The following is a 57,671-nucleotide window of genomic DNA, read 5'->3' on the forward strand; positions in this document are numbered from 1 at the left end:
TTAATCCTGTGTACCTTCTCCCCCTTGTTGAAGTAGTGCCTGGTGAGGCGACTTCTACACATAGTGTGGAAAAAGCACAGGCAATTTATGAGCAGTTAAACATGAAACCTCTCGTTGTACGTAAAGAAATTGAAGGACACATTGCTGACAGACTCATTGAAGCCTTGTGGCGTGAGTCCCTCCACTTAGTGAATGACGGCATTGCCACAACAGAAGAAGTGGATACTGCATTTATTTATGGAGCCGGTATGCGCTATGCTTTAATGGGGCCATTTCTCACGTTCCACCTTGCCGGAGGTGAAGGTGGTATGGGACACATGCTGAAACAGTTCGGCCCAGCGCTTGAACTGCCGTGGACAAAGCTTAAAGCGCCTGAGCTGACAGATGCTTTGGCAGACCAAGTCATTCAAGGTTGTGAGTCACAAACAGAAGGAATTTCTATCACAGATCTCGAAGATCGAAGAGATGAATTTTTACTTCGGTTAAATGAGCTCTTGGAGGAATTTTGGCCAGGGGCAAATGTTTCTAAAGGACCGCTTTAAAACGAACTCCAAACTTTTGTTAAAAAGAAAGGAAGAGGCATGATGGGCAACGCTTTATATACACGCACTGTTCCAAACAGCTGGACAGATTACAATGGACATATGAACGATGCAGCGTATGCAGCTGCTTTCAGTCATGCCGGCGAAGCATTAATCGAACGGATCGGCCTTGATGCTGACGGTCGTTCACGCCACGGCTACACAATTTTTACGTTGGAAACGCATATTGTTTATTTAAATGAGGTACATGAAGAAGAAGAGATTTCAATTTCCGTTCAATTTCTTGATTACGATCAAAAGCGGCTCCATCTTTTTTACACAATGTACAACGCCTCAGGTGAACGCGCAGCTGTTAGTGAACAAATGTTTATGGGTATGGATACCGCTACAGAACACCCTGCACCCTTTCCTGAACCGGTATATGCCGAAGTGGAAATGCTGGCTGCTTCAGACAAAAATCTAGAACGCCCGCATGAAGCCGGCCGCACCATCGGAATCCGCCGTAAAGGGTAGTTAGAAAGGAGGAAGATGATGCCAAAACCAAGTAAGCAGCACGCGATCCTTCGAGCCGCTGCCCGTGTGGTTGAAGAAAAAGGAGTGATGCATTTAACATTAGATGCCGTCGCTAAAGAAGCCGGGGTGAGTAAAGGCGGTCTGCTTTATCACTTTCCAACAAAGGAAGCGCTTGTTGAAGGCATGGTCAAGCAGATTTCTGCAATGTATCAAGAAGAAGCCGCCAAGTTTGTTGAAGAAGATGAAGATACAGCCGGCGCTTGGACACGGGCCTACATTCATGAAACATTTCGTCAAACTGAAGAAGAAAAAGAGATGAATGCGGGGATGCTCGCTGCAATCGCTGTAAATCCTGAATTGCTGAATCCTGTGCGGAATTCATATAAACGCTGGCGTGAACGGATCGCCGAAGATGGTATCGATGAAACTGAGGCAACGATCGCGCTGCTAGCGTCAGATGGATTATGGCTGACCGAGCTTTTTGGCTTAGTGCCGCTAGATGATGAGCAAAGAGAAAAAATCTATGAAACTTTACGTGAACGAACAATATCGGAGCACCATAAAACGTAAAAAAGCTCGTTACGGCATCCATATACGGACGCTGTAACGAGCTTTTTCATGAAAAATTAAAATTAGTCGTGCTGATCCTCTAATGCCGTGTAGCCGTATGCTTCAATTTTAGGGAAGTTATCTTGATCTACCACCCATAAAATATCGTCTCCGTCTTTCACGACCATTTGATCATGTTTGCAAGCGTTTCTCGCTTCCGTTTCATCTGTAAACTTCTGCGCTGGAATTTGCACATCTCCAATAATAATCATGACCATCACCTCCATCTAACGGGTTTGTTTCCCTGTATTTTTTGGCGTTAAACCCCTTCACTACTGCTCGTAATCGAAGGTATCAGGATGCGGACCAAAGCGGCGGTCTTCATGAAGCTGATCCAGACGTGCCATATCCGCTGGTGTCAGTTCAAAGTCAAACACATCGATATTTTTTTGGATTCGTTTCGGCGTAACAGACTTTGGAATCGTGACGAGACCATGCTGTAAATGCCAGCGCAAAAGGACTTGCGCCGGATCTTTACGAACGCCGGAAGCAATTTCCCGCACGACGTCATGTTCGAGCAGCTCACCTTGCGTGAGCGGACGCCATGACTGCATTTGAATGTTGTTTTCCTGACAGTAGTCAAGGAGCTCTTTTTGAAATAACAGCGGGTGAAACTCCACTTGGTTCAGCATAGGCATTGTGTTCGCTGTTTCTTTAAGTTCCTCAAGATGATGCTTTTGAAAATTGCTGACACCAATCGCCCGTACGTGACCATCTTGATACAACTTTTCTAGGGCGCGCCACGTTTCCTGAAACTTACCAGGCACCGGCCAGTGAATCATGTACATATCTAAAACTTCAAGTCCTAGGCGCTGCCGGCTGCGCTCAAATGCCGCGAGTGTTTCTTCGTATCCTTGTTCATCATTCCAAACTTTTGAAGCGACTGTAATATCCTCGCGTGGGATTTCTGCTTCATGCAGCGCTTCACCAACACCTGTCTCATTTCCGTAAACTGAAGCTGTATCAATCCCGCGGTAACCAGCTTCAAGCGCTGTATGCACAGCTTGTTTCACTTCACTTCCGTCTTCGGCTTTATATACGCCAAGACCCATCGTTGGAAACTGAACACCGTTTGCCAACGTAACAAAACGCTCATTACTCATCATGATTCCTCCTTTTGCTCCGGCAGCTCCCAAGTAATAGGGGTGCGGTTTTGCTGCTGTAAAAATTGATTGGCGCGTGAAAAAGGACGGCTTCCAAAAAAACCACGATGCGCTGAAAACGGGCTCGGATGCGGAGATTCAATGATGAGGTGGTGATCATGTTGAATGAGTGCTTTTTTCGCTTGGGCCTGTTTGCCCCAAAGTATAAACACCACCGGCTCCGGCTTCGCATCAATCTGACGGATCACTTCATTGGTTAAGTGTTCCCATCCAATACCTTGATGCGATCCAGGCGTTTTAGCCCGCACAGTAAGTACTGTATTTAACAGCAGTACCCCCTGTTTTGCCCATGCGGTTAAGTTTCCGTGTGACGGGATTTCAACCCCTAGGTCTTGTGACATCTCTTTAAAGATATTCACTAATGAAGGCGGGGGCTTGATCCCGTGCTGTACAGAGAAGCTTAAGCCATGAGCCTGACCGAAACCGTGATACGGGTCTTGTCCAAGTATGACGACTTTTACGTCTTGATAGCTCGTATAATTCAGCGCATTAAAAATATCGTACATGTCCGGATAAATCGTCTGCTCCTGATATTCCTGCTTTAATTGTTCACGGAGCTTTTGATAATACGGTTTCTCAAACTCTTCACCAATTACACTCATCCAGTCATTTGGTAACACTTTCAAGCCGATCCCTCCGGTTACCGCTGAATTCTGCTTTCAAGTTCATCAAAAATGCCAGGTGTACCGACCTGTACAAAAATGCCTTGCGCTTCATCTTGACGCTTCACTTTACCGCCGGCTTCTTCTACGATCAAAAGGCCTGCTGCCACATCCCAGTCTTTCAGCTTTAATTCCCAATAAGCATCAAGACGACCGGCCGCTACCATTGAAAGATCAAGAGCCGCGCTTCCCATCCGGCGCAGACCGCCGACATTTGGCAGAAGTTCTGCTACATAGTTGATATTGTTATCAGGATGTGTTCCTTTGTCATACGGAAAGCCTGTACCAACCACTGCTTCTTGAAGCGTTGTTCGACCGCTTACTTGAATCTGCTCACCATTTAAATAAGCACCGCCGCTTTTGACTGCTTCAAACATTTCTCCAAGACGCGGGGCATAGACAAAACCGGCGACGGTTTCACCTTCGTGCCGGAGCGCAACAGAAATACAAAACATCGGCAGGCCGCGGGCGTAATTGACAGTTCCATCAATTGGATCGATCACCCATTCATAGCCAGCTGATCCTTCCACGCGGTCACTTTCCTCTGTAACAATTGCGTGAGAAGCGTACGTTTTACGAATCTTCTCTTTCAAAAAGTTTTCTGTCCACGTATCGACTTCGGTCACTAAATCGATCGCTGCGGTTTTATGTTCCACTTCCATCGGCTTTTCAAACCGGCGCATCTGTTCTTCTCCAGCTTCTCGTGCCCACGCTTTTACTTCATTCAGCATGACCTGCCATTCTTCTTGCACTAAGATCCCAGCCTTTCTCTGCCTTAACTTTATTTGTGAGTTTCATGGCTTTCATCAAAGTAAAATACTTGATTTCCACCCTCTTCTTTTCCGCGGTACATCGCAGCATCTGCTTCTTGAATTAACCGCTCAAAAGATCGATGGTCGTCTGCATCCATGATTGTACTAATGCCAATGCAGGCTTCTGGTGTTACTTCACCTTTAGAGGTTGTCACCGGGGCTACAAGCGCTTGAAGTACTTGCTTACCCACGCGCATCAATTCTCCATTCGTCAGCTGCTCAGCCTCACGGGCGATCACAAACTCATCGCCGCTGATACGGGCAACAAAACCGTTCAACTGTGCCGCTTCGGCTTTCAAACGATGCGCTACCGCCTGCAGCACTTCGTCTCCTACATGATGGCCAAGATTATCATTTATTGATTTAAATCCGTTTAAATCAATAAATAAAACGGCTAATGCATCATGCGCTTCCTTCACTCTCTCCTCCCACGTATCCATTAAGTATTTACGGTTAGGTAAACGCGTTAAAGGATCGTGGTTTGCATGAAAATGCATCTTCTTTTCGTTTTCTTTCCGCTCAGTCACATCGGTCGTTAAGCCAATAAAATATAAAAGCTCGTCATCATCATCATATACTGGACTAATTCTTAGTTCATTCCAGAAAATGCTTCCGTCTTTTTTATGGTTTAAAATTTCTACAACGACCGGCTCACGGCGTTGTATAGCGTTGCGAAGCTCCTTAATTGTATCAACGGACGTTTCCGGTCCCTGCATAAACCGACAGTTTCGACCGAGAACATCTTCTATGGTGTATTGCGTAATTTCTGTAAATGCCGGGTTCACAAATATTAAAGGGTTGTCAGGCTGTTTTGGATCAGAAATGGCGACGCCGGTATGAATGTGTTCAATAACCGCGGCCATTTTCCGATATTCATTGTAAAATTGATCGATCTTCTCCTTTAGTTCTTCTGCATTGCGAACAATTGTGGATGGATCTTGGGCATCCATTTCCGCAATCCAAGCACTCGGATTAAAAGTCATTTTTTCCTCCACCTTTTCTGTGAAACGACTAAGGTACGGCTTAAACTATATACCCGATTCTAAAAACCTAGGAACATACTTTTTAAAATGTTGTTCCAAATGATTCATTCGTTATATAAAGAGAGGGCGTGCTATAATATAGGCGTCAGAAAGGAGTTACCTCATGCTCGAATTTATTCTTTCCACTTTGGAATCACTCGGTTTGTTCGGGCTGTTTATCGGCGTTGCTGTTGAAGCACTCTCAATCCCGTTTCCGGCCGCTGTTTTTATGCTTGCTTACGGCTATATTCTTGACCCTGATCCTATCAGCTGGATTTGGCTCAGCTTAGGATCTGCAGTTATCTATACATTGATCAGCTTTATACCCTACGCCTTTGCAAAACGCTACGAAAACTGGGTCCAGAAAAAAGTGAAACATTCAAAAATCGAAAAAATGACGAGGTACGTGAAAAAATACGGCGACTGGGTTGTAGCTGTCGGCCGTGTGCTCGGTATGGGCTATATTGCTTATACTGCATCCGTCTCAAATATATCCAGCGTCCGCTACGCCATTTTTACGTTTATTGGCGTTCTTCCGACAGCATTTGTCATGTTTTATCTTGGTCAACTCGGGAACATCGAAGCGGTTTATGAATGGTTTCAACGCTCACAGTACGTCATTTTTTCCTTGTTAGCGACAGCGATTGGTGCGTATGTAGCTTACCGGGCACTGCGTGCTAAAAAGTATGCAAAAGAACGATCCAGCTCCTCTTAATTTATTTATGATACGGCGTACCCTTCTGGATTTGAAAAGCACGGTATACTTGTTCTAAAAGCATGAGCCTCATGAGCTGATGAGGGAAAGTTAGTTTTGAGAATGACCAGGAGAAGTCAGCTCGTTTCAGCACTTGTCGACTTAAGCCGAGCGATCCGCCAATAACAAATGTTACTTTACTTTGACCATACACTGCTAAATCATCAAGTTTAGAAGCGAGGGTTTCGGAGCTGATCATCTTTCCCTCTGGATCAAGTGCAATTACGTAAGTGTCTTTTGGCACTTTCTGCAGGATTTTTTCTCCTTCAGTTTCTTTAACTTTCGCTTCTTCTTTTTCACTGAATTTATCCGGCGCCGGTGCATCAGGGACTTCAACAATATTTACCTTTACCTGGTTACTCAGCCGTTTTTCATATTCTTCGATGCCGGTCTTTAAGTATTTTTCCTTCAGTTTCCCTACTGCTATAATTGTAATCTGCATAGTTTTTGCCTCGCTTTTCGTGCTTTTTCCACAAGTGGCATTTATTTTTCCGACCGTCTATTTATCCACAGAACGCGAAGTTGTCAACACAGTTATCCACATGTTAACTTCAATCGGATGCTGGACGTTCGATTTCGTATACCGGACGTTCAGTGCAGAAATTGCACGTCTTGTCAGCATTCTCACTTGTTACTTCTTCGAGTACTGGAAATTCTCCATATGTATCCACGATGTCATCAAGTGCGTTATCCACATGTTCACTGCATGATAAAATCATTGGTCCACCCCTTTCATATCTGCATTTTATTGTAACATATCCACAAAGGGTTCGTCGGCAACATCAAGTTATACACAAAACAGCACCGGATTAAAAACCGGTGCTGTCAGCGTGTAGACAAACTGTCAAGAAAAGCGAAGGCTGACGCCGCTTTTCGGCGGACGCTTGCACTGTTCCTGGTGGCGTCGCCGCCGGCGCTCGTCAGCCTTGCGTCATTTGATGGTCATGAATTGTAGAGAGCCTTTTGATCAAGCGATATTTAGATGAATCAATTTCATAATAACGCTTCATGAGCGACCAAGCGAACCATATACAATGGAAATCCTTAATGATCCGTTAACTAACAAGTAACCGAAACAAAAGACGGCGACTCCCAGAGGATCATGCGCAGGCTGAAGATCCACTTTTTCGAATGGTCTTCATTCGAAAAAGTTAGCTGAAGCCAAGCCCTCGGGAAAGCGTCCGTCTGGCGTGAAGGTCACGTTCATGATCTGGTTTTTTCTCTTAATAGGGACCCCGCGGATCTCCGGGAAGTAAGTCGTCCGTGAATCTTAGGTTTTGTGCTTTATCGACAGTATGACAGCAAGCACCGGATAGAGACCGGTGCTGTTTTGTTAAAACTGCTGCTGTTGTGGTTGCAGCTGAACTTCTAAAGTTTCCTGACTGTTGCCGCGGTATATGCTGACTTCAATTGTTCCATCACTTTCTGCTTCGTTATATAAATATTGACGCAGATCGTGACCATCGGCAATCGGTTGACCGTCGATTTCTATAATGACATCGTACTCCTGCAACCCAGCTTCTGCTGCTGGACTACCAGTTATAACGTCCATAATGAATACACCTTCTTCAACGTCTTCTGGAAGGCCGAGCGTTTCCTGCCAGTGATAGCTCGGAATTTCAGAAAGTGAACTAATGCTGACGCCCATCTCAGGCCGCTGCACTTCACCGAATTGTTCAAGATCCTCAATCACAGGTAGAGCAATCGATGTTGGAATGGCAAAGCCAATTCCTTCAACCGCAGCTTGGGCAATTTTCATCGAGTTAATCCCAATGACATCACCATTAATGTTGATTAAAGCTCCTCCGCTGTTTCCAGGATTAATCGCTGCATCGGTTTGGAGCACTTCTGCGTTCCAGTCCATTTGCCCGTCACCTGTTAAATCTACAGGGATGCTTCGCTCTGTAGCACTTATAATGCCTTGAGTAACGGTTCGTGAAAACTCCGGGCCAAGCGGATTACCAATTGCAATTGCCGGTTCACCGCTTCTTAATGTTTCAGAGTCACCGAAATTAGCTACGGTTTCTACTTCGTCTGAAGGGATGCGCAGCACCGCCAGATCGGTAAGTACATCTTCACCTAAAATTTCTGCTTCTACGCGCGATCCAGAGGCTAGACTAACCTCAACCTGGCCTGCACCTTCGATCACATGCTGATTTGTAACGATATAAGCGCTGTCACCTTCTTCCCGGTAAACCACGCCGGAACCTGTCCCTTCATTCACACCTTCATTGGACCAAAAATCCGACTGCTGCAAGTTAAAAACACCTACAACGGCTTTAGATACACCTTCCACCGCTTCGCTGATATCAGTATTAATATCTAAGCTTACTTCTTCTGTTTCGACAACTTCTTCTTCAATCCCGTTTTCACGTTCTTCCGGGCCGGCCGTTTCCTCATCCTCCATTGTACTTAACAACCAGGGTGAGGCAGCTAAGATGATACCTGCACCGATAAAAGCTCCGCCAATACCCGCAAAAAAACCACCCCACGGCTTGGCTTTTGTTTTCGTTGTCCGGCTGGTATGTTCTTCTGAAGTCGGATGTTGATCGTCATAATTTGACATATGCACGCCCACCTTTCATCAAAAAGTCGGTCCGCTAATCACACGCCTTTATTTTCAAGCTTAAACAATATTATTTTAGCCGTTTTCTAAATCAGTCGTCCAGCGCTTAAACCGCAATCAGAGAATTTCCCAATATTTAGTTCAGTGGCCTGACCCATCAAGTATTGAGAAAGGCGTTCTGTTGATGCGCAGGATTGTGATGTTAGACTTACCAACCTTGATTGATTTTAAACAGCAGTCAGCGTGGAAGGACGATCAGGATCAGTATCAAACAACAGCGGTGCACTGCCGGCATCAAAACCTCGTGTAGCAAGGGTTTGTTCCACAGTCATCCGTGCCAGATCCTTCATGTTATTGTCTTTACTCAAATGGGCTAAATACACAGCCTGCGTGCGCTCGCCGATAATATCTGCTAAGGCTTTTCCGGCATCTTCATTCGAAACGTGACCTCGATCACCGAGAATACGACGCTTTACATTCCATGGATAACGCCCCATGCGGAGCATATTTAAATCATGGTTTGCTTCAAAAATGAGCGCATCTGCGTTTTGAACCTTTGATTTAATCTGTTCACTCACGTAACCCATATCTGTCGCCAAAGCGAGCTTACGTCCTTCATGATGAAACACAAAAAACATTGGATCTGCTGCGTCATGTGAAACACTAAACGTCTCAATATCAATATCTCCAAACAGAGCGCATTCATTCGCTTCAAGTGTAAACTTTTGATCAAGTGGAATTGGACCGATCGAATCTGTCATCGCCTGCCACGTTTTTTCATTTGCATAAATCGGCAGTCGATGCTTACGCGCAAGCACCCCTGCGCCTTTAATATGATCGCTGTGCTCGTGCGAAATTAACAGCCCATCCAAGTCAGCAGGACGCCGTCCGACGTCTTGTAAAAGCGCCTCAATCTTTTTACCGCTGAGCCCCGCATCAATCAATAAGCGCTGCCGACTGGTTTCTACATAAACTGCGTTACCTGTGCTTCCGCTCGCAAGTACACTCATATTTAACCCCATGATTGCTGCTCCTTTTTAACTTAAATCGAAAAGATACCCGCTTTTATTTCGAACAGTCAAAAGTCGAAATAGCAGCGGGTAATTAAAAGCTTTCTTTTATATAAGAATCAAGTGTCATTAGTTAATCGTCTTGATCCGGATTCTTAATAGATCCGGTAATCGCGTGCAGCCAAAACGTACTTTCATCATTTACATCCACTTGATACATTGGAACGAAATTCCTCACATCGCTTTGCGCCCAAAATAAACTGTGGTAACCAAAATCAATACCTGTAACTCGGTCTCCCTGACGCAGCTCATTTTCTTCCATTAAAATTTCGAGCACTTGATTTGAACTGAGAAAGTCCTGCTCTTTACCGTGTTCCTCAAACTCCATAAACGACTGCATATAGCTGTCAATATTACCGTCTTCGTTCACAAAAACGACGAGAAAATGATCACTATACGTGTAAATCAAATCATCTTGAAACCATTGATAGAATACAAGTTTCCGTTCACTTTGATCCCAATAGCCAAACTCAAACTGTTCACCATTAACGATGTACGTTTCAAGAAAATCAGATAAATCTTCGCCAATATCCTGATCACTTGAAAGTTCGAAAGGCTCTTCTAATGTTTTGTTAATAACCCCGTCTTCAATTTCATAAAGCTCACTTTCATCCTGGCTCGTATCTTCAAATACTTCTTCTGGAACATCCGCTTCATGACCGGCAATGTGCCGGCCGGATTCAATATTCTCCGGCCAGTCCGCCTCAATGATAATCTCACGTTCAGCAAGCATTTCTTCTACAGATGTTTCCGCAAGGACGCCCGTTTCATAACTATCCTGCTTTTCTAACAGTTGATAAACTAAAAACGCGTTCAAAAATAAAAAGGTTAAAATGAAAATGGTCTTTGTTTTATTCCAGTCCATCTTCCGGCCCCCTATCCCGCATATCTACCGGATACCAACGACCGCCGGACTGAAGATACCAATGTGGCGTCAATGACACGAGAATATCTTGCTTCTCCATTGTGTATCCAACGCGGATATTATCGATTTCTTCACGCGCAAACGGCATATTCGCATCAACATACGTTAATAGATCCCGCCCGTTTTCAAGTTCCACGACATTTTCAGCCTCAACATACTCTTCTTCATCGAGCATAAACATCGGCCGGGCATGATGAACAATTTGACTGCCTTCTCGTGCTGTCTGAATGACATCCATACTTCGACCTGTATCTGCAAACACCGGAAGTCCTTCAGCCATCAGTCGAAATTCAACCTCGTCGGGGCTGGAGCGGCTTTCTGACCAATCATACAGTTGAAACGCATCTGTCCACCCTCCGTGCGCATTAATAAAATCAAAGGTCGAAGGTACAATATGCATGTCACTTGCACCTTGGATTTCAGTATAACCAGGGTTGTTAAAGTCGAGCTCATCCCCGCCGCTTCGCAGACGCATCATTGCACTTCCATCCGTATACGACAATGTATTTCCCTGCTCAGCATGCTGCTGAACGTAGCTTGGATCATCAAATAAAATCTGCATAAATGAATCACTCTGCAAGCTCGTCGTCGAATAAGATAACTCTTGATGAGCTACAGTTTCTTCCGGAAGATACAAAGCGGGAAGCAGGTTATCTTCATCTGTCTCGCGTTCTACTTCAAACGCTTCTATTAACTGCGGTACTTGGGAGATATAATCGTCTTCAAACACCGATGTACCGAAGTTTGATTCGCCGACAAGCATCCGTTTCTCCTCAAAAGAGACAAGGCGGACTTGAAGTTCTTCGTTTTCTCCGCCTGGATCTGACAGCAAAATTCTATCCACTTGATCGAGGTGGAGCGCTGATGCATGATCATCGTGTTCAAACAACACTTCCGCAATTTCCCACGGTATAGCGGTCGGAAAGGTTAACTCCGCCCAATCCCCTTCCAAATCATATACATCTGCCTCATCAATGTTTGAGACTGCGGATAAATTTTCAAAGTCTGCATCGCGAAGCTCATCAAAGAACGTGTGCATCCGCAAATCATTTCCATCCATCATGCCGGTTGTTGCACCGTTGTTTAATATGAGCTTTTCAGGATAGATAACATCATTTAAATCCCGTTCATCACCGATCGGCTCATTTTCTACATACTCTTCACGATCCAATGTACTGTATATCGGCTGATACGTCCAAAGCTCCCATGTGAGCCATAAGCTCAATAAGATAAGACCTGCCAGTAACACGGATTTCAAACGTTCGATAATCATGCTTCAACACCTGCGCTTTGAAAGCCTGTGTACGGCAGGGTGACATACAGCGTTGTCCCTCTGCTATATTCGCTTTCAATATCAATCCAGCCGCCGTGACCTTCCACCATCTCTTTTGCAATTGCTAAACCTAAGCCTGTACCACCTAAATTGCGAGCGCGCGCTTTATCGACACGGTAAAAACGTTCAAAGACTTTTTCTTGGTTTTCCTCCGGAATGCCCGGGCCTTCGTCACTGATACCAACAACAACCCGGTCATCACGGGCATCTGCCTGCAAAGTAATCGTGCCACCCTCTGGTGAATACTTAAGCGCATTGGAGACAATGTTATCAAAAACCTGGGCAAGCTTATCTGAGTCAAAATCAACATACATTGCTCGTCCTGGAATCCAACGCTCCATTGTAATGCCCCGGTCTTTAAACATCATGTCATAACGATCGGCCATCTCATGCAGAAATGTGCCAAAATCTCTCGTCTCAAAATAAAACGGATCATCGTTACTATCCATTTTAGATAGCTGCAGTAAATCGTTCACAAGCCGGATCATCCGCTCAGTCTCATTTTGGGTAACCGATAAAAAGCGGCCAGCCAGCTCCTCATTTTCCATCGCTCCATCTTCTAACGCCTCTAAATAACTTTTCATCGTCGTAAGTGGAGTCCGCAGCTCATGGGAAACATTCGCCACAAACTCCCGACGCTCACGCTCTAATTTTTCCTGATCCGTAACGTCATGAAGTACCGTAATTAAACCTGTAATCGGACCGTCTTCGTTACGGATGACTGAAAAGTTAGCTTCAAGCAAATACTCTCCATTTTCATCGCTGAAGTCAAGCAGAAGCGCTTCAGAGTAATCATATAAATCACTCGGCGTTAACGTTTCTGAAAGACGTAGAATATCCGGAAGTGAATGACCCATCGCATCCACACTGCGAGCTTCAAGCAGTTCTTCAGCCCGCTTGTTCATCAAAATGATGCGCCCGAGTTCATCAGTTGCGATCACACCATCGGTCATATGGGTCAACACAGAGCTTAATTTCTTCCGCTCACCTTCAGTTGTGATGTGAGCTTCTTTTAAATTCCGGGTGAGCGCGTTAAATGAATGGGCGAGCTGGCCAATTTCATCATTACCAAATACGCGCACGCGCCTGGAGTAATCCCCCTCACCCATAACACGAGCCTGCTTCTGCATATCTGCAATCGGCCGGGTGATGGTACGAGCAAGCATAATGCCGAGCAGCGCCGTGACACTTAAAGCAATTACAGTTCCTGTCATTAAAATGTTATTAATCTGATTCATTTCTCCATAAATCTCTTCCATCGAGGATTCGATATAAATGGCGCCTAATATGTCATTGCCTGATTCAATCGGCCGGGCCATAACCCGGATCCGGTTGTTCGTTTCTTCTTCACGGAGGATATCATCCGGGCCTGGCGTACCATTTAGTGCCCGGTTTACGCGAACGTTTGAGCTAATCTGCCCGACGATATGGTCGTTTGTCATATCTGAAGTACCGAGGATGACTTGGTTGTCATCAATCACTTGAGCTTCTGAGCCTTCAATTGAAAAAAACTCATTGAGCAGGCCTTCAATACTAGCTTCAAGGGGCTCATCATCTTCACCACGGTTTTCAAGCATCTCCTGCTCTACATTGTAAGCGAGCAGATCCGCCCGCTCTTCCAATGTTTCGGTTTGGTTACTAATCAACTGTTCCTCGAGTTGTCCGGTAAAATAAACTCCGATAATCTGCATAGCAATAAGAATTAAAAGCACATACAAAACAATCAGCTTGAAATGAATCGATTTAAAGAAACCGATGACGCGCATGGTTACTTCTCCTGTTCAGGATGGCGTAAGTAATAACCTACACCGCGCCGTGTAATGATCCAGTTCGGATAGCTCGGATTATCTTCAACTTTTTCCCGCAGACGACGTACAGTGACATCAACAGTACGTACATCGCCAAAATAATCATAACCCCAAACGGCCTGCAGCAAATGTTCACGGGTCATGACTTGTCCCATATGGCGAGCGAGGTAGTGGATTAATTCAAATTCACGGTGGGTTAAATCCACTTTATCCCCCTGCTTTGTGACCATATAAGCATCTGGGTCGATCACAAGGTCACCAATACGAATTGACCCGTTAGGTTTGCCGTCATCTTCGGGTACATTCTGCTGCCGGCGCAGGTTAGCTTTGACGCGGGCGATTAATTCGCGGGTGCTGAATGGTTTAGTGACGTAATCATCTGCACCAAGTTCAAGGCCGAGCACTTTGTCAATTTCAGCATCTTTAGCTGTCAACATAATAATCGGCATATCAAAGGACTTCCGAAGTTCACGGCACACTTCCATACCGTCTTTGTGCGGCAGCATAATATCAAGCAGCACTAAGTCCGGCAGAAAGGCATGTGCTTTTTCCACCGCTTCATTACCATCATAGGCTACTTCAACTTCAAAACCTTCTTTTTGTAAATTAAAATCAAGAATATCTGCAATCGGCTGTTCATCATCTACAACGAGAATTTTCTCTTCCATTAGGATTCGCTCCATTCTTAAGAGATCACATTTGCAACTCAACTAGGTCTGTCATTCTTTGAAAAGACAAGAACATTTATATTCTAACATACTACACCGCCCGTTCGCTGTCGGGCGCAGGTACCAACAAAGACAGAGCGATCGTGTCAAACTTTCCACGTTAAATACCAGCATTAAGATATCATCCCGCTGGGGTGGGCTTTGGTTCATATAACAAAAGCACCTCCCATAATGGAAGGTGCTGCTTTATTTCGATCATCATCTTTTTTAGATGGTGGCTCGAGACGGAATCGAACCGCCGACACACGGATTTTCAGTCCGTTGCTCTACCGACTGAGCTATCGAGCCAACAAAAATGGCGGGCCTGACGGGAATCGAACCCGCGATCTCCTGCGTGACAGGCAGGCATGTTAACCGCTACACCACAGGCCCTTATGTAGTTGGTGACCCGTAGGGGATTCGAACCCCTGTTACCGCCGTGAAAGGGCGGTGTCTTAACCACTTGACCAACGGGCCATCTTTAAATTTTTGTGTGCGCTGTTTTCGTTCCCCAGCGACATTTATAATAATAGCACGCCGGTTCATGGCACGCAATAGGTTTCTCGAATTTTTTTCGTTTTTTCACTGAAGGCAAAAATCGTTAATTTAAAGAATAGTAGAAAAGGGGGCGGGGTGTCAAAGCCCCCATACCCCGCGAACAAGATTCGTCTGGCTTCGGTCTGGACCGACTGAGAAAATCGAAAGTGGAATGTTGGTCAACTGCGATATCCGTTCAATGTAGTGACGTGCATTTTCCGGAAGCTCATCTAGCGACTGCACTCCTGTAATATCTTCCGACCAGCCCGGCATTTCTTCATATACCGGCTCACATTCAGCCAGAACCTTTAAGCTTGCCGGAAATTCGTTCATAACTTCACCACGATATTTATAAGCAGTACAAATTTTAACGGTTTCCAACCCGGTGAGAACATCAATTGAATTCAACGACAAGTCGGTGATTCCGCTTACGCGACGGGCGTGGCGGACAACGACACTGTCAAACCAGCCGACGCGGCGAGGGCGTCCGGTTGTGGTACCGTACTCGCGACCAACTTCACGAATCTGTTCGCCGACTTCATCGTCAAGCTCCGTTGGAAATGGCCCATCACCTACGCGAGTGGTATAAGCTTTAGAAACCCCAAGCACATGATGAATTTTCGACGGTCCTACACCTGAACCGATTGTAACACCACCGGCAATCGGGTTAGAGGAGGTAACGAATGGATAAGTCCCTTGATCAATATCGAGCATAACCCCTTGTGCGCCTTCAAACAAAACGCGCCGCCCTTGATCAATGGCCTCATTCAATGTCACTGATGTGTCACAGACATAAGGTGCGATACGTTCACCCAGCGCCAAATAATCTTCTAAAATGTCTTCCGTTTGAAAGCCTTCTGTTTCGTACATTTTCTCAAGCAGACGGTTTTTATCTGACAAATTACGCTCCAACTTGCTGCGGAATTCATCCCGATCCAGTAAGTCCACCATACGGATCCCGGTCCTTGCGGCTTTATCCATATAGGCAGGACCAATGCCTTTACGGGTCGTGCCAATTTTACTGTCGCCCTTGCTTTCTTCTTCAACCGCATCAAGCTTAATATGATAAGGTAAAATAACATGAGCACGGTTACTGATCCGAAGGTTACTTGTATCAACCCCGCGCTCATGTAAGTAATCTAGTTCTTCAACGAGCGCTTTAGGATCAATCACCATGCCATTGCCAATGACACACGTTTTATCCGAGTAGAAAATACCCGATGGGATCAAATGCAGCTTATACGTTTCACCACCAAAGACAATGGTGTGTCCTGCGTTATTTCCCCCTTGATATCGTGCCACGACCTCTGCATTTTCTGATAAAAAATCCGTGATCTTTCCTTTTCCTTCATCGCCCCACTGTGTTCCTACAATGACTACTGAAGCCAAAGAAGCCACCTCCTGTACTTAATACGTGCCAAGGGCCGCCCATTCTTGTTCGACCTATGTAAGATTTCCCTCCACAATCATAGCAATAAGTCCAAAAACGGTCAATCAAACACGAACATTAATAAAAAATATTTTTGCGGCATTCGTGTATGTGATTTCTTTTCATATTTCTTACATTCATGATTAAAATAAATCCGCAAGTGGTATACATGCAAGACGAAGCTACACTACCTACAAAGGAGCGACCATTGCATGATTGAAAAATTAGATTGGAGCCACGGAAATATTTTGGCTTATGAAGTGAGTGGACAAGTAACAGAAGACGAAATTCAACAAGCTCATGATGAAGTTGACCATTTGGTGCGCGAATTCGGCACTTTGAATTTGCTCGTTCGTCTTCCGGAAATGCCGGGGATGGAAGCCTCAGCGGTTAACGACCGGCTCCGCTTTACGAAAGAGCATTACGACAACATCGATAAGTATGCGATCGTTGGAGACTCACGGGCAGTAGAATGGATAAGTAAAGCAGCAGACGCGGTAACGAAAACAGAAATTAAGCACTTTGATCTTGATGATGAAGAATCCGCCAAAGCCTGGCTGGATCACACCGTTTAAGCACCTATAAAAAGAGGGACTGTCCCATAAGATATACTTTAAATGATTGGCAAAGGAAATATACTCGCTTTCACCAATGGCACGAGTGCGACATCGACTCAATCAGCGCTTACGCTTGATTGAGTCGTGTCTGCTTTGCATCCGGACAGCGTATTAGATTGCGCGTGAAAAAACCGCTCATTGCGGGGGCTTTAACTTCCTAATTTCCTGCATATTTCTCATATATTTCCTTTTCTTTTTTCTTAAATCGAATGTTTATAAATTTTTTGAGACAGCTCCTTCAGCGTGTAGCTAAACTTTCAAGAAAAACGGAGACTGACGTCGCTTTTCGTCGGACGCTTGCCCCAGGCACGGCCTCAACTTCCTCGGCAGAAAGTCACTGCCTGTGGGATTTTCGGCTCGCGCTGTTCCTGGTGGCGTCGCCGCCGATGCTCGTCAGCCTTGCGTCATTTGATGGTCATGAATTCTAGAGGTCCTTTTGATCAAGCAATAGCTACATGAATCAATCTTTAATGACGCTTCATGAGCAGTCAAACGAACAATATAGATTGGAATTGGTTTATGGTCTGTAAATGTCAAAGTGACCGAAACGACAGACGGCGACTCCCAGAGGATCAAGCGCAGGCTGAAGATCCACTTGTTCGATTGGAAATCTAATCGAACAAGTTAGCTGAAGCCAAGCCCTCGGGAAAGCGTCCGTCTGAGAGTGAAGGTTACGTTCATGATTCGATTTTAGGACAGCCCGCGGAGCTTAGGGCAGTAAGCACGTGAGTGTTAGGTTTTGTACTTTTCAATAGACTGAGAGCCTCCTGTGATATGCAGGAGGCTCTTGTTATCTTATTCAAGTTAAGCGGTTGGCGGCATGTCGCCTTCACTGTGGCGGTGATCGATGTTGACGAACTTATTGTATTCTTTCACAAAGGCAAGTTCTACGTTGCCCACCGGTCCGTTCCTCTGCTTTGCAATAATGATTTCAATAATATTTTGGTTTTCCGATTCTTGATCGTAATAATCATCGCGGTACAAAAACGAGACAATATCAGCGTCCTGCTCGATACTCCCTGATTCACGCAGGTCAGACATCATCGGCCGTTTATCCTGCCGGCTTTCAACGCCACGTGAAAGCTGGGACAGCGCAATGACCGGCACATCGAGTTCACGGGCAAGGGCTTTTAATGAGCGGGAGATTTCCGAAACTTCCTGCTGTCGGCTCTCGCTTCCGCTGCCTTGAATCAACTGCAAGTAGTCAATTAAAACCATACCGATCCCAGACTCCTGCTTTAAGCGACGGCATTTAGCGCGGACATCGCTTACTTTTATGCCCGGGGTATCATCAATATAAATCCCGGCACGGGATAAGCTGCCCATAGCCATCGTCAACTTCTCCCAGTCTTCTTCTTCAAGTGCACCTGTACGCATGCGTTGTGCATCAATGTTTCCTTCAGCGCAAAGCATCCGCTGTACAAGCTGAGCCGCCCCCATCTCCAAGCTGAAGATAGCGACATTCTCTTCTGACTTAATCGCGATGTTTTGCGCAATATTTAACGCAAACGCTGTCTTACCCATCGACGGACGCGCCGCCACGATAATCAGATCACTTCGTTGAAAGCCAGCCGTCATCCGGTCGAGCTCTGCAAACCCACTTGGGATTCCTGTCACATCGTCCTGCCGGTTTTGAAGCATCTCAATTTTATCGTACGTTTCAATTAAAACGTCTTTAATGGGGATAAACGCCCCAGTATTCCGCCGCTGTGAAACTTCAAGAATGGAACGCTCAGCGTTACTTAGCACATCTTCAATTTCTTCTTCGCTGCCGTAGCCTTCAGAAGCAATCGACTGGGCAGTGTGGATCAATCGACGCATCAGCGATTTTTCTTCAACAATCTGTGAATAATACTCCACATTCGCAGCTGTTGGTACGGCATTGGAAAGCTCAGTAACGTAAGTTAAACCACCGGCTTCCTCCAGCCATTGCCGCTCCTGCAGCTCATTGGCAATTGTGACAATGTCAACTGGCTCTCCTTTTTCCGATAAATCCAGCATGACACGGTACAAACGCTGGTGGGCGGCGCGGTAAAAGTCTTCCGGGCCAAGGCGCTCAGAAGCTGTGACTAAAGCTGTTCCATCGAGAAAGATTGCACCTAGCACCGCCTGTTCCGCTTCAATGTGCTGCGGCGGATTGCGGTCTGATAACCAGTCGCTCATTGCTACTCCCCTACCTTTCTCGATCATTCGAAACGACACTGCTGCCGTTGAAAAAAACACCACCGCCCGGCCCGGGGGCTGCAAGCGGCAGTGCTTTCAATTTATTCTTCAGTTACATGGACATCAAGCGTGGCAGTGACTTTTGGATGAAGCTTTACCGGTACTTTCGTGACGCCAAGGGTGCGGATCGGGTCTTTCACTTCAATTTTCCGCTTGTCGATGAAAAAGCCCATATCCTTCAGTTTCTCTGCGATTTGTTTATTAGAAACCGCACCGAAAAGACGGCCGCCTTCCCCTGCTTTTGCTGTAACAGCAACTTTCGTGTTCTCAAGCTGTTCTTTCAGCTGCTCTGCATGACGCAGCTCCTGTTCAGCTTTTTGGCGTTCCTGCTCCTGCTCTTGCTCGAGCTTCTGCATATTCCCTTTCGTCGCTTCTACAGCTTTGCCGTGCTTTATGAGGTAATTGCGGGCATAACCTTCAGAGACGTCTTTAACTTCTCCCTTTTTTCCTTGGCCTTTAACGTCTTCTTTCAAAATGACTTTCATGACGTGGTTCCCCCTTCCAAGTATTCATCGATCGCCTGCTGCAGCTGGTTTTCACCTTCCTGCAGCGTAATATTCTCAAGCTGGGTTGCCGCATTAGTTAAGTGACCACCGCCACCGAGCGCTTCCATAATCAACTGCACATTAACGTCCCCGAGGGAGCGGGCACTAATGCTGACCCGGCCGTCACTAAGACGTGAAAGGACAAACGAAGCGCGTACATCATTCATCGTCAATAGTGTATCAGCAGCTTGTGCGATAAGCACCTGGTCGTTCGTCTCATCTTCAGTCGCTCTGGCAACTGCCATCCCATCCCGGTAAATTTCAGCATTTTCGATTAGACGAGAACGCTTCACGTATTGTTCAATGTCTTCTTTTAGCAAAGTCTGTACCGCGGTTGTATCAGCACCATTTGACTTTAGAAATGAGGCAGCATCAAACGTACGCGATCCGGTGCGAATAGCGAAGCTTTTCGTATCAACCATGATGCCGGCAAGCATTGCAGTTGCCTCAAGCACATCCATACTTACCTTTTTCGGTTGATATTCTAACAGTTCTGTAACCAATTCGGAAGTCGAAGAGGCGTACGGCTCCATATAAACAAGCACCGGATCTTTAATAAACTCTTCACCACGACGGTGATGATCAAGGACAATTACCCGCTCTACTTGATTCAAAAGTTTTGATTCGATGACTAGCGACGGTTTATGAGTATCCACAACAACGAGCAGGGTATGACGGCCTGCTTCTTCGAGCGCCTCTTCCGGTGTAATAAAGTGAGCCCATAAATAATCATGGTCTTCGACTTCTTCCATCAACTTATTAACGTCCGGATTATTATCTGCCGGGTCCATCACGATGTAAGCATCAGTATCATTGACCTCAGCAATCTTAAGAACGCCAAGGGCTGCACCGATGGCATCCATATCCGGGTTTTTATGCCCCATAATAATGACTTTATCACTTTCAATGACAAAATCGCGCAGTGCATGAGAAATTACGCGGGCCCGTACACGCGTCCGCTTTTCCATCGCATTTGATTTTCCACCATAAAAGCGCACTTTTCCACTGCGCTCTTTCACCGCAACCTGATCTCCGCCCCGGCCTAGTGCCAAATCAAGACTTGATTGAGCTAAGGCGCCAAGCTCCCGCAGAGATGGTTCTCCTTTGCCGACACCAATACTTAATGTGAGCGCAACTTTCTCTTTTGCGGTCACTTCACGAATTTGATCAAGAATGCCGAAGCGGGTGTCCTCTACTTCTTCTAGAGATCGTTCGTTCATCACAGCAATAAACTTATCGTTTGAAATGCTTCTCAGCATGATATCGTATTGATTGGCCCACTGATTCAACGTCGAAGTTACCTGACTCATTAAGCGGCTGCGGATCTGATCATCCATACCTTGGGTAACTTCATCGTAGTTATCAAGATAAACATAACCAATCACGGTTTTTTCTTCTTGATACAACGCTTCAGTTTCTCTCGTCTCGGTCACATCAAAAAAGTAAACAAGCCGCTCTTCAGGCCGAATTGATACGTGGTAATGTTTATCCTCGATGGTAAGCTCTTCTTCACGCTCTCCCCGTTCAATTAACGGTACCAGCTCATCTGAAATCTGACCGAGTGATTTGCCGAGGAATTCATCCGGCAGATAAGCCATCATATACGGATTAGCCCATTGAATTTGATAGCTCGCATTATAGAGCACAATCCCGATCGGCATCTGCTTAACAGCTTCTTCCCCAGCTTTATTCACACGGTGGCTCAAAGTTGAGATGTAGCTTTCGAGATCTTGTTCAAACGCACCGCGTGCTTGAGCTGTGAAAATCATGACTAAGCCGATGACAAACAAGCTGATCAAGCCGAGCTCCCATTGGAACATAGAGAGGGTAATGGCTGTCATCACGGCTACGGCGAACAAAGCGACAACATGATAGCCGTGCCAGCGCCTCAATAAAAACCTTGGCATAATTTCAACCCCTACTTCCTATCGTTATCCATCCGGCTCTTTAAATTAAACCCTAAATCAATTATACCCAAGATTCGTATGAGATAAAGTAGAAAAGGCATAACGAACGAAATGATCAACAACAGCACAGGAAAGACCATCTTTACGCGCCGGGTGTAGGCGAAGAAAAATATGACAGTAGCTCCCTGTACAAACATCGCAATTTCAAGCAGTGGATGGACGTTCCATAGTACCGGATACATAGCTGAGTCGTCCGGCACACCAATTAATACTAAAATCAGCGTAACGAGATAATACCATAAAAACGCCCGCGGCATCTGCCATAAACGGAAGGCAGGAAAACGCTGTAAAGGCATGTTCAACCGGCTGAAGGCAAGATGGCCAATTCCTTGAGTGACAAGCGCCATTGTGATCCCAAGCAATACTAAAATCATCGGTGCCATATCTGCTACCATACCGAGCATTTCCTGGATCTCTTCAAGCTGAGCTTCAGTATCCTGACCAAGCGAGCCGGCAAGTGATTCTGCTGTACTGATGGACCCTGCCAGCCAGTCCTGCATAGCCACTACCGGGTCAAACTCAAAGATTAAAATACTGCCTAAATAAACGAGCAGCAAACCAGCAATATAAGATAAACTCGTGCCGATCCATACAGTGAAGGCATCTTGGCGCCGACGGATCAATTCACCAGCCACAACACCGGCCGCTGCAAATAAAAGAAGTGCCGGCAAACCTAATAACCCTGTGATTAAAAACGTTACCGCTGTTAAGATGAGCCATAGAACTACCGCAGGCTTCAAACCTTGACGCACGGTAAAAATCATCAGTGGCAGCGGCAGCAGCCATATCAAAACAAGGCCGAGCAGCGGAATAAATAATGATCCTGCTACTAAGGCTGCAAAAGCCGCAAACATGATGGCGCCTTCTTTCAACGCATTCGTCTGCTTCATGATTTCACCTTCATTTTACTTTGCTGCATTTAACTGCAGCGTTATGTATGCCACCCTATTGTAGCTCACATTGAACGATTGTGGAAAGTTGTTTCCTACGATTGTAAATGAAATGATTGGTAAGTTACCTATCAACACTTCCCCACCGTGTTGTCTATGCACAATCAGTTGGCTGAAATATCGTAAAAACGCACAGCGGAACCGAAATCCGCTGTGCGCTCATGTCAAATCGTTTAGTGGCTGTCTCGAACAAACGGAAGAAGTGCTGCTTGACGCGCGTTTTTGATCGCGCGTGTCAGCTGACGCTGGTACTTGGCGGAAGTACCAGTGACACGGCGCGGTAGAATCTTGCCGCGCTCGGAGATAAATTTCTTCAGTAGCTCAGTATCTTTATAGTCAATCTTTTGGATCTTATTGACTGTGAAATAGCACACTTTTCTACGCTTACCTCTACGACGTGCTGCTGCCATCGTGACATGCCTCCTTTACATGTTTTCTTTCATTTATTATTCGTAAGAACCAGAGAGCTGCTGGGCGAGGGAGGTACGATTAAAAGGGCAGGTCGTCATCAGAAATATCAATCGGTTTGCCTTGGTTCGCAAACGGATCGTTATTGCCTAAGTTTTGTCCGCCCTGCTGACCTTGACCTCCACCACCGGAGTATCCCGAAGGCGGTGGGTCGCCGTACATGTCATCGCCTCGCTGGCCTCCACCGCCGCCGCTGTTACGCGTTTCAAGAAACTGAACGCTTTCGCCTTGTACTTCTACAACGTTGACGCGTCGGCCTTCGTTGTTTTCGTAACTGCGGCTTTGCAGACGGCCGTCTATGCCGGCGAGACTCCCTTTTTTCAAGTAGTTCGCTACGTTTTCCGCTTGTTTGCGCCAAACGACGCAGTTAAAAAAGTCGGCTTCCCGTTCTCCCTGCTGGTTTGTAAACGGACGGTTGATCGCAATACCAAAATTGCAGACTGCAACGCCGTTTGGTGTATACCGCAGTTCAGGATCGCGGGTTAAACGCCCGACAAGGACTACACGGTTAATCAATCATAACCCCTCCCACAAACGTCGCTATTAGTCGTCATCACGGACAACAAGCGTACGAATGATGTCGTCGTTAAGCTTCACGCGACGGTCGAACTCGTTGATCGCTTCCGGGTTAGCTTTTACTTTAAGAACAACGTAATAGCCTTCGCCGAAGTCATTGATTTCGTAAGCCAAACGGCGTTTGCCCCACTCATCAACTTTTACGATTTCTGCTCCCTGATCCGTCAAGATGTTGCTAAAACGTTCAATCGTTTTTTTCGTTGCATCTTCATCCAAGTTTGGAGCAATGATGTAAAGAATCTCGTAGTTGCGCATTGTGCGTCACCTCCTTTTGGTCTTAGCGGCCCTCAGATTCGAGAGCAAGGAAGAAAAAACGGAATATCGTTTTTTCACTCGCATTAGCTGATTGTAACAGAAGACGCATCGGAAGACAACCGTCAATTCCAATGCGTCGCTCACTTCATTTAAACATTAAAGCGGAAGTGAATGACATCGCCGTCTTTAACGAGATAGTCTTTTCCTTCCAAGCGGACTTTACCGGCTTCTTTCGCTGCGTTCATCGAACCTGCGTCCATTAAATCATCATAGGCTACAACTTCCGCCCGGATAAATCCGCGCTGAAAGTCCGTGTGGATGACGCCCGCTGCTTCCGGTGCCCGCATACCTTTGCGGATCGTCCAGGCACGAACTTCCTGCTCGCCTGCTGTAAAGTACGTTGCAAGGCCGAGAAGACCATACGCAGCACGGATGAGCTGATCAAGGCCGGCTTCTTCAATGCCAAGGTCGTCGAGAAATTCTTGACGCTCTTCACCTTCAAGCTCGGCAATTTCTGCTTCAATGCTGGCACATATTGTAATAACTTCAGCACCTTCTTCGGCAGCAAAAGCTTTCACCCGCTGAACGTTTTCGTTATCCTCATCGCTCTGCAAGTCTTCTTCACTTACGTTGGCTGCATACAAGACCGGCTTCATCGTTAGGAGATGAAACCCTTGTACAATTTCGTATTCTTCTTTAGAAAGCTCTAGACTGCGCGCAGGCTTCTCACCTTCAAACGTTTCGCGTAGTTTTTCAAGCACAGCCTCTTCAGCTTTCGCTTCTTTATCACCGGACTTTGCCATTTTTGAAACTTTAGCAAGGCGTTTGTTTACCGTCTCAAGGTCAGCTAAAATCAGCTCAAGGTTTATAACTTCAATATCACGGATCGGATCGACACTGCCGGAAACGTGAGTAATGTTTCCATCATCAAAGCAGCGGACGACATGGGAAATGGCATCTACTTCACGAATGTGGGATAAAAACTGGTTCCCTAAGCCTTCCCCTTTACTTGCACCTTCAACAATGCCGGCAATATCGGTAAATTCAAAAGCGGTTGGCACTGTTTGTTTTGGTTGAACGAGATCAGTTAGTTTCTGAAGACGCGGGTCAGGGACTTCGACGATGCCAACGTTTGGATCAATCGTACAGAACGGATAGTTTGCCGATTCTGCGCCTGCTTGTGTAATTGCGTTAAACAATGTGGACTTACCAACGTTCGGAAGCCCGACAATGCCGGTGGTGAGTGCCATCTTTCGTCACTTCCTTTATTGAATAAATTCTATTTCTAGTTACATGATCACTTTAAATTGACATACGTTCTCTATTATAGAAACTGAAGCTCGCTTTGTCGAGAGTGAAGACAGCACACACAAAAAAAAGCACCTCGACCAGCGAAGTGCTCCAGGCTGTAGACAAATTACACAACTTAACATTAACTCACTACTTACTGCTCCAGCTGCCGCGAGTTGCCTTATTAAGAGGAAATACTGGATCATGAATGTAACCTTCACGCCAGACGGACGCTTTCCCGAGGGCTTGGCTTCAGCTAACTTGTTCGATTTGATTGCCAATCGAACAAGTGGATCTTCAGCCTGCGCTTGATCCTCCGGGAGTCGCCGTCTTTTGTTTCGGTTACTTTTACATTTGTCTTTTGTGTATGGTTCGCTTGATCGTTTACGAAGTATCATGCTGTAACTGATTCATGTAGCTATTGCTTGATCAAAAAGGTCACTACAACTCATGACCCTCAAATGGCGCTAGGCTGACGAGCACCGGCGGCGGCGCCACCAGGAACAGCGCGAGCCAAAAATCCCGCAGGCAGTGACACTCCGCCGAGGAAGTTGAGGCCGTGACGGGGGCTAAGAAGACACGGGGCCTTCAAGCGTTAGCGCAGGTCAAACCGATGTCGCACTTGTGCCCTCCGGGTGTAAGCGTCCGCCGAAAAGCGACGTCAGACTACGCTTTTCTTGAAAGTTTGTCTACACGCAGAAGCACCTCGATCGGCGAGATGCTACTTTGGCATTTACTGACTTATTCGCTTTCGGCTCGTTCAAGCACACGCTTCATTTTCTTTTTAAAATCCCGGCGTGGCAGCATGACACTATGTTCACACGATTGGCACTTAATTCGGATATCTGCCCCCATCCGGATGATCTGCCACCGGTTGGCACCGCACGGATGCTGCTTTTTCATTTCAACGATGTCGTAAAGCGCAAATGGCTGTTCTCCCATCGCTTGAACTCCTTTCTCCCTCATTGTCTAACGTAAGTTTAAACTATTATACACTAGTTCTTTACTCTAAAAAAAGCTGACTGCTTCACGTCCGTCGCAGAAGCGGCATGAGCAGCACAGCTCCAAGAAGATACAAGTTCATAATCCCGTAAAAAGGATATAACACTGCAATCAAGGTTGAAAAGCCGATACCAGCTAACGGCAGCATACACAACAAAAGCAGTACCGCTGTAAACCATGGAGGCGCCTGCACATAACCACGGAAACGGCTGACCAGCCCAAATGTGCCGGTGGCCGCAGTTGTGAAAATCGCCGTCCATAAAAGCACTGTCATAAACAGCACCATGGCGTAAGGATACGTATTTAAAATCGCAAACAACGGAATTTCATACAATAACACATCATCGGCCACCACAAGGAGCGACTCATTATATAAAAACGAAACACCACCGAGCACCGCTCCGCTCCCAAGACTTGCAATCCAAATTTCACCCCGGTGCCGGATGCGGCTCCCGACAGCTGCAAGCACTGCTAGCACAGGTAGAAGGTTCAGGGAGGTAAACGTAAAGGCAGACGACCAATTGCTCTGCGCCATCCAGTCCATTGTAAATGCGCCGCCGCGGGAATATTGAAATAAAAAAAGCGTGACACACAGCGTTAAGATTAAAATGGGAATCAACAAAACATTGACCGCTGTCACCCCTTCCACGTCCCAGCGAAACAAATAGACGAGCAGGACTGCCATGAAAAAGATACCAGCCCAGTAGGGGACATGGAGCATCTCCAAAGCCGATCCTCCCCCTGCGATCATCGTACCCGTTGTCGTGAATAAATACATGACGATCAAACCGTCGTAAAACATACCGAGCCTTCGCCCGACAAAGTACGTAAGCACGGCTCGATAATCTGTCGTCTTAAGCCGCTGACCGACCGACATCATAACAAAGCAGCTGATCGAAAATAACAAAGTAAAAAGCACGATGGACAGTGTGCTTTCTGCCCCGAAAAACTGCCAGATTTCCCGCCCTGAAGCGTATCCAGCCCCAATCATTGTCCCAATAATTAAAAACATCCATTTCAGCCCTGCACCCAGCATCGCAGCCTCTCCTTGCTCACCATTTTTAACTTATTGTTATAAAATGGATGAAAGTTTCCACATACTAGGACAAGTATGCGGAAAGGACGAGAGGTATGCGCTCATTTCATGAACAACCGGCAATAGAACCATTTCATTATCAAAACCAAATGAAGGTATGGGACAGTCGTGCTGTATTTACCCATCAACTGACGAGCGTACTGCGTACAGCGCCAGGCGTCGTGCTGCTTTGCATCGGAACTGACCGGTGTACTGGTGATGCGCTTGGACCGGTCACTGGTTCGATGCTGCAGGAAAACAATCCTCGGTTTTTCTCGATTTACGGTACGTTAGCAGCGCCGGTTCATGCCTTGAATTTAGAAGAAACACTGCAATTTATTAGTAAAAAACATGGTAATGCCCCAGTGCTCGCCATTGATGCCAGCCTCGGTGCTGAACAAAAGATCGGCCGGTTCACATTCGCAAGTGGACCCGTTTACCCAGGGAGCGCTGTTCAGAAAACGCTGCCGCCGGCTGGTGATATGCATATTACCGGCATCGTAAATGCAAGAGGGGGAAAAGAGTTTCAAACGTTGCAAAACACGCGCCTGTACCGGATTTGGCAGATGGCTGATTACTTAGCTGACTGCTTATTGCTTGCTGACCGCCGGCTTGCCGTACGACTTCAGCCGGCAGCATCACGGCTTGATACACGATTATACGGTTCATCAACCGAAGATATCCATGCCTAAAACAAAAAGCGCCGCGAGTAGAAGCGCCGGCAGTAAGTTCGCCACACGCACGTGCAAAATTCCAGCAATCCGTAAGCCAATGGCTAATATCATAATCCCGCCGGCAGCCGTTACTTCTGTAATCATCTGCTCTAACATTACCTCAGGAACAACCCGCTCAATCTGACCAGCTAAAAGAGCAATACTACCTTGATATATGACAACGGGTACAGCAGAAAACACGACGCCAATACCAAGCGTGGAGGTAAAGAAAATCGCCGTAAAACCGTCGAGCATCGATTTGGTAAATAATATATCATGATCCAGCCTAAGGCCGCTGTCCATTGCACCAACAACCGCCATTGCTCCGACAACATAAACGAGCGTGGCGGTGACAAAAGCATTCGCAACCGAAGGCTCTCCTTCACGAGCACCTGTCTTCTTTTCAAGCCAAGCCCCGGCTTGGTTTAACCGTTCTTCAAGCTGCAAGCGTTCGCCAATCCAGCCGCCGAGCACAAGGCTCGAAATCACCAGGATGAAGTGCTGGCTCTCAAGGGCCATATCCGCCCCAAGAACAATGACACAAAGCGCAAGTGCCTGCATCACTGTCGTTTTATAGCGCTCTGGAATCTTTCGAAAACATAACCCAAGCAGCGCTCCGGCAATAATAGCTGCACCGTTAACGAGCGTTCCTGTTAAAACCATCATTTTCTCTCCTCTAAGCTAAGCCTTCATACACCTCAATTACAGCTTGAATGAAGGCGTCTACATCTTCTTCTGTTGTAAAAAATCCAACACTTACCCGTAAAAGCCCATCAGGTGCAGTGCCGAGAAATTCGTGAGCAAGCGGTGCACAGTGCAGGCCGGCGCGCACAGCAATATTGTAATGCTGATCAAGTACACTTTCAGCTTCATGACCGTCTACGCCCTGCATATGAAGCGACACCACCCCGAGCCGGCTTTGATCAGCCCCCGGGCCGTAAACATCAATGCCCTCAACGTCTTGAAGACGGCGGATAATGCGCGCAGCCAATGCTTGTTCATGCTCAAATACTTCATTTAAGCCGTACCGGTTAATTTCATCGATCCCTGCTGCAAGACCGGCAATCCCGGGAACATTTAATGTCCCTGCTTCGAGCCGTTCCGGCAGCGCATCAGGCATCTCAGCCGTATGCGAATGCGCGCCTGTACCGCCGACAAGCCAAGGTGCCGGCTCCGTCGTTTCATGCAGAAGTAAAAGGCCTGTTCCCTGCGGTCCAAGCAGCCCTTTGTGACCCGCACACGCCACCGCCGAAGCCCCAAGGCCCTGTACATCGACAGGAAGCACCCCGGCAGTCTGCGAAGCATCAATGAGCCAGAACAAATTGTGTTCAGCTGCAAACACCTGTACCGGCTCAAGGTCTAAAATTGTGCCAGTCACATTGGAGCCGTGACAGGTAACAACAGCTTTTGTCCGCTCGGTTTTTACTTCCTCCCACTGCGAAAGCGTTGTTTCGCCGGTCATTTCCGGGGAAATATAGCTGACTTTGATCCCCACTTCTTTTTTCATACGTTCAAGCACTCTGCGGACAGCGTTATGTTCAAATGTCGTGGCAATGACATGATCACCTGCTTCAAGCTGAAGGCCTGCCAGCGACGCATTAATAGCAGCCGTTGCATTCGCATGAAAAATAACCCGCTCCGGGAATTTCACACCGAAAAATGCCGCTGCTTTTTCCCGGCACGCATCCACCGCAGCGTGTGCCTCTCTTGATAATCGATAACTGCCTCGGCCGGGGTTAGCTGCAAATGATGTTAAAGCTTGTTGAACCGCATCAATCACCGGCTGCGGTTTCGGAAAAGATGTGGCCGCATGGTCGAGATAAATCATGTAAATCCTCCTTTTCAGCCGTGAAAAAGCCACCGTCAAAGCGATGGCTTTTGTCGTTCTTATTCTTCTTCAGACGTGTGTAGAAGTTCCATAATCCGTTCTAAATCATCATCGGTAAAAAATTCAATTTCAATTTTTCCTTTTTTCTTGCCCTGCTTAATCGCAACTGACGTGCCGAAATGACTTTTGAGTTGTTCTTCCCGCTCACGAATGTAAGGGGAAACGTCACGCTGCTCTTTCTTCGTTTCACGTGAAACTCTGCCCTTGATCTGTTGGACAAGCTCTTCAGTTTGACGGACGTTCAACCCTTCGTTAATCACCTTTTTACCGACATGTACCATTTCTTCTTTCGTATCCAAGGAAAGAAGTGTACGGCCGTGACCCATGGAAATCTTTTTATCAGCAATCCAATCCTGTAGTTCCTCCGGAAGGTGTAGAAGGCGGATGTGATTGGCGATGTGCGGCCGACTTTTACCGAGCCTGTCCGCTAAATCTTCCTGGGTGAATTCAAGCTCGTTCATTAGCTTTTCATAGGCGCGCGCTTCTTCAAGCGGATTTAGATCCTCGCGCTGTAAATTCTCAATGAGCGCAACTTCCATCATTTCCTCGTCGCTCAAGCCTTTAACAACGGCCGGAATCTTATTTAAGCCAGCTTCTTTGGCAGCACGAAAGCGGCGTTCACCAATGACAAGCTCGTAACCTTTAATTGACTGCCGGACAATGATCGGCTGCAGCACCCCATGTGTCGCAATGGAAGAAGCGAGTTCTTGAATCGCCTCTTCTGAAAATACACGGCGCGGCTGATAAGGATTCGGTCGCAGTTCTTTAACGGCAAGCTCTTCGACAGTTTCTTCAACATCTTCACTACTGTTGTTAAAAATGGCATCAAGCCCTTTGCCAAGCCCTCTAGACACTTGAGACCACTTCCTTTGCTAAATCAAGATACACCTCCGCACCACGGGACTTTGGATCATAAATGACGATTGGCATCCCGTGGCTTGGAGCTTCACCGAGGCGAACATTTCTCGGTATAATTGTTTCATATACTTTATCTTGAAAATATTTTTTCACTTCTTGAATAACTTCAATCCCTAAATTTGTACGAGCATCAAGCATTGTGAGTAAAACACCCTCAATGGCAAGCTGTGTGTTTAAATGCTTTTGTACGAGCCGCACGGTATTTAAGAGTTGGCTCAATCCTTCTAAAGCGTAATATTCACACTGTACCGGAATCACAACTGAATCTGCAGCAGTTAGTGCATTAATTGTAAGTAACCCGAGCGAAGGCGGACAATCGATTACAATGTAGTCGTATTGCGAGGCAATTTCGCTCAAACCTTGCTGGAGGCGAATTTCCCGGGAAATTGTTGAGACAAGTTCAATTTCAGCCCCTGATAGTTCAATTGTGGCAGGGAGGACATCCAGTGTTTCGATATTGGAAGGTTTAACAATTTCAGAAGCTCTGGCATCTTCAATTAAAAGGTTGTAGACACATTGATCCACTTCGCCTTTATCTACACCGGCGCCGCTTGTCGCATTTCCCTGCGGATCAGCATCAACAAGCAAAACCCGATGACCGATGTGAGCAAGTGAGGCACTCATATTTACGGCAGAAGTCGTTTTTCCGACTCCACCTTTTTGATTAGCTACCGCCATAATTTTGGCCACCGTTTCACCTTCTTTCGTACATCGTACAACAAAATAGCATAATGCTTAATTCTTCCTTTTTTCTATTTTATCATGTTTTTATTTTTTTCGTTGCAGATTCGTTGAAGGTTTCAGAAAAAATGCATAGCAGAAGAAAAAAGAAAGGTCAGCGTGTAGCAAAAACCTTAATTTTAGTTATGGCTGACTTTGCATTTCGGCAGACACTTGCCTCGGGGACAGCCCTAAAGCAGCAGCCGCAAACTGTGCATGAATGCTACTTTCTTCTTTATCGACAGTCTGGCTGCTTATAAAAAAACTGCCCGCACATCTTTAGCTGCGGGCAGTCACTCACTTTTTCGGGACCCGGATTGTAAACTGAACGTATTCCTCGTATTCTTCTTCATCGGTTTCCAAATTCAAGCCGCTTTCTTCAACCATATCAAGCGACTGCCGGATCGTATTTAAAGCTAGACGAGTGTCTTTTGCGTAATGCTTTTTTCTCGGCTTCTTCTGTGCCGGTTTTGGAGCGTTCCATTTTGCAATCAACTCTTCAGTCTGTTTGACATTCAGCGACTTTTCAATCACCTCATGAAGCACTTGCAACTGCACTTCTTCCTCTTCTAAACCGAGCAGTGCGCGGGCGTGGCGCTCTGTAATCTGACGGGCGGTTAAAGCTTCACGAGCTGCTTCGGGTAAGTGGAGAAGACGTAGTTTGTTTGCAATGGTGGACTGACCTTTACCGAGCCGCTGCGCCAGACTTTCCTGGGTCAACCCTTGAAGCTCGATCAATTGAGCATACGCTGTGGCTTCTTCTACTGCTGTTAAACTTTCCCGCTGTAAATTCTCAATTAACGCAAGTGAAGCTGTGATGGTATCATCAAACTCTTTAATCAACGCCGGAATCGTTGACCAACCAAGCGATTTAACCGCGCGGAACCGGCGCTCGCCGGCGACAATTTCATAAATGCCGCCACGCTCACGTACCGTAATCGGCTGCAGCAGCCCGTGTGTCTTAATGGACTGGGCCAATTCTTGGATTTTATCCTCAGCAAAAATTGTACGAGGCTGAAACGGATTGGGGACCACTTCAGTGACTGAAATGACTTCGACCTCATCTTTTGATGTACTTGCTGCCGTTTCCTCTTCTTCACTTTGTAAACCGAACAAACGTTGAAGCGACTGCTTCATAAGTTAAGGCGACGGACACTTGCAGGTGAAGCCGCAAGAGAGGTCGCCCGTCCCCCCTTTCCTGTAAAATCAGCGCATCAATCCATAAAACTCTTCATCTATCATCATGCACATAGCGTGGATCAATAAGCTTCGTCTGCGTCATATTGTACCACGCTAGGAAGCAATGTCCATATCCACAGTCGAGAAAAAAATGACTAGCTGAGCGGTTTTTTGGCAGGTTTCCCCGGCTTTCTCGGGTATTGCGGTGGTGTTTCAGTTACTTTTTCAACTTTAACAATAAAGCGCTGACTTTCCTCAATTGGAAGTTTTGTTTCATACGGCTCATCAATTCGGCCGCCGAGTTTCTCACAAGCTGCTCGGCCTTCTTCCATTTCTTCAAGGCCTTCAGCACCTTTCATGGCAACAAACCAGCCCCCAGGTTTAACGAACGGAAGGCTGAGTTCCGCGAGCACCGGCAGCCGGGCAACAGCTCGCGAGATCGCTGCATCGTAGCTTTCGCGGTGCACCTTTTGCTGACCGAGTTCTTCTGCACGTCCATGCACAGGCGTAATACCATCAAGGCCAAGCTCACTTGCTGCCTGTTCTAGAAAAGTCATCCGTTTTTTTAAAGAATCAACAATGACAAGTTCAAGGTGAGGATATAAAATCTTGATCGGAAATCCGGGAAAGCCGGCGCCGCCACCGATATCAACGATGCGCTGCGCCTGTGTAAAGTCATAAGCAAACAACGCTGTTAGCGAGTCATAAAAGTGTTTTTCATACACGGCTTCCCGCTCTGTAATACCGGTTAAGTTCATTTTTTCATTCCAAGTTACAAGCAGCTGAAAATACTCTTCCAACTGTTTCATTTGATGATCAGTTGCAGCAAATGCCTCTTGAATGAGACGTTCAGCTTTTAAGTCAGCCACGCCATTTCCTCCTTTAAAATATACTGGGTATGTAAACTGAAAAAGAAGCCGGCGGCGCGGACAATACCACCCGCCGGCTTCAGCCGGTTTATGCGTTTGCTGTTTCTTCTTTTGTCGCCTGCCGGCCCTGCTCAAGATAAATGAGTAAAATCGAAATATCCGCTGGATTTACACCGGAAACCCGAGTTGCCTGTCCGACCGATACCGGGCGCACTTCAGCAAGTTTCTGCTGGGCTTCATTGGCGAGGCCGCTGATCTCATAATAGTCCACCCAGTTCGGGATCCGCTTTTCTTCCATTCTTTCCATCTTATCAACTTGTTCGAGCTGCTTTGCAATATATCCTTCATATTTCGTTTGAATTTCTACTTGCTCTTCCACGTCAGGAGAAAGCACTTCTTCCGGTTCACCGGCAAACGGTAGTACGTCATAATACCCAAGCTCCGGACGCTTCAATAGTACAGCTGCTGCTGAAGCTTCTTTCATAAGGCTTGAGCCCTTCTCTTCAAGCATTTGATTCAGCTCATCTGAAGGTTTAATAATCGTTTTTTCAAGCCGTTTTTTCTCAGCCGCAATGGCTGCTTTTTTCGTTTCAAAGCGGGCAAAACGCTCATCAGATATCATACCGATACGATGACCGGTTTCTAACAGGCGCAAGTCTGCATTGTCGTGACGCAGCAGCAGCCGGTATTCCGCACGAGATGTTAACAAGCGGTACGGCTCGTTCGTTCCTTTTGTGACTAAGTCATCAATTAAAACACCGATATAAGCTTCTGAACGTCCGAGAACTAAACCTTCTTCACCCTGGGCTTTGCGCGCCGCATTAATACCGGCCATCAAACCTTGCCCGGCAGCTTCTTCATAACCGGAGGTTCCATTAATCTGTCCAGCAGTAAACAAACCTTCAATTTTTTTCGTTTCAAGGGTCGGCCAGAGCTGCGTCGGCACGATCGAATCATATTCAATTGCATACCCCGGACGCATCATGCGTACATTTTCAAGGCCGGGAATTGTTTTAAGAATATCAAACTGTACATCTTCAGGCAGACTTGTCGAAAGTCCCTGAACGTACACCTCATTCGTGTTGCGCCCTTCTGGTTCTAAAAAGATTTGGTGCTGTGGTTTATCATGAAAACGAACAATTTTATCTTCAATCGAAGGACAGTAACGCGGACCAGTGCCTTGAACCATGCCGGAATACATCGCCGAACGGTTCAAGTTTTCATTAATAAGCGCATGCGTTTCTGCACCGGTATGGGTCAACCAGCACGGGAGCTGATCTGTAATATATTTCGTCGTTTCATACGAAAACGCACGTGGTGTATCGTCACCTGGCTGTTCTTCTGTTTGTGAATAATCAATTGTATTTCCGTTCACCCGTGGTGGTGTGCCAGTTTTAAACCGGACCATATCAAACCCGAGTTCCTGCATGTGCTCGGCAAGATGCACTGACGGCTGCATATTGTTCGGACCGCTTTCGTAAGCTAGATCACCCATAATGATTTTTCCGCGCAAATACGTGCCGGTCGTTACAATAACAGACGGCGCATAATAAGAAGCACCTGTATTTGTCTTCACTCCTCTGCAGACGCCGTCCTCGATGATCAATTCTTCAACCATCCCTTGGCGCATCACAAGGTTTTCTTCATCTTCTAGCGTTTTTTTCATTTCGTGCTGATACAAAAACTTATCTGCCTGCGCGCGCAATGCGCGGACGGCTGGTCCTTTTGCCGTGTTTAACATCCGCATTTGAATATGGGTTTTATCAATGTTTCTGCCCATCTCTCCGCCAAGGGCGTCAATTTCACGTACGACGATCCCTTTGGCCGGACCACCGACCGACGGGTTACACGGCATAAATGCTACAGCATCGAGATTGAGCGTAAGCATCAGCGTATTTGCACCCATCCGCGCAGAGGCAAGACCTGCTTCTACTCCGGCATGACCGGCGCCAATCACAATTACATCATATTCTCCGCCTTGATACGTCATCAGGCGTTCCTCCTTTAAGCGTTTCATACGCTGTATACGTTATTTTCCAAGACAAAACTGCGAGAACAATTGATCAATCAAATGATCGGGCGCATTTTCTCCGACGATTTCACCAAGGTGCTCCCATGCGCGGGTAATATCAATCTGAACCATATCCACTGGAATATCAGCATCAGCAGCCTCCAAAGCATCCTCGATCGACTGGCGAGCCTGCCGGAGCTGGGCGATATGGCGGGCATTTGAAACATACGTTAAATCACCCGTCTCCACACCTTCATCAAAGAATAAGTGCGCGATGGCATCTTCTAATTCTTCTACACCTTCTGATTGTAAAAGTGAGGTCGCAATCACAGGGCGACTGCCTGCAAGCTCACGCACCTCATTTTCATCAATCTGCTGCGAAAGATCTGTTTTATTGAGTACGATAACAGCATTCATGCCTTTCATCGCTTCAAACAATGCACGATCTTCATCACCAAGAGGCTCTGCTGCATTTAGTACGAGCATAACAAGATCAGCATCTTGCAGCACCTGCCGTGATCGCTCCACCCCAATCTTTTCAACGACATCTTCGGTTTCACGAATCCCTGCTGTATCAATTAAACGGAGTGGCACACCGCGCACGTTTACGTATTCTTCAAGTACATCGCGGGTTGTGCCCGGTATTTCGGTCACAATTGCTTTATTTTCATGCACAAAGCTGTTCATCAACGAAGATTTACCTACATTCGGCCGTCCGATAATTGCAGTAGCTATCCCTTCACGTAAAATCTTACCCTGCTTGGCGGTCCGAAGCAGTTGATCAATCTCATCTTTAACGGCTCCGCCTTTTTCCTTTAATAATTCAAGTGTAACAGTATCTGCATCGTACTCTGGGTAATCAATATTTACTTCCACGTTTGCGACTGTCTCCAAAAGCTCCTGGCGCAAACCGCGCACCTGCTCAGCGAGCCGGCCTTGTACCTGACTTACCGCCACATTCATTGCCCGGTCCGTTTTCGCCCGGATCAAATCCATAACCCCTTCTGCTTGAGAAAGGTCAATCCGGCCGTTTAAAAAGGCTCGTTTCGTAAACTCACCAGGATCAGCAAGTCGGGCGCCGCTTGATAATACAAGATCGAGCACCTTGTTCACCGAGACGACACCGCCGTGACAGTTAATCTCAATAATATCTTCTTTTGTGAACGTTTTTGGCGCTCTTAATACAGAAACCATGACCTCTTCAACAACGTCACTCGTTTCAGGCTCAATGAGGTGGCCGTAATTAATGGTGTGCGTATCAGCTTGAGCAAGCGTTGTTTTGCCTTGAAAAACTTGATCACCAATTGTTACAGCATCACTTCCGCTTAAACGAACAATGGCAATTGCCCCTTCCCCCGCGGGGGTAGAGATTGCTGCGATTGTATCAAATTCCATCATCGGCCGCTCACCTCCTTTACATACATTCGTTCAATTTATAAATTCACCGTTATTCTTAGCCAACGACAGTCTTGTATCTTCCTAACAATATAGAATACCACATCGCAACGCTTGCGCCAAAGGTAAAGTTGTCCACATGTGGACAGACCAACGCGCAGACAAACGATGGATGACTTCGCTTTTCGGCAGCAGCCTGCCGGTTTATGAACGACATTAAAAAACTCCCTGCAGAAGCAGAGAGTTTGGCGAGCTCTTAATGGTCGGGCAGAATAACGACGCGGCGCTTTGGTTCTACACCTTCAGAAATTGTTTCCACACCACGTGTTTTCTGCAATGCTTGATGAATCACTTTTCGTTCACGGGCGTTCATCGGCTCCAGCGGCACCCGGGTACTCGTTGACAAAGCTTTATCAGCCAGTCGGTCAGCCAGGTTTTCTAAAGAAGCTGCGCGGCGGGCTCTGTAGCCTTCAGCATCTAGAAATACAGTAAAATGCCGAGAAGAAACACGGTTCGCCGCTAAGCCGGCCAGCGTTTCAAGCGCATCCAGCGTCTGACCGCGCTTTCCGATTAACAGGCCGACACTTTCACCGGTGAGTTCTAGTTCAGCAGACTTCGCATTAGCTGATTGAATATGAACTTCTGCCACGGCTTCCATTTCTTGAATCACTGCTTCTAAATAATGTTTCGCCGTTTCTTCAGGCTTCTCATCTTCCGAAGGGCCGGCTTGCTCTTTGATTTCTTCTTCAAGTTCCGGCAGCGTTTCTTCTACAGCTTCAACTTGCGCTTCATTTTCAGTTTCTGCAAACGTCGAAAATTCGTCTTCAAGGTCGAGTGCGCCCGATTCCTGCGTTTGCTCAACGTCGGCATCCGCAGTTTTAACAGACGCCTCAACGACAGCATTTCGCTTTTTAAACCATCCGAGAAATCCGCGCTTCGGCTGCTGAACCACATGGTAATCTACTTCCTCTACACTAACACCCAGCTGATCAGCCGCTTTTTGCAGTGCTTCATCGACCGATTCAGCAGTCACTCGCAAAGGTTTGTCCACTACTTTTTCGCTCCTCCCGTTGAAGCCTCTTGTTGATTATTTTTTGACGGCCCAGTAATAAAGTACGTCTGCACAATCATAAACAAGTTACCAATTACCCAGTACAACGCTAATGCTGATGGGAAGAAAAAGGCAAAGACGGTAATCATAATCGGCATCATATAAAGGAGAATCTGCATTTGTGGATTCGTGTTATTGACCATCATCATCTTTTGCTGGATAAAGGTTGTTATACCAGCAATTAAAGGTAGAATAAAGTCTGGTTCACCTAGCTGAAACCATAAAAATGTTTGATCGTTCACAGATTCTGTCCGCATAATTGCGTGATAAAATGCGATTAAAATCGGCATTTGGATTAAAATCGGGAAACAACCAGCCAGCGGATTTACGCCGTGCTCTTGAAACAATTTCATCGTTTCTTCCTGAAGTTTCTGCTGCGATTTTTGATCCTTCGCACTGTACTTTTCACGAAGTTTCTGCATTTCCGGCTGTAATTCCTGCATCGCTTTTGTACTCTTTGTCTGCTTAATCATTAATGGCAGAATCGCGATCCGCAGAATAATGGTAACAACAATAATCGCCAGACCATAACTATGATTTAACCCTTCAGCGATAGTGACCATCAGCCAAGAGAGCGGATAAACAAAGTATGTGGCCCAGATTCCGTCTGTGTCTGCCACCCGGTTGCCGGCCTCGTCAGTCACCGGGTCATTAATGTTAAAACAACCGGCTAAAAATGTTGTCACGGCAAGAAACATTAAAGCCAGTAAAATCTTTTTGTTCACGGAATTTTCCTCCTTCATTCCATCTTGCTTAATCATAAAGACGCTTCTATTTATAAAAGCCCCCTCTATTTTAGCGGAGAGCCTTCAAGAAATAAAGATGAATCCGGTATCACTGCTGATAAATTCACAAAATCGCTACGTCTTGGCATGATAAGACTTCGCTCGCTTCATGACATGAACGAAGCTTTTAGAGAGTGCCTCATGCGACATATCAAGCACTGGCTTTCTAGCGATAATGATATAATCTTTCCCGGCGTCAAGCTGTGTTTGATGTTCACGTACCAACTCGCGTACGCGCCGCTTCGTTCGATTTCGTACAACCGCATTTCCAAGTTTTCTCCCAACGGTAATCCCGACACGGAACGCTTCTAGCTCCGGACGTTCGAGTACGTAAACGACGAACTGCCGGTTGGCATAAGACGTACCCGTTTGAAAGATCCGGCTGAATTCTTCGCTCTTTTTGATTCGAAACGACTTTTTCATAACATGCTCACGCCTTTCTCTCTTACCCAAATCTATGTTTCACCAAAAACATGAAAAAGACCACGGCTTTTAGCCAGTGGTCTTTTTCTTATGCGGAAAGTACTTTTCTTCCTTTGCGGCGGCGACGCTTCAAAACATCGCGTCCGTTTTTCGTGCTCATCCGCGTGCGGAAGCCGTGATCTTTTTTACGCTTACGGTTGTTCGGTTGGAATGTAGGTTTCTTAGCCATATATCTGCACCTCCTAAGGATTCTTCGTAATAACGTCCGTCAAGACATTCCCGTAAATTATAAATTTATCAAAATTACTTGTCAACCTCGCATAGATGATTTGAAGACCTGTCCATGCCGCATGTTATGCGATTTTATTTTCATACATATCCAACTTTAAAGCCCCGACCTTTGTTTCTACGTTGTTTCTACGTCCAGATATTTCTCTATAACTCATGTCACGCGTCACGCGCGAAACATCCCGCAGTTTCTTAGAATGAACGCAGCGTTTCGCTATCACAACGAACGAGTTAAACAGGGAACGACAAGCATAGACAAAAGCTGTGGACAACCATCAATCCACTCCAAACAGTTATCGACAAGTTATGTACAAGTTCTACACATAATCTAGTGGTGTGGATAAGTATTGTACACAACTTATTGATCGTGTGGATAAGTTCCTTTAAAGCCGTTGAATCGCTACTTCTTTTTTGGTATGATTAATTTGTTTTCTTTGGAGACCGTCATCGGACTGTTATTGTTATCCACAACTGTGCACAACATTGTGGATACATTTCCACACCTTCTTTATAAGCTTTTCCACAATGTTGTGGATAATGCGGAGAGGACGTTTTCCTACATTATTGTATAAGCTTGTGCGTAAATCTTCAAATACATACGTGTGTATCTTTATACAAACCTGGTTACGCAAAGGTTGAACAGTGGGTTGATAGCCTGCGTCGGTTCAAGGATTTTAAATAAGGAGGGGCGACCGGCATGGAAAATTTAAATGATCTTTGGGAACAGGTGCTTGAAAAAATTCAAGAAAAGGTGAGCAAGCCGAGTTTTGAAACTTGGTTAAAAGCGACAACAGCCACCGATCTACAGGAACAAACAATTATTGTGACAGCACCAAACCCATTCGCTAGAGACTGGTTGGAAGACAGGTATTCAAGTATTATTTCTGACACAGTTGAAGACATCACCGGCTCACGTTTAGATGTAAAATTTGTCATTCCAGATACGGAAGAAGACAATGGTTTTTCTGTAGAGGAAGAACTAAAAAAAATGCCGTCAAAACCTGTAGAGCAAGAAAATGAAGCCCCAAAAACCATGTTAAACGAAAAGTATATGTTTGATACGTTTGTTATCGGGAGTGGAAACCGCTTTGCGCACGCTGCTTCTTTAGCTGTAGCTGAGGCTCCGGCGAAAGCTTATAACCCATTGTTTATTTATGGTGGCGTAGGCTTAGGAAAGACACACTTAATGCATGCGATCGGTCATTATGTGATTGAGCATAATCCTGATGCCCGTGTCGTTTATTTGTCATCAGAAAAATTCACAAACGAATTTATTAACGCAATCCGAGATAACAAAGCTGTTAACTTCCGCAACAAATATCGGAATATTGATGTGCTTCTCATTGATGATATTCAATTTCTCGCCGGTAAAGAACAAACCCAGGAAGAATTTTTCCATACGTTTAACGCCCTGCATGAAGCAAGTAAACAAATCGTGATTTCAAGTGATCGGCCGCCTAAAGAAATCCCAACATTAGAAGACCGGCTGCGCTCACGATTTGAGTGGGGTCTTATTACAGATATCACCCCGCCGGACCTTGAAACGCGCATTGCAATTTTGCGGAAAAAGGCAAAAGCAGAAAAACTTGATATTCCCAATGAGGTTATGCTTTATATTGCAAATCAAATTGACACAAACATCCGCGAACTTGAAGGAGCATTAATTCGGATCGTGGCTTACTCTTCACTGGTCAATCAAGATATCAACGCAGACTTAGCTGCTGAAGCATTAAAAGATATTGTTCCTAACGCAAAACCAAAAGTTATTACGATTGCAGACATTCAAGTCAAAGTTGCTAGTTACTATCAGATCAAACAAGAAGAAATCACCGCAAAAAAACGGACTAAGACTGTCGCTTTTGCACGTCAGATGGCCATGTATTTATCGCGTGAACTTACAGATGCTTCACTCCCGAAAATCGGAGAAGAGTTTGGGGGGCGTGATCATACGACAGTCATCCATGCGCACGAACGCATTTCAAAAATGATTGCTGAACAAAATGACGTCGCCGAACAATCAGAAGAATTAAAAGAACAGATGAAACAATAGGTGTGGACAACCACATGAATTGTTCTGTTGTTATTAACAGTTTATACACATGTGGAGAACCTTGTGTAGACAGTGCTTAAACGAGGTTATCCACATTACTAACAACACCTACGACTATTACGGTTTAATTATTATTATTAATATATAAGGGAGATGACTTATGAAATTCACCATTGATCGGGAAGAGTTTGTGCAAGGCGTTCAACATGTGAACCGTGCGATTTCCCCACGTTCCACAATCAATGTTTTAACTGGTATAAAGATTGAAGCGGACACTGATGGTTTAACATTGATCGGCAGCGATTCTGATATTTCAATCCAATCTTTCATCCCTGTAGCAGATGAAGAAAAAGAGTATCTGCAAATTGAGCAGCCTGGAAGTGTCGTACTTCAAGCTAAATATTTTGTTGATATCGTTAAAAAGCTTCCAGGTGATACGATCGAAATTGAAGTTCAAGAGCAATTTGCCGCTACGGTTCGTTCAGGGGCAGTCGTGTTCAACTTAAACGGTCTAGATCCAGAAGAATACCCTCGCCTGCCAAAACTTGAGGAAGATCAATCCTTTAAAATTCCGCAGCATCTACTAAAAGATATGATTCGTCAAACAGTATTTGCAGTGTCCTCTCAGGAAACACGCCCGGTGTTGACAGGTGTAAACCTTGAGATTGAAGAAGGGAAAATGACCTTTACGGCAACGGACAGTCACCGTTTAGCAATGCGCAGCGCTGAAGTAGAAACGGATGCGTCACTGTCGTTATCAAACATTGTGATTCCAGGAAAAAGTTTGACCGAATTAAGCCGGATTATGGATGATGCGGAAGATTTAATCGAAGTTGTTGTAACTGAAACACAAGTCTTGTTTAAATTTGACCGACTCATGTTTTTCTCACGTTTACTTGATGGAAAATATCCTGTAACAAAGAACATGGTGCCAACACAGACAAAAACTGATGTAACTCTTGAGCGTAACGATTTAGTACAGGCGTTAGAGCGGGCACTCCTATTGTCCCGTGAAGCTAAAAATAACGTCATTAACGTAAAAACTGCCGGTGATGCTTTAATAGAAATCACTTCAGTTTCAGCAGAGATTGGAAAAGTACAAGAAAACATTGAAGTGGCGTCACTCAACGGGGAAGATTTGCGTATTTCATTCAACGGAAAAAATATTTTAGATGCGTTGAAAGTCATCGACAGTGACGTTATTTCCATTCAATTTACTGGTGCTATGAGTCCGTTTGTCGTTCGCCCGCAGGACCACGATCAAATGCTTCACTTATTCTCACCAGTACGAACGTATTAAGTTAAAAAGCTCTCCGTCTGCAAGCGGAGGGTTTTTATATTTTTCGGATGGTGAGTTTTTCAAGTTTGAAAAAGTGTCAGGCTGTTGACGAAGTGCAAAGCTTTAAATTCACGCACAGCTTACTGCTGCAAGCTCCGCAGCCTGCCCTATTAAGAGAAAAAACTGAATCATGAACGTGACCTTCACGCCAGACGGACGCTTTCCCGAGGGCTTGGCTTCAGCTAACTTGTTCGATTTGATTGCCAATCGAACAAGTGGATCTTCAGCCTGCGCTTGATCCTCCGGGAGTCGCCGTCTTTCGTTTCGGTCACTTTTACATTTGTCTTTTGTGTATGGTTCACTTGATCGTTCATGGAGCATCATGATGAAACGGATTCATATAGCTATTGTCTTGCTCAAAAAGATCTTTACAATTCGTGACCCTCAAATGACGTAAGGCTGACAAGCACCGGCGGCGACGCCATCAGGAACAGCGCGAGCCGAAAATCCCGCAGGCAGTGACTTTCTGCCGAGGAAGTTGAGGCCGTGCCTGGTGCAAGCGTCCGCCGGAAAGCGACGTCAGCCTTCGCTTTTACAAGAATTTGTCTACAAGCGGAGTGTGACTAAGGCACGTACTGCCTCATGAAATTTCTTATTTTGCAAGCTTTGGAATAGATGTAGCGTTTCGTTGTTTATTTTAGTAAAATAGGGATGGATATGATGAGAATCGAAAAGCGTTTTTCGAAGCGGTGAAAAAACGCTTCGTGAAAGTGAGGAAGCTTATGGCTGAAAAAATCCAAATTCATACTGATTACATTACACTTGGCCAGTTATTGAAAGAAGCTGCAGTAATTGATACTGGCGGCATGGCTAAGTGGTTTCTCTCTGAATTTTCCGTGCTGGTGAACGGTGAAGCAGAAGACCGGCGCGGCCGCAAGCTGTATCCAGGTGACGAGGTTGAAGTTGAAGAAAGCGGGACGTTTCTTGTCACCGACGTAGAAGCTTAGGGGTATTGCTGTGTATATTGAAAACTTGACGTTAAGAGGTTTTCGCAATTACAGCGAAGTCTCGCTGACATTTGAGCCGGCGGTCAATGTCATTATCGGGTCAAATGCCCAAGGAAAAACGAACATCATGGAAGCAATATACGTCCTTGCGATGGGGAAATCACATCGGACGCACCGGGATAAAGAAATGATCGGCTGGGAATCATCATTTGCCCATGTGAAGGGGAATATCCACCGCCGGACCGGCCCGACCGTGCTCGATGTTATTTTTACGCCGAAAGGAAAAACCGTTAAAGTTAATGAGCTTGAGCAGCAGAAGTTAAGTCAATATATCGGTACTTTAAACGTTGTCATGTTTGCGCCAGAAGACTTAAACCTTGTAAAGGGCGGGCCGGCTGAACGTCGACGTTTTATTGATATGGAGATCGGTCAGGCAAGTCCGGTATATTTACATGACTTGGCTTCTTATAATCGCGTGCTTAAACAACGGAATCAGTTTTTAAAAGATTGGCAGGGCTCCCGGCGTGATCCAGGCGCTCTGCTCGATGTGTTAAACGAGCAGTTGGCAGCGCAGGCGGCTGCTGTTGTGAAGCGCCGGTTTGAATTCATACAGATGCTTCAAGGGTGGGCTGAAGAGATTCATCGCGGCATAAGCCGCGGCAAAGAGCAATTAGAGATCAATTACGTTCCTTCAGCAGATGTATCTTACGGCATGGATTTGTCGACACTGAAAGAAGCGTACGAACAAGCTTTTCAAACGAAGCGTGATCAAGAGATGCGGCGAGGGACCACACTTTCTGGCCCGCATCGTGAAGACCTGCTTTTATATGTAAATGGGCGCAATGTCCAAACCTACGGCTCACAGGGTCAGCAACGGACAACAGCACTGTCTTTAAAACTTGCTGAGATCGAATTAATCCGGGATCAGATTGGTGAGTATCCAGTGCTGCTGCTTGATGATGTGTTATCAGAACTTGATAATCACCGGCAGTCTCACTTATTAAATACAATTCAAGGCAAAGTCCAAACGTTTGTTACGACAACGAGCGTCGATGGCATCCAGCACGAAACCCTCTCGAAGGCGTCCATTTTCGAAGTTTCAGATGGGCAGCTCGTCGAGGTGAAATGAGGTGTTGTTTTGTTTATTCATTTAGGCGGAGATGAAGTGATCCGCTCCAAAGACGTTATCGCTATTCTTGATTACAATTACGAAGAACCCGTTGAAATTACCGAAGAATTTCTAGCCGCACGTACGTCTGAAAACACGGTAGTCATTTCACCGGATTTAACAAAGTCAGTCGTGCTCACAACTGACAAAGTTTATCACTCCCCGATTTCCTCGAGCACTTTAAAACGCCGGGCAAACGTGGTCAGCGAGTTCGAAGATTACTCCGAAGAAGCTAAAGAAGATGAAGAAACTTAAACATGCCAACCGGCTGCCTGTGCATGCACACCAAACAGCAGCCGGTTGTCGTATCAGCATTGAACGACTGGCTGTCATGAAAAATAACTGCGTCCACAACTTTACGTATGTGCGGCGACAAAAGTGAAGGTGAAATTATGTCCGTAGATCAGCACTCCTATGATGAAAATCAAATACAGGTGCTTGAAGGTCTTGAAGCGGTACGAAAGCGTCCTGGTATGTATATTGGTTCCACAAGCAGCCGTGGTTTGCATCATCTCGTTTGGGAGATTGTCGACAACAGTATTGACGAGGCAATGGCCGGCCACTGTGATGCAATTGAAATTACAGTAGGTGAGGATGGCACGGTAACTGTTCGTGATAATGGACGCGGCGTTCCTGTCGGGATGCATGAAAAAGCCGGGCGCCCGGCTGTAGAAGTTATTATGACCGTTTTACACGCCGGAGGTAAATTTGGCGGCGGCGGTTACAAAGTTTCCGGGGGGCTTCATGGGGTTGGAGCTTCTGTTGTCAACGCACTCTCTGATTACTTGGAGATTCGTGTGTTTCGCGACGGCAAGATTTATCACCAACGTTTTGAAAAAGGTGTACCAGCTCACGATTTACAAGTTGTTGGTGAATCGGAAGTTACGGGTACAGAAATACAATTTAAGCCTGATCCAACGATTTTTTCAGAAACAACGACGTTCGATCATGAAACCCTTGCTACTCGTCTGCGCGAACTGGCGTTTTTAAATAAAGGGCTGCGCATCTACCTTATGGATGAGCGTTTTAACGACGAAGCGCCGGAACGCAAAGTAGAGTATTATTACGAAGGCGGTATCGCTTCGTTTGTTGAATATTTAAACCGCTCGAAAGATGTCCTTCATGAAGAGCCGATTTATATTGAAAGCGAAAAAGATGAGATTCAAATTGAAATTGCTGTTCAGTACAACGGCAGTTTTGCAAGTAATATTTATTCATTTGCCAACAACATCGGTACGCATGAAGGTGGTACGCATGAATCTGGCTTTAAAACGGGATTAACACGGGTGATTAATGATTATGCCCGTAAAAATTACTTGTTTAAAGAAAATGATCCAAACCTTGTCGGTGATGACGTACGTGAAGGGTTAACGGCAATCATTTCAGTAAAAATCCCTGATCCGCAGTTTGAGGGGCAAACGAAAACGAAGCTTGGTAACAGTGAAGCACGAACTGTGACGGATTCATTGTTCTCCGAGCATTTTGCCCGCTTTTTAAATGAACATCCGGACACAGCAAAGCGCGTTGTTGAAAAGGGCTTAATGGCGTCGCGCGCCCGCGAAGCTGCGAAAAAAGCCCGTGAATTGACGCGTCGTAAAAGTGCACTTGAAGTGAGCTCACTGCCGGGTAAACTTGCTGACTGTGCGTCAAAAGATCCGAGCGAGAGTGAGATTTACATTGTTGAGGGTGACTCTGCCGGGGGTTCAGCGAAAATGGGCCGCGACCGTCACTTTCAGGCAATCCTTCCGCTCCGCGGTAAAATTATTAACGTGGAAAAAGCCCGTTTAGATAAAATACTTGCCAACAATGAAATTCGTTCGATTATTACAGCCCTTGGTACAGGGATCGGCGAGGAATTTGATATAGAAAAAGCCCGCTATCAACGGGTAATTATTATGACGGATGCAGACGTTGATGGTGCACACATCCGTACGTTAATCTTGACGTTTTTCTATCGTTACATGCGTCCGTTAATTGAAAGAGGATATATTTATATCGCTCAACCACCGCTTTATCAAATTAAACAAGGCAAAACTTTGAGATATGCTTACGTCGAGCGCGAACTTGACCAAATTCTTGGGGAGCTTCCGGACACACCGAAGCCGAATATTCAGCGCTACAAGGGTCTTGGTGAGATGAACGCAGAACAGTTGTGGAAAACGACAATGGACCCGCAAGGTCGGACTGTGCTGCAGGTGAGCCTTGAAGATGCGATTAAAGCAGATGAAGTTTTTGAAACGTTAATGGGTGACCGGGTTGAGCCGCGCCGCGACTTCATTCAAGAAAACGCAGAATATGTACAAAATCTGGACGTGTAATTGTTGCGCGCGTCCGGATGATGGCTCGGATGATGGAGGTTAGGTATGGAAGAGAACGAATCGAGAGTTCACGAAATAAATATTAACGATGAAATGCAGACGTCATTTTTAGACTATGCGATGAGTGTCATCGTCAGCCGCGCCCTTCCGGATGTGCGCGACGGCTTAAAGCCGGTGCACCGCCGGATCTTATACGCAATGAGCGAGCTTGGCATTACCGCAGATAAATCTTACAAAAAGTCAGCACGTATTGTCGGCGATGTCATTGGTAAGTATCACCCCCACGGTGACTCAGCCGTATACGAAGCGATGGTTCGTATGGCGCAGGATTTCAGTTATCGTTACATGCTTGTTGATGGACATGGCAACTTCGGTTCAGTTGATGGTGACTCAGCTGCTGCGATGCGTTATACCGAGGCTCGGATGTCTAAAATTTCAATGGAAATGGTTCGTGACATTAATAAAGACACGATTGATTACCAAGAAAACTATGATGGTGCTGAACACGAACCGGTCGTTCTGCCGGCGCGCTTTCCAAACCTGCTTGTTAACGGTGCATCAGGAATTGCGGTTGGTATGGCGACCAATATTCCGCCGCACAATTTAGGTGAAGTGATTGACGGGATGCTTGCGTTAAGTCAAGATCCAGAAATGAATATGAGCGACTTGATGGAGTATATCCAGGGACCAGATTTTCCTACGGGTGCTTCAATCCTAGGCCGCAGCGGTATTCGTAAAGCGTATGAAACCGGCCGTGGATCCGTCGTTGTGCGTGCAGATGCAGAAATTGTGGAAATGAGCCCGCAGAAACAAGGAATTATCGTTCATGAGCTGCCGTATCAAGTAAACAAAGCAAAGCTTGTTGAAAAGATTGCTGAGCTTGTACGCGATAAGAAAATTGAAGGCATCAGTGACCTTCGCGATGAATCCGACCGCTCTGGTATGCGGGTCGTGATTGAAGTGAAAAAAGATGCTAACCCAAATGTTTTATTAAACAACCTTTATAAAATGACACCGCTGCAGTCGAGTTTCGGGATTAACCTGCTTGCACTCGTTGACGGCCGGCCGCAGGTGCTCACTTTAAAAGAGTGTTTGGAGCATTATTTGGCGCACCAAAAAGAAGTGATCCGCCGCCGGACAGCGTTTGAGCTTCGTAAAGCAGAAGCGCGCGCTCACATTCTCGAAGGTTTGCGGGTTGCACTGGATCATTTAGATGAAGTTATCGAATTGATCCGTCAATCCCAAACGACAGATATTGCCCGGGATGGCTTGATGAACAATTATGATTTAAGCCACGATCAAGCCCAGGCGATACTTGATATGCGCCTGCAGCGCTTAACAGGTCTTGAGCGGGAAAAGATTGAAAATGAGTACAATGAGCTGCTCGAACGAATCGCAGATTTAAAAGCAATTCTTGCAAGTGAAGAGCGGGTGCTTGAAATTATCCGTAACGAGTTGACGGAGTTGAAGGCACAATATAACGACGCGCGTCGGACAAAAATTGAAGCAGGCGAGGATATGATTGAAGACGAAGATTTAATTCCTCGTCAAGATGTTGTCATCACAATTAGTCATCACGGCTATTTAAAACGTCTGCCAATTGATACGTATAAAAGTCAACGTCGTGGCGGCCGCGGTATTCAAGGGATGGGTACGAACGATGATGATTTTGTCGAGCATTTATTTACAACACACTCGCACAAAACATTGTTGTTTTTCACAAACAAAGGAAAAATGTATCGCTTAAAAGCTTACGAAATCCCTGAATTAAAGCGGACTGCCAAAGGTATTCCGGCAATTAACTTGATTCAGCTTGATACAGATGAAGCGATCAGTACAGTCATTCCGATTGATGACTTTGCTGAAGACCGATATCTTTTCTTCCTGACCCGTCACGGCATCGCTAAGCGTACATCGCTTTCGGCATTTGCGAACGTGCGGCGAAGTGGCTTATTCGCTGTGAATCTAAAAGAAATGGATGAGCTTCATGGTGTGCGTTTAACAACAGGTGAAAATGAACTCATTCTCGGCACAAAAAGCGGAATGGCGATCCGCTTTCATGAGCAGGATGTCCGGTTGATGGGACGGAATGCCACTGGTGTGAAAGCCATGTCGCTCGGTGCAGAAGATGAAGTTGTCGGCATGGATATCGCTGCTGAAGGTCAGCAAGTATTGAATGTCACTGACCAGGGCTACGGCAAACTGACACGGATTGAAGAATATAAAACGCAAAATCGCGGCGGAAAAGGGCTGAAAACATGCACGTTGACGGAGAAAACCGGAAACCTCGTCTCGTTGCGCGTTGTCAGTGGTGATTACGACATCATGGTTATGACGGTGCTTGGTGTGATCATCCGTATGAAAGTTGATGAGATCTCTGTTTTAAGCCGGTATGCTCAAGGTGTTCGCTTAATCCGGGTGACCGGTGACGAAGAAGTGTCGACGGTTGCTCCTGTGGAGACGAGTGAGCCTGAAAGTGAAATTGAGGCAGCCCATGATGTAGATCATCCTGAAGAAGACTAGCTCGCTTTTGTCCAGCTTTATCTGCAATAAACATTAAAGGGGAACGTCTTATGCTGACCGTGAAGCCAAAACAGCTTGAAACCGGGTGTATTTTAGCCCGAGACGTTATGGCGGTGACCAATTATCCAATCATCCGTAAAAACACCGTCATTAAAGATGACCACCTGGATCTGCTAGAAGCTTTTTTAATCGAGGAGGTTTATGCAGAGCGGACAAAAGTGGATGGAACGACGTTTCAGCCGGCTGAAGTACCTGAAGAAGATGATGCGCCGCAAAGTAAAGATCATGCTTTTATTGAGCAGTATTTACAAGGTGTCCAAACGTATAAAAAGCATTTTAATTCTTGGCTTCAAGGCGCAAATGTAGATGTCAATGCCATCCGACAAATGATGCAGCCGCTGCTGGAAGGGATTGTCGAAGAGCCGCGGCGCGCATTGTTCATCCATCATTACTGTGCCAAGGAAGATTATATTTATCATCATGCGGTAGCGACGGGGCTGTTTTCTGCTTTTCTCGGCCGCCGTTTGAAGCAGAGTCCGGATGTCTGGATGCAGCTTGGTGTTGCAGGTGCATTGTGTGATAGCGGCATGTCGCAAATCGACGCAAACATTTTCAACAAGCAGGGGCCTTTAACAGAAACCGAGTTTCAAAATGTGCAAAAGCATCCATCGCACAGTTATAATATGCTTCGTAATACGCAGGCATTTGATGCCCAGTTTCTACTTGGTATTGTTCAGCACCATGAACGTGAAGATGGGTCCGGCTATCCGATGGGGGTAAAAAGCGATAAGATTCATTTATACAGCCGAATTTTTGCGGTCGCTGATGTGTTTCACGCCTTAACGTCAGAACGCCCGTACCGGGAAAAGCAGTCACCGTACCGGGCGCTTCATATGATTGCAAATGAACAGTTCGGCAAGTTTCATCCCTCGGTTGTTCACGCACTCGTGGACAGTTTAATTACATTTTCAATTGGTTCCACGGTTCGGCTCACAAATGGTGAAGAAGCGGAAGTGTTGTTTGTCGACAGCAGCCATCCAGCTAAGCCGACAGTGAAAATGAAGCAAACGGAAAAAGTGCTGGATTTAAAGTTTGAAAACAACCTTTTTATAACAGAACTTGTGGCTGAATAATAATTCTGAATTGATAGGAAGAATGTCAAGCACCTGCGCTCATTTTAGCTGCAGGTGCTTTTTTGTTTCACGTGAAACGTAACGAGTAATTTGATTCAAAAAAGATGTTCGCACAATTTTTAATATTTATTTCTTAAGCACTTTCGGCTTGCCTGTCACAATAAACATGATAAGATGGTAAAAATACAAATTGTCGAGCGGCGCGCATGCTAACGCTCAGTATCACTTTAAGGAGTTGAAGATCGATGCGAAGCGATAAGTTTGAAAAAGAAGGATTGACATTTGATGATGTGCTGCTTCTCCCGGCAAAGTCAGAAATTCACCCGAATGATGTTACTGTAGAGACGACGCTCACAGCTAAGCTCGGATTAAACATTCCTTTAATCAGTGCTGGTATGGATACAGTTACAGAAACTGATCTTGCGATTGCGCTTGCTCGAGAAGGCGGACTTGGGATTATTCATAAAAATATGAGTATTGAAGCCCAAGCGGAGATGGTTGACCTTGTGAAACGGTCAGAGAGCGGTGTGATTAACAACCCTTTCTTCTTAACGGCTGATCGAAAAGTGTACGATGCTGAAGCCCTTATGGGTAAATTCCGCATCTCCGGCGTACCAATTGTCGATGAAGCACAAAAATTGATTGGTATCATCACCAACCGTGATCTCCGCTTTATCAGCAACTATGATGTTGCGATTGCTGAAGTGATGACAAGCACGAACTTAGTTACTGCACCGGTTGGCACAACGCTTGCTGAAGCTGAAAAAGTTATGCAGGAGCATAAGATCGAAAAGTTGCCGCTTGTTAGTGAAAATGACACGTTAGAAGGACTCATTACGATTAAAGATTTAGAAAAAGTAATTGAGTACCCAAATGCAGCTAAAGATACACAAGGCCGCCTGCTTGCAGGCGCTGCTGTCGGCGTTTCTCACGATACGAAAGAACGGGCTGCAGCGCTTGTAGAAGCTGGTGTAGATGCACTTGTTATTGATACGGCACACGGGCATTCCCAAGGTGTACTAGATACTTTGAAAGAATTGCGGGAAATGTATCCTGAAACAGTACTCATCGCCGGTAATGTTGCTACTGCCGAAGGTACGCGTGATTTAATTGAATCAGGGGCAGATGTGGTCAAGGTCGGGATCGGTCCTGGCTCGATCTGCACGACACGAGTTGTGGCCGGTGTAGGTGTGCCGCAGATTACTGCTGTACACGATTGTGCTACTGAAGCGCATAAGCATAATGTACCGATTATTGCTGATGGTGGTATTAAATATTCTGGTGATATAATTAAAGCGTTAGCCTCCGGAGCGCACGCTGTAATGCTCGGCAGTCTGCTTGCTGGTGTAAGCGAAAGCCCGGGCGAGCGCGTCATTTTCCAAGGTCGTCAGTTTAAAGTTTACCGAGGCATGGGTTCACTTGGTGCAATGGAAAAAGGAAGTAAAGACCGCTACTTCCAAGAAGACAATCAAAAGCTTGTCCCAGAAGGGATTGAAGGTCGTATTCCTTATAAGGGACCGCTTGGAGATACGACGCATCAGTTAATCGGTGGTATTCGTGCCGGTATGGGATATTGCGGTACAAAGACACTGCTTGACCTGCGCGAAAACGGCAAATTTGTACGCATCACAAATGCCGGGCTTACTGAGAGCCACCCGCACGATGTACAGATCACAAAGGAAGCACCGAATTACAACCTTTAATTAATTGAGTAAAAAAGCGTACCATTTCCCGGGAAATGGTACGCTTTTTTAGGCTCAAGCAGGTTGGGAATTCGGTCTTTTGCTTCTATGTTTTTCAAAATCGGTATGATAAAATACGTTTTGTATGTCAGCGTGGAGGTGTGAAGATTGAGAAAAACAATGCAAATTGCAGCAGCAGGAACGCTCAGCTTAATGCTCGCGGCTTCACTTGGGAGCACAGCAGCTGCAGAAGGACCTGAATTAGAAGCGGAAGCGGCTATACTTGTCGATGCAGATACCGGGAAAATCGTTTATAAAGAGAATGCAGACACGATTTTGCCGCCGGCAAGTATGACGAAGATCATGACCGAATACTTAGTACATGAAGCAGTAGAAGAAGGTGAAATTGCTTGGGAGGATGAGGTGCCGATTAGTGACAACGTTAGAAGCCTCTCCTTAGCAACAAACTTGTCCAATGTTCCGCTGCGGCAAGATGAAACTTATACCGTGCAAGAGCTGTACGAGGCGCTTGCAATCTATTCAGCCAATGCAGCGACTGTAGCGCTTGCGGAGAAAATCTCCGGCTCTGAAGCGGATTTTGTAGCGGAGATGAACGAAAAAGCAGGCGAACTTGGCATGGAGGAGTATGAGTTTGTGAACTCTTCCGGCTTAAATAACAGTTCGATGCAAGGGCAGCATCCAGATGGAACAGATGAAGACGCTGAAAACATGATGTCAGCACGTGCAACGGCATTGTTGTCTTATCATCTACTTGATGAACACCCGGATGTTCTCGAAACGGCGAGCATAGAAGAAGCATACTTTAAAGAGGGCACTGAAGATGAGATTTTTATGGAAAACTGGAATGAAATGCTTCCAGACGGCCGGCATGCGTATGAGGGTGTTGATGGATTAAAAACCGGATATACATCACTCGCCGGCAATGCTTTCACTGGTACGGCTGAACGGGGAGGACAACGATTTATTTCTGTCGTTATGCGGACCGAGAGTCGGGACGCCCGCTTTGAGCAGACATCCAGTCTTTTGGATTACGGTTTTGATAATTACGCTGAAACCGAAGTTCTTGAAGCCGGATACACACCTGACGAAGAAGTACTGCCTGTAACGCGCGGGGAAGAAGATGAAGTAAGCATAGCAACCGAGGAATCAGTTGAAGTGATGGCACACGAGGACGAAATAGAGGCGTACGAGCCTTCTTTTACGGTGGACGAATCATTATTAAATGATGACGGGGAATTAACAGCTCCGATTGAAGAAGGACAGACCATTGGCTACGTTACTGTGAGCAATACTGGTGAAGCGGATGACGGTTATTTACGAGAAGATATGGCTGAACATAAGCGTGTGCCTGTTAAGACGACAGAAAGTGTCGAGGAAGCCGGCTGGTTTTCATTAACGATGCGCAGTATCGGTGGGTTTTTCTCAGGTGTTTGGAACAGTGCCACAGAAATAGTGCGCAGTTGGTTCTAAAGCCGGAAATCCAGCTTTTCCTGAAATGAAATTAATGTTAAAATATTAAAGCAGGTTAAACGTAGTGTTAAGCAAAATGTACTTTATATTCGTATATCATGGTCAGGAGGAATGGTTTGTGGCAGATACAGGCACGGATCGAGTGAAACGGGGAATGGCGGAAATGCAAAAAGGCGGCGTCATCATGGACGTCGTGAATGCTGAACAGGCAAAAATCGCGGAAGAAGCTGGGGCAGTTGCAGTTATGGCCCTTGAGCGTGTACCAGCAGACATTCGCGCTGCCGGTGGTGTAGCGCGAATGGCGGACCCAACCATCTTAGAAGAAGTGATGGAGGCTGTATCTATTCCAGTCATGGCAAAAGCACGCATTGGTCACATTGCTGAAGCCCGCGTACTTGAAGCGCTCGGTGCAGATTATATTGATGAAAGTGAAGTTTTAACTCCAGCGGACGAAGTTTATCATATCGATAAAAGCGAATATACTGTTCCGTTTGTATGTGGTGCGCGTAATATCGGCGAGGCACTGCGCCGCGTTGGTGAGGGTGCGTCAATGATTCGTACAAAAGGTGAGCCTGGTACAGGAAACATCGTTGAAGCAGTTCGCCATATGCGCATGATGAATTCACAAGTTCAAAAGGTTGTGCACATGTCTAAAGACGAGCTCATGACCGAAGCTAAAGAGCATGGTGCACCTTATGAGCAGCTGCTTGCTGTTCAAGAGCACGGACGTCTGCCGGTTGTTAACTTTGCAGCTGGCGGGATTGCAACGCCTGCAGATGCGGCACTCATGATGCAGCTTGGTTCTGATGGTGTATTTGTTGGTTCCGGCATCTTTAAGTCTGATGATCCAAAAACGTATGCACGTGCGATTGTTGAAGCGACAACGCATTACGATGACTATGCATTAATCGGTAAGCTTTCCAAAGGCCTTGGTAGTGCCATGAAAGGTCAAGAAATTTCCAGCCTTCAACCAGAAGAACGGATGCAGGACCGCGGCTGGTAAAACTTCGATCTTGCAGTGCCGGTTGAGCTTGACGTAAAGGAGCGATTTAACCATGATTCATATTGGTGTACTTGCGCTGCAAGGGGCTGTCAGAGAACACGTAAAAGCGCTTCAAGCTGAGGATACGAACGTGATCGTCGTGAAGCGTCCGGAGCAGTTGGATGAAATTGACGGGCTTGTTCTTCCTGGCGGTGAAAGCACGACGATGCGCCGCCTCATTGATAAATACAACTTTCTTGAGCCGCTTCGCCAGTTCGCAGAAGCCGGTAAACCTGTATTTGGGACATGCGCTGGTTTGATCTTAATGGCGCGTGACATTGATGGTGCAGACAGCGGGCACCTTGGTTTGATTGATATGACTGTGGAACGCAATGCCTTTGGTCGGCAGCGTGAAAGTTTTGAAACGAAGCTTGCGGTTGAAGATGTTGCTGAAGATGTCGAAGCTGTATTTATCCGGGCGCCGCTCATTATAGATGTAGGCGAGGATGTACGCGTTTTAGCAACGTATGGCAATGATATCGTCGCTGCTCGGCAAGGGTTGTTTTTAACGTGCTCTTTTCATCCGGAGTTAACAGCAGATAACCGGCTGCATCAATACTTTGCCGGTATGGTTCGCGAAGTATCCAAAACTGCGCTACAAGCTTAATCGATGAACGTGAAGAAAGACAAAAGTACACGGTACTTGGCACCTACAGAGAGCCGGCAGCAGCTGAAAGCCGGTGGGCCGGACCGTGGAATCCCGTCTGGAGCGGGCTGCTGAAAAAAGTAAGCAGCTCCGGGGCAGGCCCCGTTAGCAAACACAAAGTGGTGCATACTTTGCACAATCAGGGTGGCAACGCGGGTTATGCCTCGTCCCTTTCCGAATTCACAGGGGGACGAGGCCTTTTTTATGCAAATATGGATGAAAGATTTCGAACAAACGTTAAGTGCCTTTGTAATTTTTCTATTATAAAATACAAAGAAAATGATGAAGGAGGAAATCGAATGCTTGATATTAAATATATTCGTCAGCATACAGAAGAAGTTAAAACAAAGCTCAATAAGCGTGGAGAAGAATTAGACAGCCTGGACCGGGTTCTCGAACTCGACGAAAAACGACGCAGTTATATCCAAGAAACGGAAGAATTAAAGCAGCGGAGGAATGAAGTTTCAGAACAGGTTGCTGCTTATAAGCGTGAAAAAAAAGATGCTGCGCATTTGATCGAGGAAACGAAAGAAGTTTCCGGCAAGATTAAAGCCCTTGATGAAGAGCTGCGGCAAATCGATGAGGAGTTAAATACGCTTTTACTTCGTATTCCGAATTTACCGGCAGACAGCGTTCCACGCGGGGAAAACGAAGATGACAATGAACTTGTTCGTACGTGGGGAGAGCAGCCGGACTTTTCTTTTGAGCCGAAACCACACTGGGATTTAGGAACTGAAAACGGCATGCTTGATTTTGAGCGGGCATCAAAAGTTACAGGGAGTCGCTTTGCTTTTTATAAAGGTGCTGGTGCTCGGTTAGAGCGTGCTTTAATGAACTATATGATGGATGTGCATGAAAGTGAACACGGGTATGAAGAAGTCCTTCCTCCTTATCTTGTGAACCGCCCGAGCATGACTGGTACCGGACAACTTCCTAAATTTGAAGAAGACGCTTTTCAAATTCAAGAAGAGGATTACTTTTTAGTACCAACGGCAGAAGTACCGATTACAAACCTGCATAGGGATGAAATCTTAGACGGAGCAGAGCTGCCGTTTAGTTACACAGCTTTTAGCGCCTGCTTCCGTTCGGAGGCTGGTTCTGCTGGTCGCGACACCCGAGGTTTGATCCGCCAGCATCAATTTAATAAAGTAGAACTTGTGAAATTCAGCCGGCCGGAAGACTCTTACGAAGAGCTTGAACGTTTGACTGGGCATGCAGAAACGATTTTACAGCGTTTAGGTCTTGCTTATCGTGTCATGAATATGTGCACAGGAGATCTAGGGTTTACTGCGGCCAAGAAGTACGATATTGAAGTTTGGCTGCCAAGCTATAATGATTATAAAGAGATCTCGTCCTGCAGCAACTTTGAGGCTTTCCAGGCACGTCGCGCGAATATTCGTTTCAAGCGCGAAGCGAAAGGAAAAGCTGAATTTGTGCATACGTTAAATGGCTCTGGCTTGGCGGTGGGCCGTACCGTAGCGGCAATTATAGAGAATTATCAGCAGGCGGATGGCACGATCCATATTCCGCAAGTTCTCCAGCCTTATATGGGCGGCCGTGAAGTTATTGGTGGCTAAAATAAAGCGGTAAGCAGAGAAGCAGTCCATTTTTG

55 protein-coding genes, 3 tRNA genes and 1 other annotated feature (1 of these 59 cut by a window edge) are annotated in these 57,671 nt (G+C 46.0%); of the genes, 19 read left to right on the forward strand and 39 right to left on the reverse strand.

Features of this window, described 5'->3' with window-relative positions; all coding sequences use genetic code 11:
• The 3 genes in view from B0H94_RS07115 to B0H94_RS07125 are tightly spaced (at most 42 nt apart) and all read left to right on the forward strand, a layout consistent with a single transcriptional unit that may run on beyond the window.
• On the forward strand, positions 1–542 hold the 3' portion of the coding sequence (locus B0H94_RS07115; protein ID WP_106588569.1) for a 3-hydroxyacyl-CoA dehydrogenase NAD-binding domain-containing protein. Its footprint begins 424 nt before the window's first position; the window shows 542 of its 966 coding nt (coding positions 425–966); its start codon lies off the left edge, out of view; its stop codon occupies positions 540–542.
• Between the two features lie 42 nt (positions 543–584).
• A complete protein-coding gene (locus tag B0H94_RS07120; RefSeq protein WP_345789035.1) occupies positions 585–1,055 on the forward strand; it encodes a thioesterase family protein in 471 nt (156 codons plus the stop codon).
• Positions 1,056–1,073: 18 nt separating this feature from the next.
• On the forward strand, positions 1,074–1,625 hold the full coding sequence (locus B0H94_RS07125) for a TetR/AcrR family transcriptional regulator (protein ID WP_106588571.1): 552 nt from the start codon (positions 1,074–1,076) through the stop codon (positions 1,623–1,625).
• A gap of 62 nt (positions 1,626–1,687) precedes the next feature.
• Here the strand turns inward: B0H94_RS07125 and B0H94_RS07130 are convergent, their stop codons facing one another.
• Genes B0H94_RS07130 through B0H94_RS07150 form a run of 5 tightly spaced genes read right to left on the reverse strand, consistent with a single transcriptional unit; the run spans position 1,688 to position 5,284 of the window.
• Positions 1,688–1,876 carry a hypothetical protein gene (locus B0H94_RS07130; RefSeq protein WP_106588572.1) on the reverse strand — a complete coding sequence of 63 codons (189 nt, stop codon included), beginning with the start codon at positions 1,874–1,876 and terminating at the stop codon, positions 1,688–1,690.
• Between the two features lie 60 nt (positions 1,877–1,936).
• Positions 1,937–2,770: an aldo/keto reductase gene (locus tag B0H94_RS07135; RefSeq protein ID WP_245893929.1), complete on the reverse strand. Its 834-nt coding sequence runs from the start codon at positions 2,768–2,770 to the stop codon at positions 1,937–1,939.
• Positions 2,767–3,453 (reverse strand): uracil-DNA glycosylase, encoded by a 687-nt coding sequence (locus tag B0H94_RS07140; protein WP_106588574.1) that lies wholly within the window; start codon positions 3,451–3,453, stop codon positions 2,767–2,769. Before B0H94_RS07140 ends, B0H94_RS07135 begins: the two co-directional genes overlap by 4 nt.
• Before the next feature lie 14 nt (positions 3,454–3,467).
• Positions 3,468–4,241 carry an inositol monophosphatase family protein gene (locus B0H94_RS07145; RefSeq protein WP_106588575.1) on the reverse strand — a complete coding sequence of 258 codons (774 nt, stop codon included), beginning with the start codon at positions 4,239–4,241 and terminating at the stop codon, positions 3,468–3,470.
• A 29-nt stretch (positions 4,242–4,270) separates the two neighbouring features.
• Complete coding sequence (locus B0H94_RS07150) at positions 4,271–5,284, reverse strand: GGDEF domain-containing protein (protein WP_106588576.1); 1,014 nt, start codon at positions 5,282–5,284, stop codon at positions 4,271–4,273.
• Positions 5,285–5,447: 163 nt separating this feature from the next.
• On the opposite strand from B0H94_RS07150, the gene B0H94_RS07155 reads away from it, so the two are divergent.
• On the forward strand, positions 5,448–6,038 hold the full coding sequence (locus tag B0H94_RS07155) for a DedA family protein (RefSeq protein ID WP_106588577.1): 591 nt from the start codon (positions 5,448–5,450) through the stop codon (positions 6,036–6,038).
• 1 nt (position 6,039) lies between these two features.
• On the opposite strand, the gene rlmH is transcribed toward B0H94_RS07155, so the two are convergent.
• The 12 genes from rlmH to B0H94_RS07215 all read right to left on the reverse strand — a co-directional run bounded on the left by rlmH (position 6,040) and on the right by B0H94_RS07215 (position 16,412).
• On the reverse strand, positions 6,040–6,519 hold the full coding sequence (rlmH, locus tag B0H94_RS07160) for a 23S rRNA (pseudouridine(1915)-N(3))-methyltransferase RlmH (protein WP_106588578.1): 480 nt from the start codon (positions 6,517–6,519) through the stop codon (positions 6,040–6,042).
• Between the two features lie 109 nt (positions 6,520–6,628).
• On the reverse strand, positions 6,629–6,796 hold the full coding sequence (locus B0H94_RS07165) for a CxxH/CxxC protein (protein ID WP_106588579.1): 168 nt from the start codon (positions 6,794–6,796) through the stop codon (positions 6,629–6,631).
• Positions 6,797–7,410: 614 nt separating this feature from the next.
• Positions 7,411–8,643 carry a S1C family serine protease gene (locus B0H94_RS07170; RefSeq protein ID WP_106588580.1) on the reverse strand — a complete coding sequence of 411 codons (1,233 nt, stop codon included), beginning with the start codon at positions 8,641–8,643 and terminating at the stop codon, positions 7,411–7,413.
• Between the two features lie 227 nt (positions 8,644–8,870).
• Entirely contained in the window at positions 8,871–9,665 is a 795-nt protein-coding gene (locus B0H94_RS07175; protein ID WP_106588581.1) for an MBL fold metallo-hydrolase, read from the reverse strand.
• A 121-nt stretch (positions 9,666–9,786) separates the two neighbouring features.
• Positions 9,787–10,578 (reverse strand): two-component system regulatory protein YycI, encoded by a 792-nt coding sequence (locus B0H94_RS07180; RefSeq protein WP_106588582.1) that lies wholly within the window; start codon positions 10,576–10,578, stop codon positions 9,787–9,789.
• Positions 10,565–11,911, reverse strand: coding sequence for a YycH family regulatory protein (locus B0H94_RS07185; protein ID WP_106588583.1), 1,347 nt, complete (start codon positions 11,909–11,911; stop codon positions 10,565–10,567). Before B0H94_RS07185 ends, B0H94_RS07180 begins: the two co-directional genes overlap by 14 nt.
• The gene (gene walK, locus B0H94_RS07190; RefSeq protein WP_106588584.1) at positions 11,908–13,737 is read right to left on the reverse strand and encodes a cell wall metabolism sensor histidine kinase WalK; all 1,830 of its coding nucleotides are present in this window, start codon (positions 13,735–13,737) and stop codon (positions 11,908–11,910) included. The genes B0H94_RS07185 and walK overlap by 4 nt, the downstream gene beginning before the upstream one ends.
• Before the next feature lie 2 nt (positions 13,738–13,739).
• Complete coding sequence (gene yycF, locus B0H94_RS07195) at positions 13,740–14,447, reverse strand: response regulator YycF (protein ID WP_106588585.1); 708 nt, start codon at positions 14,445–14,447, stop codon at positions 13,740–13,742.
• 272 nt (positions 14,448–14,719) lie between these two features.
• Positions 14,720–14,795: transfer RNA gene (locus tag B0H94_RS07200), tRNA-Phe, on the reverse strand.
• A gap of 8 nt (positions 14,796–14,803) precedes the next feature.
• Positions 14,804–14,879 (reverse strand) — tRNA-Asp (locus B0H94_RS07205).
• A gap of 9 nt (positions 14,880–14,888) precedes the next feature.
• A tRNA-Glu gene (locus B0H94_RS07210) sits at positions 14,889–14,963 on the reverse strand.
• Positions 14,964–15,122: 159 nt separating this feature from the next.
• Positions 15,123–16,412: an adenylosuccinate synthase gene (locus tag B0H94_RS07215; RefSeq protein ID WP_106588586.1), complete on the reverse strand. Its 1,290-nt coding sequence runs from the start codon at positions 16,410–16,412 to the stop codon at positions 15,123–15,125.
• A 252-nt stretch (positions 16,413–16,664) separates the two neighbouring features.
• Between B0H94_RS07215 and B0H94_RS07220 the strand changes: the two genes are divergently transcribed.
• Positions 16,665–17,027: a SpoIIAA family protein gene (locus B0H94_RS07220; protein ID WP_106588587.1), complete on the forward strand. Its 363-nt coding sequence runs from the start codon at positions 16,665–16,667 to the stop codon at positions 17,025–17,027.
• An 846-nt stretch (positions 17,028–17,873) separates the two neighbouring features.
• Here the strand turns inward: B0H94_RS07220 and dnaB are convergent.
• The 10 genes from dnaB to B0H94_RS07270 all read right to left on the reverse strand — a co-directional run bounded on the left by dnaB (position 17,874) and on the right by B0H94_RS07270 (position 27,381).
• Positions 17,874–19,232: a replicative DNA helicase gene (gene dnaB, locus B0H94_RS07225; protein WP_106588588.1), complete on the reverse strand. Its 1,359-nt coding sequence runs from the start codon at positions 19,230–19,232 to the stop codon at positions 17,874–17,876.
• A 101-nt stretch (positions 19,233–19,333) separates the two neighbouring features.
• The gene (gene rplI / locus B0H94_RS07230; protein ID WP_106588589.1) at positions 19,334–19,777 is read right to left on the reverse strand and encodes a 50S ribosomal protein L9; all 444 of its coding nucleotides are present in this window, start codon (positions 19,775–19,777) and stop codon (positions 19,334–19,336) included.
• On the reverse strand, positions 19,774–21,744 hold the full coding sequence (locus B0H94_RS07235; protein WP_106588590.1) for a DHH family phosphoesterase: 1,971 nt from the start codon (positions 21,742–21,744) through the stop codon (positions 19,774–19,776). Before B0H94_RS07235 ends, rplI begins: the two co-directional genes overlap by 4 nt.
• Before the next feature lie 11 nt (positions 21,745–21,755).
• Positions 21,756–22,694, reverse strand: coding sequence for a YybS family protein (locus B0H94_RS07240; RefSeq protein ID WP_106588591.1), 939 nt, complete (start codon positions 22,692–22,694; stop codon positions 21,756–21,758).
• 233 nt (positions 22,695–22,927) lie between these two features.
• Complete coding sequence (rpsR, locus tag B0H94_RS07245; protein ID WP_106588592.1) at positions 22,928–23,164, reverse strand: 30S ribosomal protein S18; 237 nt, start codon at positions 23,162–23,164, stop codon at positions 22,928–22,930.
• Positions 23,165–23,243: 79 nt separating this feature from the next.
• The gene (gene ssb, locus B0H94_RS07250; protein WP_106588593.1) at positions 23,244–23,738 is read right to left on the reverse strand and encodes a single-stranded DNA-binding protein; all 495 of its coding nucleotides are present in this window, start codon (positions 23,736–23,738) and stop codon (positions 23,244–23,246) included.
• Between the two features lie 27 nt (positions 23,739–23,765).
• On the reverse strand, positions 23,766–24,053 hold the full coding sequence (gene rpsF / locus B0H94_RS07255; RefSeq protein ID WP_106588594.1) for a 30S ribosomal protein S6: 288 nt from the start codon (positions 24,051–24,053) through the stop codon (positions 23,766–23,768).
• 149 nt (positions 24,054–24,202) lie between these two features.
• Positions 24,203–25,303, reverse strand: coding sequence for a redox-regulated ATPase YchF (ychF, locus tag B0H94_RS07260; RefSeq protein WP_106588595.1), 1,101 nt, complete (start codon positions 25,301–25,303; stop codon positions 24,203–24,205).
• Between the two features lie 781 nt (positions 25,304–26,084).
• Complete coding sequence (locus tag B0H94_RS07265) at positions 26,085–26,285, reverse strand: DUF951 domain-containing protein (protein WP_106588596.1); 201 nt, start codon at positions 26,283–26,285, stop codon at positions 26,085–26,087.
• An 85-nt stretch (positions 26,286–26,370) separates the two neighbouring features.
• Positions 26,371–27,381: a YkvI family membrane protein gene (locus B0H94_RS07270; RefSeq protein ID WP_106588597.1), complete on the reverse strand. Its 1,011-nt coding sequence runs from the start codon at positions 27,379–27,381 to the stop codon at positions 26,371–26,373.
• A 95-nt stretch (positions 27,382–27,476) separates the two neighbouring features.
• On the opposite strand from B0H94_RS07270, the gene yyaC reads away from it, so the two are divergent.
• A complete protein-coding gene (gene yyaC, locus B0H94_RS07275) occupies positions 27,477–28,112 on the forward strand; it encodes a spore protease YyaC (RefSeq protein ID WP_106588598.1) in 636 nt (211 codons plus the stop codon).
• Here yyaC and B0H94_RS07280 read toward each other — a convergent pair.
• The 12 genes from B0H94_RS07280 to rpmH all read right to left on the reverse strand — a co-directional run bounded on the left by B0H94_RS07280 (position 28,089) and on the right by rpmH (position 39,661).
• Positions 28,089–28,796: a DUF554 domain-containing protein gene (locus B0H94_RS07280; RefSeq protein ID WP_106588599.1), complete on the reverse strand. Its 708-nt coding sequence runs from the start codon at positions 28,794–28,796 to the stop codon at positions 28,089–28,091. The two genes, yyaC and B0H94_RS07280, sit on opposite strands and share 24 nt — an antisense overlap.
• Positions 28,797–28,809: 13 nt before the next feature.
• Positions 28,810–29,961 carry an aminotransferase class V-fold PLP-dependent enzyme gene (locus tag B0H94_RS07285; protein WP_106588600.1) on the reverse strand — a complete coding sequence of 384 codons (1,152 nt, stop codon included), beginning with the start codon at positions 29,959–29,961 and terminating at the stop codon, positions 28,810–28,812.
• Between the two features lie 59 nt (positions 29,962–30,020).
• Positions 30,021–30,875, reverse strand: a complete 855-nt coding sequence (locus tag B0H94_RS07290; protein ID WP_106588601.1) for a ParB/RepB/Spo0J family partition protein — start codon at positions 30,873–30,875, stop codon at positions 30,021–30,023.
• A complete protein-coding gene (locus B0H94_RS07295; protein WP_106588602.1) occupies positions 30,868–31,629 on the reverse strand; it encodes a ParA family protein in 762 nt (253 codons plus the stop codon). The genes B0H94_RS07290 and B0H94_RS07295 overlap by 8 nt, the downstream gene beginning before the upstream one ends.
• A gap of 327 nt (positions 31,630–31,956) precedes the next feature.
• Positions 31,957–32,796, reverse strand: coding sequence for a nucleoid occlusion protein (gene noc, locus B0H94_RS07300; protein ID WP_106588603.1), 840 nt, complete (start codon positions 32,794–32,796; stop codon positions 31,957–31,959).
• 197 nt (positions 32,797–32,993) lie between these two features.
• The gene (gene rsmG, locus B0H94_RS07305; RefSeq protein ID WP_219899786.1) at positions 32,994–33,647 is read right to left on the reverse strand and encodes a 16S rRNA (guanine(527)-N(7))-methyltransferase RsmG; all 654 of its coding nucleotides are present in this window, start codon (positions 33,645–33,647) and stop codon (positions 32,994–32,996) included.
• A 148-nt stretch (positions 33,648–33,795) separates the two neighbouring features.
• The gene (gene mnmG / locus B0H94_RS07310) at positions 33,796–35,697 is read right to left on the reverse strand and encodes a tRNA uridine-5-carboxymethylaminomethyl(34) synthesis enzyme MnmG (RefSeq protein WP_106588605.1); all 1,902 of its coding nucleotides are present in this window, start codon (positions 35,695–35,697) and stop codon (positions 33,796–33,798) included.
• Between the two features lie 39 nt (positions 35,698–35,736).
• Positions 35,737–37,113: a tRNA uridine-5-carboxymethylaminomethyl(34) synthesis GTPase MnmE gene (gene mnmE / locus B0H94_RS07315; protein ID WP_106588648.1), complete on the reverse strand. Its 1,377-nt coding sequence runs from the start codon at positions 37,111–37,113 to the stop codon at positions 35,737–35,739.
• Positions 37,114–37,369: 256 nt separating this feature from the next.
• Positions 37,370–38,164 (reverse strand): RNA-binding cell elongation regulator Jag/EloR, encoded by a 795-nt coding sequence (gene jag, locus B0H94_RS07320; protein WP_106588606.1) that lies wholly within the window; start codon positions 38,162–38,164, stop codon positions 37,370–37,372.
• Positions 38,164–38,949 carry a YidC family membrane integrase SpoIIIJ gene (gene spoIIIJ / locus B0H94_RS07325; protein ID WP_106588607.1) on the reverse strand — a complete coding sequence of 262 codons (786 nt, stop codon included), beginning with the start codon at positions 38,947–38,949 and terminating at the stop codon, positions 38,164–38,166. Before spoIIIJ ends, jag begins: the two co-directional genes overlap by 1 nt.
• A gap of 135 nt (positions 38,950–39,084) precedes the next feature.
• The gene (gene rnpA, locus B0H94_RS07330; protein WP_106588608.1) at positions 39,085–39,432 is read right to left on the reverse strand and encodes a ribonuclease P protein component; all 348 of its coding nucleotides are present in this window, start codon (positions 39,430–39,432) and stop codon (positions 39,085–39,087) included.
• Positions 39,433–39,520: 88 nt separating this feature from the next.
• Positions 39,521–39,661 (reverse strand): 50S ribosomal protein L34, encoded by a 141-nt coding sequence (gene rpmH / locus B0H94_RS07335; protein ID WP_106588609.1) that lies wholly within the window; start codon positions 39,659–39,661, stop codon positions 39,521–39,523.
• 756 nt (positions 39,662–40,417) lie between these two features.
• Here rpmH and dnaA point away from each other — a divergent pair.
• From dnaA to serS, 13 genes are all read left to right on the forward strand, one after another.
• A complete protein-coding gene (dnaA, locus tag B0H94_RS07340; protein WP_106588610.1) occupies positions 40,418–41,770 on the forward strand; it encodes a chromosomal replication initiator protein DnaA in 1,353 nt (450 codons plus the stop codon).
• 160 nt (positions 41,771–41,930) lie between these two features.
• Positions 41,931–43,070, forward strand: a complete 1,140-nt coding sequence (gene dnaN, locus B0H94_RS07345) for a DNA polymerase III subunit beta (protein ID WP_106588611.1) — start codon at positions 41,931–41,933, stop codon at positions 43,068–43,070.
• 761 nt (positions 43,071–43,831) lie between these two features.
• Entirely contained in the window at positions 43,832–44,056 is a 225-nt protein-coding gene (gene yaaA / locus B0H94_RS07355) for a S4 domain-containing protein YaaA (RefSeq protein ID WP_106588613.1), read from the forward strand.
• 10 nt (positions 44,057–44,066) lie between these two features.
• Positions 44,067–45,185 (forward strand): DNA replication/repair protein RecF, encoded by a 1,119-nt coding sequence (gene recF / locus B0H94_RS07360; RefSeq protein WP_106588614.1) that lies wholly within the window; start codon positions 44,067–44,069, stop codon positions 45,183–45,185.
• A gap of 9 nt (positions 45,186–45,194) precedes the next feature.
• The gene (gene remB / locus B0H94_RS07365) at positions 45,195–45,479 is read left to right on the forward strand and encodes an extracellular matrix regulator RemB (protein WP_106588615.1); all 285 of its coding nucleotides are present in this window, start codon (positions 45,195–45,197) and stop codon (positions 45,477–45,479) included.
• 137 nt (positions 45,480–45,616) lie between these two features.
• Positions 45,617–47,542 carry a DNA topoisomerase (ATP-hydrolyzing) subunit B gene (gyrB, locus tag B0H94_RS07370; protein ID WP_106588616.1) on the forward strand — a complete coding sequence of 642 codons (1,926 nt, stop codon included), beginning with the start codon at positions 45,617–45,619 and terminating at the stop codon, positions 47,540–47,542.
• Between the two features lie 45 nt (positions 47,543–47,587).
• Positions 47,588–50,065: a DNA gyrase subunit A gene (gene gyrA, locus B0H94_RS07375; RefSeq protein WP_106588617.1), complete on the forward strand. Its 2,478-nt coding sequence runs from the start codon at positions 47,588–47,590 to the stop codon at positions 50,063–50,065.
• A 50-nt stretch (positions 50,066–50,115) separates the two neighbouring features.
• Complete coding sequence (locus B0H94_RS07380; RefSeq protein ID WP_106588618.1) at positions 50,116–51,198, forward strand: HD-GYP domain-containing protein; 1,083 nt, start codon at positions 50,116–50,118, stop codon at positions 51,196–51,198.
• 245 nt (positions 51,199–51,443) lie between these two features.
• A complete protein-coding gene (gene guaB / locus B0H94_RS07385) occupies positions 51,444–52,901 on the forward strand; it encodes an IMP dehydrogenase (RefSeq protein WP_106588619.1) in 1,458 nt (485 codons plus the stop codon).
• 147 nt (positions 52,902–53,048) lie between these two features.
• Entirely contained in the window at positions 53,049–54,371 is a 1,323-nt protein-coding gene (locus B0H94_RS07390; RefSeq protein WP_106588620.1) for a D-alanyl-D-alanine carboxypeptidase family protein, read from the forward strand.
• A gap of 118 nt (positions 54,372–54,489) precedes the next feature.
• Complete coding sequence (pdxS, locus tag B0H94_RS07395) at positions 54,490–55,374, forward strand: pyridoxal 5'-phosphate synthase lyase subunit PdxS (protein WP_106588621.1); 885 nt, start codon at positions 54,490–54,492, stop codon at positions 55,372–55,374.
• A 52-nt stretch (positions 55,375–55,426) separates the two neighbouring features.
• Positions 55,427–56,020, forward strand: a complete 594-nt coding sequence (gene pdxT, locus B0H94_RS07400; RefSeq protein ID WP_106588622.1) for a pyridoxal 5'-phosphate synthase glutaminase subunit PdxT — start codon at positions 55,427–55,429, stop codon at positions 56,018–56,020.
• Positions 56,021–56,023: 3 nt separating this feature from the next.
• Positions 56,024–56,234 (forward strand) — a binding site (T-box leader).
• Between the two features lie 124 nt (positions 56,235–56,358).
• Entirely contained in the window at positions 56,359–57,636 is a 1,278-nt protein-coding gene (gene serS / locus B0H94_RS07405) for a serine--tRNA ligase (RefSeq protein WP_106588623.1), read from the forward strand.
• Positions 57,637–57,671: the final 35 nt, after the last annotated feature.

It is taken from the genome of Salsuginibacillus halophilus, from assembly GCF_003014715.1.
GTDB lineage: Bacteria > Bacillota > Bacilli > Bacillales > Marinococcaceae > Salsuginibacillus > Salsuginibacillus halophilus.

Excerpts from the sequence above, each read along its gene's own strand:
- rpsF (WP_106588594.1), bottom strand. The coding sequence starts at position 24,053 with ATGCGCAACTACGAGATTCTTTACATCATTGCTCCAAACTTGGATGAA.
- B0H94_RS07120 (WP_345789035.1), top strand. The coding sequence starts at position 585 with ATGGGCAACGCTTTATATACACGCACTGTTCCAAACAGCTGGACAGAT.
- yaaA (WP_106588613.1), top strand. The coding sequence starts at position 43,832 with ATGGCTGAAAAAATCCAAATTCATACTGATTACATTACACTTGGCCAG.
- B0H94_RS07165 (WP_106588579.1), bottom strand. The coding sequence starts at position 6,796 with ATGATTTTATCATGCAGTGAACATGTGGATAACGCACTTGATGACATC.
- B0H94_RS07130 (WP_106588572.1), bottom strand. The coding sequence starts at position 1,876 with ATGATTATTATTGGAGATGTGCAAATTCCAGCGCAGAAGTTTACAGAT.
- B0H94_RS07285 (WP_106588600.1), bottom strand. The coding sequence starts at position 29,961 with ATGATTTATCTCGACCATGCGGCCACATCTTTTCCGAAACCGCAGCCG.
- walK (WP_106588584.1), bottom strand. The coding sequence starts at position 13,737 with ATGCGCGTCATCGGTTTCTTTAAATCGATTCATTTCAAGCTGATTGTT.
- B0H94_RS07125 (WP_106588571.1), top strand. The coding sequence starts at position 1,074 with ATGCCAAAACCAAGTAAGCAGCACGCGATCCTTCGAGCCGCTGCCCGT.
- yyaC (WP_106588598.1), top strand. The coding sequence starts at position 27,477 with ATGCGCTCATTTCATGAACAACCGGCAATAGAACCATTTCATTATCAA.
- B0H94_RS07155 (WP_106588577.1), top strand. The coding sequence starts at position 5,448 with ATGCTCGAATTTATTCTTTCCACTTTGGAATCACTCGGTTTGTTCGGG.
- B0H94_RS07135 (WP_245893929.1), bottom strand. The coding sequence starts at position 2,770 with ATGATGAGTAATGAGCGTTTTGTTACGTTGGCAAACGGTGTTCAGTTT.
- rsmG (WP_219899786.1), bottom strand. The coding sequence starts at position 33,647 with ATGAAACAGTTGGAAGAGTATTTTCAGCTGCTTGTAACTTGGAATGAA.
- serS (WP_106588623.1), top strand. The coding sequence starts at position 56,359 with ATGCTTGATATTAAATATATTCGTCAGCATACAGAAGAAGTTAAAACA.
- B0H94_RS07170 (WP_106588580.1), bottom strand. The coding sequence starts at position 8,643 with ATGTCAAATTATGACGATCAACATCCGACTTCAGAAGAACATACCAGC.
- B0H94_RS07380 (WP_106588618.1), top strand. The coding sequence starts at position 50,116 with ATGCTGACCGTGAAGCCAAAACAGCTTGAAACCGGGTGTATTTTAGCC.
- B0H94_RS07150 (WP_106588576.1), bottom strand. The coding sequence starts at position 5,284 with ATGACTTTTAATCCGAGTGCTTGGATTGCGGAAATGGATGCCCAAGAT.
- rlmH (WP_106588578.1), bottom strand. The coding sequence starts at position 6,519 with ATGCAGATTACAATTATAGCAGTAGGGAAACTGAAGGAAAAATACTTA.
- rpsR (WP_106588592.1), bottom strand. The coding sequence starts at position 23,164 with ATGGCAGCAGCACGTCGTAGAGGTAAGCGTAGAAAAGTGTGCTATTTC.
- B0H94_RS07185 (WP_106588583.1), bottom strand. The coding sequence starts at position 11,911 with ATGATTATCGAACGTTTGAAATCCGTGTTACTGGCAGGTCTTATCTTA.
- B0H94_RS07265 (WP_106588596.1), bottom strand. The coding sequence starts at position 26,285 with ATGGGAGAACAGCCATTTGCGCTTTACGACATCGTTGAAATGAAAAAG.
- B0H94_RS07175 (WP_106588581.1), bottom strand. The coding sequence starts at position 9,665 with ATGGGGTTAAATATGAGTGTACTTGCGAGCGGAAGCACAGGTAACGCA.
- B0H94_RS07270 (WP_106588597.1), bottom strand. The coding sequence starts at position 27,381 with ATGCTGGGTGCAGGGCTGAAATGGATGTTTTTAATTATTGGGACAATG.
- mnmG (WP_106588605.1), bottom strand. The coding sequence starts at position 35,697 with ATGACGTATCAAGGCGGAGAATATGATGTAATTGTGATTGGCGCCGGT.
- B0H94_RS07180 (WP_106588582.1), bottom strand. The coding sequence starts at position 10,578 with ATGGACTGGAATAAAACAAAGACCATTTTCATTTTAACCTTTTTATTT.
- B0H94_RS07280 (WP_106588599.1), bottom strand. The coding sequence starts at position 28,796 with ATGGTTTTAACAGGAACGCTCGTTAACGGTGCAGCTATTATTGCCGGA.
- rpmH (WP_106588609.1), bottom strand. The coding sequence starts at position 39,661 with ATGGCTAAGAAACCTACATTCCAACCGAACAACCGTAAGCGTAAAAAA.
- guaB (WP_106588619.1), top strand. The coding sequence starts at position 51,444 with ATGCGAAGCGATAAGTTTGAAAAAGAAGGATTGACATTTGATGATGTG.
- pdxT (WP_106588622.1), top strand. The coding sequence starts at position 55,427 with ATGATTCATATTGGTGTACTTGCGCTGCAAGGGGCTGTCAGAGAACAC.
- gyrB (WP_106588616.1), top strand. The coding sequence starts at position 45,617 with ATGTCCGTAGATCAGCACTCCTATGATGAAAATCAAATACAGGTGCTT.
- yycF (WP_106588585.1), bottom strand. The coding sequence starts at position 14,447 with ATGGAAGAGAAAATTCTCGTTGTAGATGATGAACAGCCGATTGCAGAT.
- B0H94_RS07235 (WP_106588590.1), bottom strand. The coding sequence starts at position 21,744 with ATGCCAAGGTTTTTATTGAGGCGCTGGCACGGCTATCATGTTGTCGCT.
- noc (WP_106588603.1), bottom strand. The coding sequence starts at position 32,796 with ATGAAGCAGTCGCTTCAACGTTTGTTCGGTTTACAAAGTGAAGAAGAG.
- dnaB (WP_106588588.1), bottom strand. The coding sequence starts at position 19,232 with ATGAGCGACTGGTTATCAGACCGCAATCCGCCGCAGCACATTGAAGCG.
- gyrA (WP_106588617.1), top strand. The coding sequence starts at position 47,588 with ATGGAAGAGAACGAATCGAGAGTTCACGAAATAAATATTAACGATGAA.
- dnaN (WP_106588611.1), top strand. The coding sequence starts at position 41,931 with ATGAAATTCACCATTGATCGGGAAGAGTTTGTGCAAGGCGTTCAACAT.
- mnmE (WP_106588648.1), bottom strand. The coding sequence starts at position 37,113 with ATGGAATTTGATACAATCGCAGCAATCTCTACCCCCGCGGGGGAAGGG.
- B0H94_RS07240 (WP_106588591.1), bottom strand. The coding sequence starts at position 22,694 with ATGAAGCAGACGAATGCGTTGAAAGAAGGCGCCATCATGTTTGCGGCT.
- ychF (WP_106588595.1), bottom strand. The coding sequence starts at position 25,303 with ATGGCACTCACCACCGGCATTGTCGGGCTTCCGAACGTTGGTAAGTCC.
- B0H94_RS07220 (WP_106588587.1), top strand. The coding sequence starts at position 16,665 with ATGATTGAAAAATTAGATTGGAGCCACGGAAATATTTTGGCTTATGAA.
- dnaA (WP_106588610.1), top strand. The coding sequence starts at position 40,418 with ATGGAAAATTTAAATGATCTTTGGGAACAGGTGCTTGAAAAAATTCAA.
- rplI (WP_106588589.1), bottom strand. The coding sequence starts at position 19,777 with ATGAAAGTCATTTTGAAAGAAGACGTTAAAGGCCAAGGAAAAAAGGGA.
- rnpA (WP_106588608.1), bottom strand. The coding sequence starts at position 39,432 with ATGAAAAAGTCGTTTCGAATCAAAAAGAGCGAAGAATTCAGCCGGATC.